The 57222-nt window shown below is 73.3% G+C and carries 56 protein-coding genes (1 of these 56 only partly in view); 35 read left to right on the plus strand and 21 right to left on the minus strand.

The genetic code is table 11. The features are described from left to right. The 4 genes in view from AB1207_RS04705 to AB1207_RS04720 are tightly spaced (at most 17 nt apart) and all read right to left on the minus strand, a layout consistent with a single transcriptional unit that may run on beyond the window. On the minus strand, nucleotides 1–97 hold the 5' portion of the coding sequence (locus tag AB1207_RS04705; RefSeq protein ID WP_367636636.1) for a 5-oxoprolinase subunit B/C family protein. The gene continues 1463 nt to the left of window position 1, outside the view; 97 of the gene's 1560 nt are visible here — the first part of the coding sequence; it begins with the start codon at nucleotides 95–97; its stop codon lies off the left edge, out of view. After that, nucleotides 94–897: a putative hydro-lyase gene (locus AB1207_RS04710; RefSeq protein ID WP_367636637.1), complete on the minus strand. Its 804-nt coding sequence runs from the start codon at nucleotides 895–897 to the stop codon at nucleotides 94–96. Before AB1207_RS04710 ends, AB1207_RS04705 begins: the two co-directional genes overlap by 4 nt. Continuing rightward, on the minus strand, nucleotides 897–1667 hold the full coding sequence (locus tag AB1207_RS04715) for a LamB/YcsF family protein (RefSeq protein WP_367636638.1): 771 nt from the start codon (nucleotides 1665–1667) through the stop codon (nucleotides 897–899). The genes AB1207_RS04710 and AB1207_RS04715 overlap by 1 nt, the downstream gene beginning before the upstream one ends. Nucleotides 1668–1684: 17 nt before the next feature. Continuing rightward, nucleotides 1685–2968, minus strand: a complete 1284-nt coding sequence (locus AB1207_RS04720; RefSeq protein WP_367636640.1) for an NRAMP family divalent metal transporter — start codon at nucleotides 2966–2968, stop codon at nucleotides 1685–1687. A 198-nt stretch (nucleotides 2969–3166) separates the two neighbouring features. On the opposite strand from AB1207_RS04720, the gene AB1207_RS04725 reads away from it, so the two are divergent. The 8 genes from AB1207_RS04725 (at nucleotide 3167) to AB1207_RS04760 (ending at nucleotide 10139) form a co-directional block, all read left to right on the plus strand. Then, the gene (locus tag AB1207_RS04725) at nucleotides 3167–3847 is read left to right on the plus strand and encodes a GntR family transcriptional regulator (RefSeq protein WP_437178875.1); all 681 of its coding nucleotides are present in this window, start codon (nucleotides 3167–3169) and stop codon (nucleotides 3845–3847) included. 256 nt (nucleotides 3848–4103) lie between these two features. Then, on the plus strand, nucleotides 4104–6083 hold the full coding sequence (ftsH, locus tag AB1207_RS04730; RefSeq protein WP_367636642.1) for an ATP-dependent zinc metalloprotease FtsH: 1980 nt from the start codon (nucleotides 4104–4106) through the stop codon (nucleotides 6081–6083). After that, complete coding sequence (gene folE, locus AB1207_RS04735; protein ID WP_367636643.1) at nucleotides 6080–6685, plus strand: GTP cyclohydrolase I FolE; 606 nt, start codon at nucleotides 6080–6082, stop codon at nucleotides 6683–6685. The genes ftsH and folE overlap by 4 nt, the downstream gene beginning before the upstream one ends. Then, nucleotides 6682–7524 carry a dihydropteroate synthase gene (gene folP, locus AB1207_RS04740; RefSeq protein WP_367636644.1) on the plus strand — a complete coding sequence of 281 codons (843 nt, stop codon included), beginning with the start codon at nucleotides 6682–6684 and terminating at the stop codon, nucleotides 7522–7524. The genes folE and folP overlap by 4 nt, the downstream gene beginning before the upstream one ends. Beyond that, nucleotides 7521–7934: a dihydroneopterin aldolase gene (gene folB, locus AB1207_RS04745; RefSeq protein ID WP_367636645.1), complete on the plus strand. Its 414-nt coding sequence runs from the start codon at nucleotides 7521–7523 to the stop codon at nucleotides 7932–7934. Before folP ends, folB begins: the two co-directional genes overlap by 4 nt. Beyond that, nucleotides 7931–8422, plus strand: coding sequence for a 2-amino-4-hydroxy-6-hydroxymethyldihydropteridine diphosphokinase (gene folK, locus AB1207_RS04750; RefSeq protein WP_367636646.1), 492 nt, complete (start codon nucleotides 7931–7933; stop codon nucleotides 8420–8422). The genes folB and folK overlap by 4 nt, the downstream gene beginning before the upstream one ends. Further along, complete coding sequence (locus tag AB1207_RS04755; RefSeq protein WP_367636647.1) at nucleotides 8419–8904, plus strand: DUF3180 domain-containing protein; 486 nt, start codon at nucleotides 8419–8421, stop codon at nucleotides 8902–8904. Before folK ends, AB1207_RS04755 begins: the two co-directional genes overlap by 4 nt. Then, entirely contained in the window at nucleotides 8901–10139 is a 1239-nt protein-coding gene (locus tag AB1207_RS04760) for an aminotransferase class I/II-fold pyridoxal phosphate-dependent enzyme (protein ID WP_367636648.1), read from the plus strand. Before AB1207_RS04755 ends, AB1207_RS04760 begins: the two co-directional genes overlap by 4 nt. On the opposite strand, the gene AB1207_RS04765 is transcribed toward AB1207_RS04760, so the two are convergent. The 4 genes from AB1207_RS04765 to AB1207_RS04780 form a co-directional block, all read right to left on the minus strand. Continuing rightward, on the minus strand, nucleotides 10090–10770 hold the full coding sequence (locus tag AB1207_RS04765; protein WP_367636928.1) for a class I SAM-dependent methyltransferase: 681 nt from the start codon (nucleotides 10768–10770) through the stop codon (nucleotides 10090–10092). The two genes, AB1207_RS04760 and AB1207_RS04765, sit on opposite strands and share 50 nt — an antisense overlap. A 103-nt stretch (nucleotides 10771–10873) precedes the next feature. Further along, entirely contained in the window at nucleotides 10874–11896 is a 1023-nt protein-coding gene (locus tag AB1207_RS04770) for an endonuclease/exonuclease/phosphatase family protein (RefSeq protein ID WP_367636650.1), read from the minus strand. A 12-nt stretch (nucleotides 11897–11908) separates the two neighbouring features. Continuing rightward, nucleotides 11909–13150, minus strand: coding sequence for a glycosyltransferase (locus AB1207_RS04775; RefSeq protein ID WP_367636651.1), 1242 nt, complete (start codon nucleotides 13148–13150; stop codon nucleotides 11909–11911). Nucleotides 13151–13303: 153 nt separating this feature from the next. After that, the gene (locus AB1207_RS04780) at nucleotides 13304–14479 is read right to left on the minus strand and encodes an ABC transporter ATP-binding protein (protein ID WP_367636652.1); all 1176 of its coding nucleotides are present in this window, start codon (nucleotides 14477–14479) and stop codon (nucleotides 13304–13306) included. Nucleotides 14480–14573: 94 nt separating this feature from the next. Here AB1207_RS04780 and AB1207_RS04785 point away from each other — a divergent pair, with 94 nt between their 5' ends. Both AB1207_RS04785 and AB1207_RS04790 read left to right on the plus strand, forming a co-directional pair. Continuing rightward, nucleotides 14574–15104, plus strand: coding sequence for a PH domain-containing protein (locus AB1207_RS04785; protein WP_367636653.1), 531 nt, complete (start codon nucleotides 14574–14576; stop codon nucleotides 15102–15104). Then, on the plus strand, nucleotides 15101–16585 hold the full coding sequence (locus AB1207_RS04790; RefSeq protein ID WP_367636655.1) for a PH domain-containing protein: 1485 nt from the start codon (nucleotides 15101–15103) through the stop codon (nucleotides 16583–16585). The genes AB1207_RS04785 and AB1207_RS04790 overlap by 4 nt, the downstream gene beginning before the upstream one ends. Before the next feature lie 115 nt (nucleotides 16586–16700). Here the strand turns inward: AB1207_RS04790 and AB1207_RS04795 are convergent, their stop codons facing one another. Next, the gene (locus AB1207_RS04795) at nucleotides 16701–17603 is read right to left on the minus strand and encodes an ATP-grasp fold amidoligase family protein (protein WP_367636656.1); all 903 of its coding nucleotides are present in this window, start codon (nucleotides 17601–17603) and stop codon (nucleotides 16701–16703) included. A 46-nt stretch (nucleotides 17604–17649) separates the two neighbouring features. On the opposite strand from AB1207_RS04795, the gene AB1207_RS04800 reads away from it, so the two are divergent. Continuing rightward, nucleotides 17650–17832, plus strand: coding sequence for a hypothetical protein (locus tag AB1207_RS04800; RefSeq protein WP_367636657.1), 183 nt, complete (start codon nucleotides 17650–17652; stop codon nucleotides 17830–17832). Here AB1207_RS04800 and AB1207_RS04805 read toward each other — a convergent pair. The 3 genes from AB1207_RS04805 to AB1207_RS04815 form a co-directional block, all read right to left on the minus strand. Beyond that, nucleotides 17819–19303: a SulP family inorganic anion transporter gene (locus AB1207_RS04805; protein WP_367636658.1), complete on the minus strand. Its 1485-nt coding sequence runs from the start codon at nucleotides 19301–19303 to the stop codon at nucleotides 17819–17821. The genes AB1207_RS04800 and AB1207_RS04805 overlap by 14 nt on opposite strands. Nucleotides 19304–19364: 61 nt before the next feature. Next, complete coding sequence (locus AB1207_RS04810) at nucleotides 19365–19544, minus strand: hypothetical protein (protein ID WP_367636659.1); 180 nt, start codon at nucleotides 19542–19544, stop codon at nucleotides 19365–19367. A 99-nt stretch (nucleotides 19545–19643) separates the two neighbouring features. Next, a complete protein-coding gene (locus AB1207_RS04815) occupies nucleotides 19644–20351 on the minus strand; it encodes a methyltransferase domain-containing protein (protein WP_367636660.1) in 708 nt (235 codons plus the stop codon). A gap of 309 nt (nucleotides 20352–20660) precedes the next feature. Here AB1207_RS04815 and AB1207_RS04820 point away from each other — a divergent pair, with 309 nt between their 5' ends. Together AB1207_RS04820 and AB1207_RS04825 are read left to right on the plus strand one after the other, a co-directional pair. Then, entirely contained in the window at nucleotides 20661–21800 is a 1140-nt protein-coding gene (locus tag AB1207_RS04820) for a glycoside hydrolase family 26 protein (protein ID WP_367636661.1), read from the plus strand. Further along, nucleotides 21797–23152: an MATE family efflux transporter gene (locus AB1207_RS04825; RefSeq protein WP_367636662.1), complete on the plus strand. Its 1356-nt coding sequence runs from the start codon at nucleotides 21797–21799 to the stop codon at nucleotides 23150–23152. The genes AB1207_RS04820 and AB1207_RS04825 overlap by 4 nt, the downstream gene beginning before the upstream one ends. 306 nt (nucleotides 23153–23458) lie before the next feature. Here the strand turns inward: AB1207_RS04825 and AB1207_RS04830 are convergent, their stop codons facing one another. After that, a complete protein-coding gene (locus tag AB1207_RS04830) occupies nucleotides 23459–24076 on the minus strand; it encodes a serine O-acetyltransferase (protein WP_367636663.1) in 618 nt (205 codons plus the stop codon). Beyond that, nucleotides 24046–25491 carry a hypothetical protein gene (locus AB1207_RS04835; RefSeq protein ID WP_367636664.1) on the minus strand — a complete coding sequence of 482 codons (1446 nt, stop codon included), beginning with the start codon at nucleotides 25489–25491 and terminating at the stop codon, nucleotides 24046–24048. The genes AB1207_RS04830 and AB1207_RS04835 overlap by 31 nt, the downstream gene beginning before the upstream one ends. A 523-nt stretch (nucleotides 25492–26014) precedes the next feature. Between AB1207_RS04835 and AB1207_RS04840 the strand changes: the two genes are divergently transcribed. After that, entirely contained in the window at nucleotides 26015–27445 is a 1431-nt protein-coding gene (locus AB1207_RS04840) for a YveK family protein (RefSeq protein WP_367636665.1), read from the plus strand. Nucleotides 27446–27509: 64 nt separating this feature from the next. Here AB1207_RS04840 and AB1207_RS04845 read toward each other — a convergent pair whose 3' ends face one another. After that, nucleotides 27510–28337, minus strand: a complete 828-nt coding sequence (locus tag AB1207_RS04845; protein ID WP_367636666.1) for a hypothetical protein — start codon at nucleotides 28335–28337, stop codon at nucleotides 27510–27512. Nucleotides 28338–28559: 222 nt separating this feature from the next. Here AB1207_RS04845 and AB1207_RS04850 point away from each other — a divergent pair, with 222 nt between their 5' ends. Further along, complete coding sequence (locus AB1207_RS04850; RefSeq protein ID WP_367636667.1) at nucleotides 28560–30209, plus strand: malectin domain-containing carbohydrate-binding protein; 1650 nt, start codon at nucleotides 28560–28562, stop codon at nucleotides 30207–30209. A 119-nt stretch (nucleotides 30210–30328) separates the two neighbouring features. Here AB1207_RS04850 and AB1207_RS04855 read toward each other — a convergent pair whose 3' ends face one another. Continuing rightward, nucleotides 30329–31300: a glycosyltransferase family 2 protein gene (locus AB1207_RS04855; RefSeq protein ID WP_367636668.1), complete on the minus strand. Its 972-nt coding sequence runs from the start codon at nucleotides 31298–31300 to the stop codon at nucleotides 30329–30331. Nucleotides 31301–31753: 453 nt separating this feature from the next. Here AB1207_RS04855 and AB1207_RS04860 point away from each other — a divergent pair, with 453 nt between their 5' ends. The 13 genes from AB1207_RS04860 to AB1207_RS04920 all read left to right on the plus strand — a co-directional run bounded on the left by AB1207_RS04860 (nucleotide 31754) and on the right by AB1207_RS04920 (nucleotide 44282). Further along, nucleotides 31754–32878, plus strand: coding sequence for a glycosyltransferase (locus AB1207_RS04860; RefSeq protein ID WP_367636670.1), 1125 nt, complete (start codon nucleotides 31754–31756; stop codon nucleotides 32876–32878). Further along, nucleotides 32875–34020 carry a glycosyltransferase family 4 protein gene (locus tag AB1207_RS04865; RefSeq protein ID WP_367636672.1) on the plus strand — a complete coding sequence of 382 codons (1146 nt, stop codon included), beginning with the start codon at nucleotides 32875–32877 and terminating at the stop codon, nucleotides 34018–34020. Before AB1207_RS04860 ends, AB1207_RS04865 begins: the two co-directional genes overlap by 4 nt. Nucleotides 34021–34269: 249 nt before the next feature. Next, a complete protein-coding gene (locus tag AB1207_RS04870; protein WP_366169520.1) occupies nucleotides 34270–35082 on the plus strand; it encodes a glucose-1-phosphate cytidylyltransferase in 813 nt (270 codons plus the stop codon). Between the two features lie 34 nt (nucleotides 35083–35116). Continuing rightward, the gene (locus tag AB1207_RS04875) at nucleotides 35117–36166 is read left to right on the plus strand and encodes an NAD-dependent epimerase/dehydratase family protein (RefSeq protein WP_367636674.1); all 1050 of its coding nucleotides are present in this window, start codon (nucleotides 35117–35119) and stop codon (nucleotides 36164–36166) included. Next, on the plus strand, nucleotides 36163–36708 hold the full coding sequence (gene rfbC, locus AB1207_RS04880; protein WP_367636675.1) for a dTDP-4-dehydrorhamnose 3,5-epimerase: 546 nt from the start codon (nucleotides 36163–36165) through the stop codon (nucleotides 36706–36708). The genes AB1207_RS04875 and rfbC overlap by 4 nt, the downstream gene beginning before the upstream one ends. After that, on the plus strand, nucleotides 36705–37994 hold the full coding sequence (locus AB1207_RS04885; RefSeq protein WP_367636676.1) for an NAD(P)H-dependent oxidoreductase: 1290 nt from the start codon (nucleotides 36705–36707) through the stop codon (nucleotides 37992–37994). Before rfbC ends, AB1207_RS04885 begins: the two co-directional genes overlap by 4 nt. Before the next feature lie 177 nt (nucleotides 37995–38171). Further along, nucleotides 38172–39044, plus strand: a complete 873-nt coding sequence (locus tag AB1207_RS04890) for a Rossmann-like and DUF2520 domain-containing protein (protein WP_367636677.1) — start codon at nucleotides 38172–38174, stop codon at nucleotides 39042–39044. Further along, nucleotides 39041–39913 carry a pantoate--beta-alanine ligase gene (panC, locus tag AB1207_RS04895; protein WP_367636679.1) on the plus strand — a complete coding sequence of 291 codons (873 nt, stop codon included), beginning with the start codon at nucleotides 39041–39043 and terminating at the stop codon, nucleotides 39911–39913. The genes AB1207_RS04890 and panC overlap by 4 nt, the downstream gene beginning before the upstream one ends. 43 nt (nucleotides 39914–39956) lie before the next feature. Next, complete coding sequence (gene lysS / locus AB1207_RS04900; protein ID WP_367636680.1) at nucleotides 39957–41471, plus strand: lysine--tRNA ligase; 1515 nt, start codon at nucleotides 39957–39959, stop codon at nucleotides 41469–41471. A gap of 44 nt (nucleotides 41472–41515) precedes the next feature. Next, entirely contained in the window at nucleotides 41516–41707 is a 192-nt protein-coding gene (locus AB1207_RS04905; RefSeq protein WP_367636682.1) for a hypothetical protein, read from the plus strand. A 122-nt stretch (nucleotides 41708–41829) separates the two neighbouring features. Beyond that, a complete protein-coding gene (locus AB1207_RS04910) occupies nucleotides 41830–42186 on the plus strand; it encodes a histone-like nucleoid-structuring protein Lsr2 (protein ID WP_367636683.1) in 357 nt (118 codons plus the stop codon). A 279-nt stretch (nucleotides 42187–42465) separates the two neighbouring features. Further along, on the plus strand, nucleotides 42466–43437 hold the full coding sequence (locus AB1207_RS04915) for an ATP-binding cassette domain-containing protein (protein ID WP_367636684.1): 972 nt from the start codon (nucleotides 42466–42468) through the stop codon (nucleotides 43435–43437). Beyond that, on the plus strand, nucleotides 43434–44282 hold the full coding sequence (locus AB1207_RS04920; protein WP_367636685.1) for a hypothetical protein: 849 nt from the start codon (nucleotides 43434–43436) through the stop codon (nucleotides 44280–44282). Before AB1207_RS04915 ends, AB1207_RS04920 begins: the two co-directional genes overlap by 4 nt. 12 nt (nucleotides 44283–44294) lie before the next feature. Here the strand turns inward: AB1207_RS04920 and AB1207_RS04925 are convergent, their stop codons facing one another. Both AB1207_RS04925 and AB1207_RS04930 read right to left on the minus strand, forming a co-directional pair. After that, nucleotides 44295–45356, minus strand: coding sequence for a LacI family DNA-binding transcriptional regulator (locus tag AB1207_RS04925; RefSeq protein ID WP_367636686.1), 1062 nt, complete (start codon nucleotides 45354–45356; stop codon nucleotides 44295–44297). Nucleotides 45357–45388: 32 nt separating this feature from the next. Continuing rightward, nucleotides 45389–46522: a citrate/2-methylcitrate synthase gene (locus AB1207_RS04930; protein WP_367636687.1), complete on the minus strand. Its 1134-nt coding sequence runs from the start codon at nucleotides 46520–46522 to the stop codon at nucleotides 45389–45391. 53 nt (nucleotides 46523–46575) lie between these two features. On the opposite strand from AB1207_RS04930, the gene AB1207_RS04935 reads away from it, so the two are divergent. Then, complete coding sequence (locus tag AB1207_RS04935; RefSeq protein ID WP_367636688.1) at nucleotides 46576–47730, plus strand: citrate/2-methylcitrate synthase; 1155 nt, start codon at nucleotides 46576–46578, stop codon at nucleotides 47728–47730. Nucleotides 47731–47834: 104 nt separating this feature from the next. Here AB1207_RS04935 and AB1207_RS04940 read toward each other — a convergent pair whose 3' ends face one another. After that, a complete protein-coding gene (locus tag AB1207_RS04940) occupies nucleotides 47835–48371 on the minus strand; it encodes a 2'-5' RNA ligase family protein (protein WP_367636689.1) in 537 nt (178 codons plus the stop codon). A gap of 251 nt (nucleotides 48372–48622) precedes the next feature. Here AB1207_RS04940 and AB1207_RS04945 point away from each other — a divergent pair, with 251 nt between their 5' ends. The 5 genes from AB1207_RS04945 to arfB all read left to right on the plus strand — a co-directional run bounded on the left by AB1207_RS04945 (nucleotide 48623) and on the right by arfB (nucleotide 54229). Beyond that, on the plus strand, nucleotides 48623–51148 hold the full coding sequence (locus AB1207_RS04945; RefSeq protein WP_367636690.1) for an ATP-dependent Clp protease ATP-binding subunit: 2526 nt from the start codon (nucleotides 48623–48625) through the stop codon (nucleotides 51146–51148). Between the two features lie 153 nt (nucleotides 51149–51301). Next, complete coding sequence (locus AB1207_RS04950) at nucleotides 51302–51865, plus strand: amino-acid N-acetyltransferase (RefSeq protein ID WP_367636691.1); 564 nt, start codon at nucleotides 51302–51304, stop codon at nucleotides 51863–51865. Next, complete coding sequence (locus AB1207_RS04955) at nucleotides 51862–52356, plus strand: gluconokinase (RefSeq protein WP_367636692.1); 495 nt, start codon at nucleotides 51862–51864, stop codon at nucleotides 52354–52356. Before AB1207_RS04950 ends, AB1207_RS04955 begins: the two co-directional genes overlap by 4 nt. A gap of 17 nt (nucleotides 52357–52373) precedes the next feature. Continuing rightward, nucleotides 52374–53807 carry a GntT/GntP/DsdX family permease gene (locus AB1207_RS04960; protein WP_367636693.1) on the plus strand — a complete coding sequence of 478 codons (1434 nt, stop codon included), beginning with the start codon at nucleotides 52374–52376 and terminating at the stop codon, nucleotides 53805–53807. 2 nt (nucleotides 53808–53809) lie between these two features. Next, complete coding sequence (gene arfB, locus AB1207_RS04965; protein WP_367636694.1) at nucleotides 53810–54229, plus strand: alternative ribosome rescue aminoacyl-tRNA hydrolase ArfB; 420 nt, start codon at nucleotides 53810–53812, stop codon at nucleotides 54227–54229. 187 nt (nucleotides 54230–54416) lie between these two features. Here arfB and AB1207_RS04970 read toward each other — a convergent pair whose 3' ends face one another. After that, nucleotides 54417–55334 (minus strand): HhH-GPD family protein, encoded by a 918-nt coding sequence (locus tag AB1207_RS04970; RefSeq protein ID WP_367636695.1) that lies wholly within the window; start codon nucleotides 55332–55334, stop codon nucleotides 54417–54419. A 73-nt stretch (nucleotides 55335–55407) separates the two neighbouring features. Here AB1207_RS04970 and AB1207_RS04975 point away from each other — a divergent pair, with 73 nt between their 5' ends. Then, nucleotides 55408–56097 carry a hypothetical protein gene (locus AB1207_RS04975; protein ID WP_367636696.1) on the plus strand — a complete coding sequence of 230 codons (690 nt, stop codon included), beginning with the start codon at nucleotides 55408–55410 and terminating at the stop codon, nucleotides 56095–56097. A 42-nt stretch (nucleotides 56098–56139) separates the two neighbouring features. On the opposite strand, the gene disA is transcribed toward AB1207_RS04975, so the two are convergent. Then, nucleotides 56140–57219: a DNA integrity scanning diadenylate cyclase DisA gene (gene disA / locus AB1207_RS04980; RefSeq protein WP_367636697.1), complete on the minus strand. Its 1080-nt coding sequence runs from the start codon at nucleotides 57217–57219 to the stop codon at nucleotides 56140–56142. Nucleotides 57220–57222: the final 3 nt, after the last annotated feature.

A 57222-nucleotide genomic window follows, 5' to 3' on the forward strand; every position in this document is an offset into this window, starting at 1 on the left:
GGTCGGCGGCGAGCAGCGCGGTGAACAACCGCGTCGTCTCGTCGAGGTCGCTCAGTTCCACCACCACGGCGGTGTCGGAGGCGGGCAGGAACCTCACGACGGGAGCCCCGTGTCGTACTCGCGGTCCAGGACGTCCGTGACGAACATGTGCCCCGGCGCGTGGGTGATCGCGAACGGCGGGCGCGAGGCCAGCACCGCGGCCTGCGGCGTCACCCCGCACGCCCAGAACACCGGCACCTCGCCGTCGCGGACGACGGGCGGGTCCCCGAAGTCGGGGGAGTCCAGGGACGAGATCCCCAGTTCCGCCGGGTCCCCGACGTGGACGGGTGCCCCGTGCACGGCGGGGAACCGGCCGGTGATCGCCACGGCGTCGGCGACCCGGTCGGCCGGGACGGGACGCATCGAGACGCCGAGGTCGCCGCGCAACCGGCCGGCGGGCGCGCACGCCCGGTCCGTCCGGTACATGGGGACGTTCCGGTCGAGTTCCTGGTGACGCACGGGGATCCCGGCCTCGAGCAGCGGCGTCTCGAACGTGAAGCTGCACCCGATGAGGAGGGCCACGAGCCCGTCCCAGTACGGCGTCGCGTCGCGGACCTCCTCGACCACCCGCCCGTCGCGGAACACGCGGTAGGCGGGCAGGTCGGTCCGCGCGTCCGACCCCGGCGCGAGCGCCGACTCCACCTGCCCGACCTCCAGGACGTCGAGCACGGGGCAGGGCTGCGGGTTCCGCTGCGCGAACAGCAGCAGGTCGAACGCCCAGTCCGCCGGGACGGCGACGAGGTTGGCCTGCGTGAACCCGGGCGCGACACCGCTGGTGGGTTCCACGTGCCCGGACCGGTAGGCGGCGCGGGCGTCCCGCGCGGCGCGGCGCAGTTCCTCGGGGGCGAGCCGCACCATCAGGCGGCTCGCGCGACGAACGGCGCGATCGTGACCCCGGCGCCGGTGAGCGCGTCGCGGACGGCGCTCGCCATCGCGACCGCGCCCGGGCTGTCGCCGTGGACGCACAGCGACTGCGCCCGCACGGGGACGTCCGTGCCGTCGACCGCCTCCACGACGCCCTCCTCGACGAGCCGCACCATGCGCCGGGCCACGAGGTCGGCGTCGTGCAGCACTGCGCCGGGCTCCTTGCGGGAGACGAGCTGCCCGGCCGGGGTGTAGGCGCGGTCGGCGAACGCCTCGGCCGCCGTCGCGAGCCCGGCGCGGTCGGCGACGTCGAGGGCGACGCCGCCGGCCAGGCCCAGCAGCACCAGCGAGGGGTCGACGGCCCTGACCGCCGCGACCACGACGGCCGCGGTGGCCTCGTCCACGGCCATGGTGTTGTAGAGGGCGCCGTGGGGTTTGACGTAGACCACGGCGTCGCCGGCCGAGCGGGCCAGCGCCCAGACGGCCCCGAGCTGGTACTCGACCTGGGCCTGCAGCGTCGCCGCGGGCAGGTCGAGGCGTTCGCGGCCGAAGTTCTCGTAGTCGCGGTACCCCGGGTGCGCGCCGATCGCGACCCCGGCCCGGGACGCGGCCAGCACGGTCTCGCGGATGCCCTCGGGGCTGCCCGCGTGGAAACCGCACGAGACGTTCGCGCTGCTGACGACGGCGAGCATCGCCGCGTCGTCGGAGACGGGACGGTCGGGGGTGTTCTCCCCGAGGTCGGAGTTCAGGTCGATGGTCGTCACGGGTGTTCCTCCGGGGTTCAGGCGGACAGGAAGTCGAAGACGGGGCCGACGGACTGCGAGGCCATGAAGAAGCTGATCGCCAGCGCGACCGTCCCGGCGACGAGCAGCCACACGGGGTAGCGGTACCCGCCGAGGACGTCGCGCTGCCGGAACCACCCGATGTAGAGGAACACCGTCAGGCCGATCGGCAGGATCAGCCCGTTGAACCCGCCGACGAAGACGAGCAGCGCGGCCGGCGCGGTGCCGATGGCCAGGTAGACGACGAGCGAGACGACGATGAACGCGACCGTCGTCAGCTGCAGCGGCCACCCGCCGGCGAGCCGGCGGGAGAACGTGGAGAGGAACGTCGAGGACGTGTAGGCGGCGCCGATGACCGACGTGATGGCCGCGGCCCAGAAGATCGCCCCGAAGATGCGGATGCCCGCGTCGCCGAGGACGGCGCCGAACGCCTGGCCCGCGGGGTTGGCCGCGCGGCCCGACAGGTCGAGGGCCACGCCGGAGGCGACGACGCCGAGGACGGCGAGGAACAGCACGTAGCGCATGACGCCGGTGACGAGGATGCCGGTGAGCGAGGCGCGGTGCACGGCGCGCACGTGCTCGGGCCCGGTCTGGCCGGAGGCCAGGTAGCGGTGCGCGCCGGCGTAGGTGATGTACCCGCCGACCGTGCCGCCGACGATCGTCGTGACGGTCGCGAAGTTCACGGTGTCCGGCACGAACGTCTGCCGGAACGCGTCACCGACCGGGGGACCGGAGGCGATGGCGACGGCCACCGTCATGACGATCATGCCCACCCCCAGGACGAGCACGACGCGGTCGACGACCGTCCCCGCCCGCTTGAAGAGGAACACCGCGATCGCGAGCAGCCCGGTGACGAGGCCGCCGACCTTCGGGTCGAGCCCGAGCAGGGCGTTGAGGCCGAGCCCGCCACCGGCGATGTTGCCGATGTTGAAGGCCAGGCCGCCGACGACGACGAGGACCGTCAGCACGTGGCCGGAGTAGGGCACGGCGCTGTTGGCCAGGTCGCCCGCGCGCTTGCCGGTGACGGTGATGAGCCGCCAGACGTTCATCTGCACGGCGAAGTCGATGAGGATCGACAGCAGGATCGCGAAGGCGAACGCCGCCCCGAGCGTGGCGGTGAAGGTCGCGGTCTGGGTGATGAAGCCCGGGCCGATGGCGGACGTCGCCATGAGGAAGATCGCGCCGACGACGGGCCCGCGGCCCGGCCTCCTGCGCGTCGTGCTGAGCGACGAGGTCGAGTCGGTGGCGGTGCTGGCGCTCTCCTGGGCGGGGCGCTCGGTCATGGGGGCTCCCGGGGACGTGGCGACGCTGCTGCGGGCGGGGCTGCCGGACGGCAGCACTCTGTCACCGCTGGTTGAAGAACACAATGGCGCAGATTGTTGAACAACGCGTTGCGTCGTGTTGCGTTCGTGTGAACTCCGCGTCCCGCCGGTCGCGCGCGGTCGGCGACCTACGATGGCGAGGTGACCGAGGCCGCCACGCTGACCCCTGCACCCGACGGCGGCTCGGAGGCCGCGACGGGCGGCGAGGCCGGCGGCACCCTGGCCCGGCTGCTCAGCGCGCGGATCGTGGCCGGCGAGCTGCGCCCCGGCCAGCGCCTGTCCGAGGCGGCCCTCGCCCAGAGCTTCAACGTCTCCCGCAACACGCTGCGCGAGGCCTTCCGCGTCCTGGCCGAGCAGGGCCTGCTGGAGCACGTCCCGCACCGCGGGGTGTCCGTGACCTCGCCCCGGGTGGCCGACGTGCTCGACATCTACCGCGTCCGGCGGCACGTCGAGACCGGCGTGCTGGCCCGCGCGGACGTCTCGCACCCCGCCGTCGAGCGGATGCGGGCCGCCGTCGCCGCCGCGGACGTCGCCGTCGCGGAGGGTGACTGGGTGGCGGTCGGCACCGCGAACATGGCCTTCCACGAGGCCCTCGTCTCGCTGGCGGACAGCCCGCGCCTGCTGCGGCTGTACCGGCAGCTCGCCGCCGAGCTGCGCCTGGCCTTCCTGCTCATCGGGGACCCGCAGACGCTCCACGGCCGCTTCGTCGCCCGCAACCGTTCGGTGCTCGACACCTTCGCCGCCGACGGCGGGGCCGCGGCGGCGCGCGAGCTGGAGGAGTACCTGACCGAGTCCGAACGCACGGTGCTCGGGGCGTTCTCCCGGCTCGGGGTCGGCTGAGGCGCCCGGGCCGGCTGGGCCCCCACCTGCCCGACGGTCGGCCGGCTGTCGCTCAGCTCACAGCGAAACGGCAGGAGTCCGGCGGAACAGCGTCCCCGTCCCGCCCGTTCGACCGGCGTAGGACCTGCGGCGAGGGTGCCCGGGCCTCCGTCACGTCGCCGGCTCCCAGGAGCGTCACCGGCGTGTCGGTGGCGCGGTGTACCGTCGAACGTCAGGCAGGAACGAGCAGGAGGGACGGGGGGGCGACCCCTCACAGATGCCCAACACTCTCAAGCGCATCGTCAGGGGCCCGTGGCTGTGGATCGTCGTGGCGATCGCGGCGGTCGCGATCGGCGCCTCCTTCTTCGCGTCCAGCGGGACGGCTGAGGTCTCGACGACCCGCGCGCTGCAGCTGATCGAGCAGGACAAGGTCCAGAAGGCCACGCTCACCGACGGCAACCAGCGGATCGACCTCACGCTGAAGTCCGGCGAGACGGTCGACGGCGCCACGTCGGTCCGCTCGTACTACATCTCCCAGCGCGGCGTCGACGTCGTCCAGGCCCTCGACGACAACCCGCCGCCGGACGGCGTGACCGACGAGGTGCCGACGACCGGCATCCTGCAGTCGCTGCTGTTCACCGTCGGGCCGATCCTGCTCCTCATCCTCCTGTTCTGGTTCCTCATGAGCCAGATGCAGGGCGGCGGCAGCCGGGTCATGCAGTTCGGCAAGTCCAAGGCCAAGATGATGACCAAGGACACCCCCAAGACGACGTTCGCCGACGTCGCGGGCGCCGACGAGGCCGTCGAGGAGCTGCACGAGATCAAGGAGTTCCTCCAGGACTCCGCCAAGTTCCTGGCCGTCGGGGCCAAGATCCCCAAGGGCGTCCTGCTCTACGGCCCGCCCGGCACCGGCAAGACGCTGCTCGCCCGGGCCGTCGCCGGCGAGGCCGGGGTGCCGTTCTACTCGATCTCCGGGTCGGACTTCGTCGAGATGTTCGTCGGCGTCGGCGCCAGCCGCGTCCGCGACCTCTTCGAGCAGGCCAAGTCCAACGCCCCCGCGATCATCTTCGTCGACGAGATCGACGCCGTCGGTCGCCACCGCGGCGCCGGCATGGGCGGCGGGCACGACGAGCGCGAGCAGACGCTGAACCAGCTCCTCGTCGAGATGGACGGCTTCGACGTCAAGACGAACGTCATCCTCATCGCGGCGACGAACCGCCCCGACATCCTCGACCCCGCCCTGCTGCGCCCGGGCCGCTTCGACCGCCAGATCGCCGTCGAGGCCCCCGACATGGAGGGTCGCCACAAGATCCTCCAGGTCCACGGCAAGGGCAAGCCGCTCGCACCGAACATCGACCTCGAGGCCGTCGCCCGCCGCACGCCGGGCTTCTCCGGCGCCGACCTGGCCAACGTCCTCAACGAGGCCGCGCTGCTCACGGCCCGCGCCGACGCGAAGGTCATCGACGACAGCGCGCTCGACGAGGCGATCGACCGCGTCATGGCCGGCCCGCAGAAGCGCACCCGTCGCATGAACGAGAAGGAGCTGCGGGTCACCGCCTACCACGAGGGCGGGCACGCCCTGGTGGCCGCCGCCATGGCCAACACCGACCCGGTGACGAAGGTGACGATCCTGCCGCGCGGCCGGGCGCTGGGCTACACGATGGTCCTGCCCACCGAGGACAAGTACTCGACCTCGCGCAACGAGATCCTCGACCAGCTCGCGTACGCCCTCGGTGGTCGCGTGGCGGAGGAGCTCGTGTTCCACGACCCGACGACCGGGGCGAGCAACGACATCGAGAAGGCCACCGGGATGGCCCGCAAGATGGTCACCCAGTACGGCATGAGCGAACGCGTCGGGGCGATCAAGCTCGGCTCCAGCGGTGGCGAGGTGTTCCTCGGCCGCGACATGGGCCACGAGCGCGACTACTCCGAGGGTCTCGCCGGCATCGTCGACGAGGAGGTGCGCCGGCTCATCGAAGCCGCGCACGACGAGGCGTGGGAGGTGCTCGTCGAGCACCGTCCCGTCCTCGACGCGCTCGTCGTCGCCCTGCTGGACAAGGAGACGCTGAACCAGGCCGAGCTCGCGGAGATCTTCGCCCCCGTGGTGAAGCGCCCGCAGCGTCCGGTGTGGCTGTCCTCCGAGCGCCGGCACGTCTCGGACATCCCGCCGGTGAGCACCCCCGGGCAGCTCAACGGTCACGCCGGCGGGTTCCAGACGCCGGTGAACTACGAGAACGGGTCGAACGAGCAGTCGTGAGCAGCACGGGGACGCCGGCCGCGGGCGGTCGGTCGTTCGACCGGGTGCGGGCCGAGAACGCGGTCCGGGAGTTCCTCCTCGCCATCGGTGAGGACCCGGACCGCGAGGGCCTGCGCGACACCCCGCAACGGGTGGCGAAGGCGGCGACCGAGCTCTACGCGGGCCTGTGGCTCGAACCGGCCGACGTCCTCGTCACCGACTTCGGGCTCGAGCACGACGAGCTCGTGCTGGTGAAGGACATCGAGGTCCAGTCCACCTGCGAGCACCACCTCCTGCCGTTCCACGGCGTCGCGCACGTCGGGTACATCCCCGGTGAGCACGGCCGGGTGACGGGGCTGTCGAAGCTGGCCCGCCTCGTCGACGTCTACGCCCGGCGGCCGCAGCTGCAGGAGCGCCTCACGACGCAGGTCGCGGACGCCCTCACCGAGCACCTGCACCCGCGCGGCGTCATCGTCGTGGTCGAGGCCGAGCACTCCTGCATGACGTACCGCGGCGTGCGCAAACCGGGCGCCAAGACCGTCACCTCCGCCGTCCGCGGGTCGTTGCGCAACGCCGCCACCCGCGCCGAGGCCATGAGCCTCATCGTCGCGGGCCACCGGTGAACCCCCTCCTCGCCCCGGGCCCCACGCGCGTCCTGGGCGTCCTCAACGTCACGCCGGACTCCTTCTCCGACGGGGGCCGGCACACCGCCGAGCCCGTCGCGCGCGGCACCGCGCTGCACGCCGCGGGTGCCGACCTCATCGACGTCGGAGGGGAGTCCACCCGCCCGGGCGCCACGCGCGTGGACGCCGCCGAGGAGCTGCGCCGCGTCCTGCCCGTCGTCGAAGGTCTCGTGGCCGCGGGTGTGCCCGTCAGCGTCGACACCATGCGCGCCGCGACCGCCCGGGCGGTCGTCGAGGCCGGGGCGGTCGTCGTCAACGACGTCTCCGGCGGGCTGGCGGACCCGGACATGGCCGCCACCGTCGCCGGGCTCGACTGCGTGTACGTGCTCTCGCACTGGCGGGGTGCCTCGGACGTCATGAACTCCCTCGCCGCCTACGACGACGTCGTGGCCGAGGTGAGCGCCGAGCTCCAGACCCGCCTGCAGGCGGTGACCGCGGCCGGGGTCGACCGCGACCGCATCGTGCTCGACCCCGGGCTGGGCTTCGCCAAGCGCGCCGAGCACGACTGGACCCTGCTCGCCCGCCTCGACGAGCTCGAGCGCTTCGGGCTGCCGTTGCTGGTCGGGGCGTCGCGCAAGCGCTTCCTGGGTGCCCTCCTCACCGGGCCGGACGGCGTCGTGCCCCCGCCGGAGGACCGGGACGCCGCCACGGCCGTCGTCACCGGGCTGGCCGCCGACCGCGGGGTCTGGGGCGTGCGCGTGCACGACGTCGCCTCCTCGGTGGCCGCGGTCCGCGTCGTCGGCGCCTGGCGCGAGGCCGCACGGGTGAGCGTGCCGTGAGCTCCCTCGACACCGCCGGTCCCGTCCTCGACGCCGACGGCCGCCCCCTGGACCGCATCGTCCTGCGCGGGCTGTCCGGCCGGGGCCGGCACGGCGTCCTGGACGCCGAACGCGAGCTGGGGCAGCACTTCGCGCTCGACGTCGCCCTGCACCTCGACACGCGTGAGGCCGCCACGGGCGACGACCTCGATGCCACCGTCCACTACGGCCTGCTCGCGCAGGACCTCGTCGCGGTGCTCACGGGGGAGCCGGTCGCGCTGCTGGAGACGCTCGCGCAGCGCCTCGCCGACGTCGCCCTCGCCGCCTCCTCGCGGGTGGTCGCGGTCGACGTCGTCGTCCACAAGCCGCAGGCGCCCGTGCCCGTCCCGTTCGCGGACGTCGAGCTGTGCGTCCGCAGGAGCCGCTCGTGAGCCCGGCGGTCGAGGCCGTGCTGGCGCTCGGCGCCAACGTCGGGCACCGCGCCGCGACGTTGAACGCGGCCGTCGGGGCCCTCGCCGCCACCGACGGGATCACCGTGGAGGCGGTCTCCACCATCGTCGAGACGGCCCCCGTCGGCACGGTGCCCGACCAGCCGGACTTCCTCAACGCGGTCGTCCTCGTCCGCACCGACCTCGACCCGCACGCGCTGCTCGCCGCCGCGCACGCCGTCGAGGCCGCCCTGGGTCTGGACCGCAGCACCAAGGTCCCCGACGGGCCGCGCCCCATCGACGTCGACGTGGTCACCGTGGGCCACACCGTGCTGGAGGAGGACGGGCTCGTCCTGCCCCACCCGCGCGCCCACGAGCGGGACTTCGTCCTCGGGCCCTGGCTGGAGCTCGACCCCGACGCCGTGCTGCCCGGACCGCACGGAGGGCGCGTCGCCGACCTGCTGGGGCGCCTCGGGGAGGGGACCGCGTGAAGCCGACCCGTCCCGGGCTGCTGCTCGCCCTCGGGTTCCTCGCCGCGGTCGGGGCCTGGTCCGGCCTGCAGGTCTGGGTGGCCGGCGGGCACGCCGAACCGGACCTCATGTGGCGCACCACCTTCACCATCGGACTGCTCGTCCTCGCCGTCCTCGGCGTGGGCTGGCCGGTCAAGCAGTGGGTCGACGGCGACAAGAGCCGCCGCATCGACGCGCTGCGCGCCGCCCGCACGGCCGCGCTGGCCAAGGCGGCCTCCGTCGCGGGCGCCCTGCTCGTCGGGGTGTTCCTCGGCTGGGGCGTGCACTACCTGCCCACCCTGCACATCGCCGCCCGCCGGTCCGAGGCGTGGGTGGCCGTCGGCGACGTCGTCGTCTCGGCGTTGCTCCTCGTCGCGGGCCTCGTCGTCGAACGCTGGTGCCGCGTGCCCCCCGAGGACGACGACGAGACCGGGGTGCGCGCGAGCGGGGGAGGCCGGGCGTGAAGCTGTCCCAGCGCGCCGAGACGACCGAGCCGTTCCACGCGCTCGCGATCGGCCAGCGCGCCGCCGAGCTGGCCGCGCAGGGTCACCACGTCGTCCGGCTCAGCATCGGCGAACCCGACTTCGGCGCCCCGCCGGAGGTGCTCGCCGCGCTGCGCGACGTCGCCGACGGGCGTCCCCTGCCCTACACGCCCGCGCTCGGGCTGCCGGAACTGCGCGCCGCCATCGCGCGGAACTACCGCGACCGGCACGGCGTCGACGTCGACCCCGCCCGCATCGCCGTGACGTCCGGGGCGTCGGCCGCCTTGCTCCTCGTCCTCGCCGCGACCGTGGACCCCGGGGACGACGTCCTGCTCGCCGACCCGTCCTACCCCTGCAACCGGCAGCTGATCTCGACCTTCGGCGGTCGGGCCCTCACGCTGCCGACGACGCCGCAGGACCGCTACCAGCTGTCCACCGACGCGGTCCGGCGGGCGTGGACCCCCGCGACGTCGGTCGTCATGGTCGCCTCGCCGTCGAACCCGACGGGCACGTCCGTGGCCCCGGCCGAGCTCGCGGCGCTGTGCGCCGAGGTCGCCGCGCGCGACGCGTGGCGCGTCGTCGACGAGATCTACCTCGACCTGGCCGACCCGGCGCCCGACGGGACGCCCGCCCGGACCGTCCTGGCCGCCGACCCGGACGCCGTCGTCGTCAGCAGCTTCTCGAAGTACTTCGGCATGACGGGGTGGCGGCTCGGCTGGGCGGTCCTGCCGCCCGCCCTCGTCGAACCCGTGGAACGGCTGGCGCAGAACTACTTCATCGCCGCCTCGACACCGTTGCAGCAGGCCGCGCTGGCCTGCTACACCCCCGCCTCGCTGGCCGTGTGCGAGGAGCGGCGCCTCGAGTTCGCGGCCCGGCGGCGGCTCGTCCTGGACGGCCTGGACGCGCTGGGGCTGCCCGTCCCCGTCGTCCCGGACGGGGCGTTCTACGTCTACTTCGACGTCCGGTCCAGCGGTCTGGACGCCTGGGAGTTCTGCGCCCGGGCCCTGGCCGAGCACCACGTGGCGCTGACCCCCGGCCGCGACTTCGCGTCCGCTCAGGGGACGGCGCAGACCCACGTGCGGTTGTCCTACGCCGCGTCCCGGGAGGAGCTCACCGAGGGGCTGCGCCGGATCGGGGAGTTCCTCAGCGCGCTTTCCGCCACATCGATCAGCGCGTCCCGCGCCAGATCGACACGTGCGAGCGCGACGCCGCGGTGAACTCCGCGCGGTCCCACCCGCTCCAGCGGCTCTCCAGCCGCAACCCGGCGATCCTCGCCATGAGGTCGTACTCGGCCGGCCACGCGTACCGGTGGTGCGAGGCGAACCTCGACGCCGTCCCGTCGGGCCCGAACCGGACGTGGTGCGACGTCAGCCGACAGGCGACGAGGTCGTAGGTGTCGAATCCGAGGTGGTCGGGTGAGACGTCGAAGGGGCGGGCGGACTCCCCGGGCGGCAACCACTGCAGCTCCGGCAGACCGACCTCGACGAGGAACGCGCCGCCCGGCGCGAGGTGCCGGGCCGCGTTGACGAAGCACTCGACCTGCTCGTCCTGCTCCAGCAGGTTCGTGATCGTGTTGAACACCAGGTAGACGAGGGAGAACTCGCCGTCCACCCGGGTCGTCGCCATGTCCCCCTCGACCACCTCGACGGCGGGGGCCCCGGCCGCGGTCTTCGCGCGCAGTTCCGCGAGCATGTGGGGCGACAGTTCGACGCCCGCGACCGGCACCCCGCGGGCGGCCAGGGCGAGGCCGACACGACCCGTGCCGATCGCGAACTCCAGCGCCCGGCCGGTCCCCGCGAGGTCGGCCAGGACGTCGACCGTCGGCCCGAGGACCTCGGGGGCGAACATCCCGGTCGAGTCCTCGTCGTAGGTGCGGGCCACGTCAGGGCCCCACAGGTCACCCGTCACGCCAGCGACGGTAGGCGCCCCCGCCGCCGGGTTCCAGGGAGTTTCAGCGCGGCCAGGCGAGGTCGGCCACGACGGGGGAGTGCGTGCTCCCGCCCGGCGCCCCCTCGAACGTGTCGACGGGGTCGAACCCGGCGACGAGCACGACGTCGACCCGTGCGAACCCCGGTGAGGCGCCGCGCGTGAGGCCGGGTTGCGTGCCGACGGCGCGGTGCGCGTCGAGGAGGCCGTGGGAGCGCAGTTCGCGCAGCGGCTCGTTGAACTCGGCGGAGTTCAGGTCGCCGGCCACGACCACGGCCTGACCGGCGGCCCGGCGCTGCGCGGCGATCTCGGCGAACCGGTGCGCCTCGGCGACGCGGACGCGGGCCGCGTTCCCCGTCGACCCCGCGGGGCTGCGCGCGACGGCCCGCGCCGAGCAGAACAGGCAGGGCGAGGCCTGGTGCACCGAGACGACCGCCACGGGGCGCCCGTCCACGTCGAGCGTCACGACGTCGGCGGGCCGGGCCCCGGCGGGCAGTCCCGTCACGGGGACGACGGACGTCAGGGGGAACCGCGACCACACGGCGTCGCCGTCGCCCTGGCTGCTCGTGGCGCTCCAGCTGCGGTAGGGGTACTGCGCCCCGTAGCGGGCCTCGTAACCGGCGCGCTGGTCGGGGGCGACCTCCTGCAGCGCCAGGACGTCCGGCGCGGCGGTGCGCACGAGCTCGGCCAGGCCCTCGGCCCCGCGGTGGCTGGAGGTGTTGAAGGTGGCGACGCGCAGGTCCCGGGCGCGGTCCACCGGGTCGACCCGGTGGAGCGCGTAGGGGACGAAGACCGCCCCGGCCGCCACGGCGGGCGCGGCGACGGCGGCGGCCGACCACCACCAGCGCGCCGCGGTCGTCACCGGGACGAGGAGGAGGGCCGGCGCCAGCCACCAGAGCGCGAAGAGCCCGAGGACGTAGCCGACGGCGTGAGCGTCGGTGGACCCCAGGACGACCGCGAGGGCCAGGGTCGCGACCACGCCGTACCCGAGGACGAGGGCGTGCAGTGCGCGGCGCCACGTCGGGCGCCCGGAAGGCGTCGGTGGCACCCCACCATCCTGCTACACGCGCGAGCCCGTCAGGGCCGGGACGGTGCGGCGGGTGGACGTCCGCAGCGCGTACAGCTCCTCGAAGCGCGCCAGCGTCACCCGCTCGTCGTGGCCGGCCGCGATCTGCGCGCTGCGCCGGCCCATCCGCCGGTGCAGGCCGTCGGGCGCGTCCTGCGCGACCTCGCCCAGGACGAGGGCCAGTCGGGCGGCGAGCACCGCGGGTCGGGCGTGCGGGAAGAGGAACCCGTTGTCGCCGTCGCGCACGAGGTGCGGCAGGGCGCACGCGTCCACCCCGAACACCGGCAACCCCGACGCCATCGCCTCCAGGACGACGAGCGACTGCAGTTCCGCCGTCCCGGCGTTGGCGAAGACGTCGCACGCCAGGTACGCCGCGGGCAGGTCCTCCTCGGGGACGAAACCCGTCGAGACGACGCGGTCGGCGACGCCGAGGGCCGCGGCCTGCCGCAGCAGCGCCGGGCGCAGCGCGCCGTCGCCGACGAGCAGCAGCTGGGCGTCGACGTCGGGCCGGACCGTGCGGACGAGGGCGAGCGCCTCGACGAGTTCGGACACGTTCTTCTCCGGCGCGAGGCGTCCGACGTACCCGACGGTGGGCCGGTCCGGGACGCCGTACCGGGTGCGGAAGTCCCGCCGCCGCTGCCCGGTGGGGTCGGGGGAGAACCGGCGCAGGTCCATGCCGCACGAGATGGGCAGCACGGGGCCGGGGATCCCGGCGCGTTCGGCGAGCGCCGCCGCGTACGGGGTCGGGGCGGTCACGACGTCGGCCTTCGTGAACACCGCCGCCGCGTCCGCCCACGCCCAGGTGTGCAGCCGGCGCTCCACGGCGCGGCCGAGGGGGACGTGGTGCGTGAGGTTCTCGGGCATGAAGTGGTTCGTCGCCACGACGGGGATCCCCAGCCGGTTCGCGGCGGTCACCAGGGCCCGGCCGAGGAGGAAGTGGCTCTGGACGTGCACGACGTCGGGGGCGACCTCGCGCAGGACGCGCGTCGCGGCGCGGACGAGCCCGACGGGCGGGCAGAACCGCAACCCCGTCCCACCGGCGACGACGGGCAGGGCGGGCAGCCGGTGCTCGGTGACGTCCGCGGCGGTGCGCGTCGTCGTCGTGCGCAGGTCGCGGCCGGGAGCCACGACGTGCACGTCGTGCCGGGTGGCGAGCCCGGCGGCGAGGCGGCCCGCGAAGGCGGCGGCGCCGTTGACGTCGGGGGCGTAGGTGTCGGCTCCGATGAGGATTCGCATGCGTCGATCGAACCCCGGCGGGGGTGTTGCGGGCATCGGACCGGGGAGCGGTCCTGACGGGGACGGGAGTTCCACCGGTCGTACCTCCGGGGTAGGGGGTCGGTCGCGCCGTTCCCCTCCACCGTCCCCGGTCCGGTTGCGCTGCAGGTGACCTCAGGGTTGCGGGTCGGTGACGTCCCGGCGCAGAGCGGTGTGCACGACGTCGGGCACCAGCGCCCCGACGTAGTCCTGGCCGTCCAGGACGGGCAGCAGCGGCGCCTCCTGGGCCAGCAACCGGGAGAACGCCGACCGCAGGTCCGCGTCCGCCGGGACGCTCGCGGTGAACGGTTCCACGAGGTCCCCCACCCGGGCGTCCCGCGCCCCCGAGCGGGCCGCCGTCCGCACCCGGCCGCGCGCCACCCAGCCCAGCACCCGGCCCTGGGAGAGGACGACGGCGTGCTGCCCGCCGTCGAGGTCGAGGGCCGTCGCCGCGTACTCCACCCCGTCGCCCGGGGCGAGGACGAGGGGTTTGGCGAGGTCCTCCACGCGCACCGGCGTGACGGCCAGCCGGCGCAACCCCCGGTCGGAGCCGACGAACTCCACGACGAACTCCGACGCCGGCGCCGACAGCAGCGTCCGGGGGTCGCAGAACTGCTCCAGCACGCCGCCGGGGGAGAACACCGCGATCCGGTCGGCGATCCGGACGGCTTCGTCGAGGTCGTGCGTGACGAACAGCACCGTCTTGCCCAGGCTCGTCTGGATGCGCCGGAACTCCGTCTGCAACCGGTCCCGCACGACGGGGTCGACGGCGCCGAACGGTTCGTCCATGAGGAGCACCGGCGGGTCCGCCGCCAGGGCCCGGGCCACCCCCACGCGCTGCTGCTGCCCGCCGGAGAGCTGGGCGGGGTAGCGGTCGCCGTACACCTGCGGGTCGAGGCCGACGAGGTCGAGCAGTTCGTCGACGCGGCGGGCCGCGACCGCGTCGTCCCAACCCAGCAGCCGGGGGACGGTGGCGACGTTGCGGCGGACGGTCCGGTGCGGGAGCAGCCCGCCGGCCTGCACGACGTACCCGATCCCGCGGCGCAACGTGACCGCGTCGACGTGCGCGCTGTCGCGGCCGTCCACGACGATCCGTCCGCCGCTCGGTTCGACGAGGCGGTTCACCATCCGCAGGATCGTCGACTTCCCGCAGCCCGACGGGCCGACGAGCGCGACGAGCTCTCCGCGCCGCACGGAGAACGTCAGGTCGGTCACGGCGGGGGACTGCTGCCGCGGGTACCGCTTGGCGACCCCCTCGAACCGGATGACGTCGTCGACGCCGGTCTCGAGCTCGTCCGCGTCGGTGATCACCCTCGAAGCCTTGCCGACGCCCGCCCCGATCGGCAACGCGGGGCCAGCCGTTGGTCGGAGGTTCCGGGCGGTCGTGTCTGACAAGGTGGGAACCATGGCCGACGCGGATCCCACTCCCTCCTCCTCGGCGCCCCGGCCCGCGGACGTGGACCCCTTCGCCCCCGACGACGTCGTCTGGCAGCGCATCGACCCGGCCTGGGCGACGGCGCAGCGGGTGGTCGGCGGCGTGGTCGCCGCCGTCGCGGCCGTCGTGGTCGCCGTCGTGGCGGTGCTCGTCACGCCGTGGGTCTGGCTGGGCCTGCTCGTCGTCGTCCCGCTGTGGTTCTGGGACTTCTCCTGGGCGCGTCGCCAGGCGCGGGCCTGGGGGTACGCCGAGCGCGACGACGACCTGCTCGTCGTCCACGGGATCCTCTTCCGCACGCTCGTCGTCGTCCCCTACGGCCGCCTGCAGTACGTCGACGTCGAGGCCGGCCCGGTGGACCGGAAGTTCGGGCTGGCCAAGGTGCAGCTGCACACCGCCTCCTCCGACACCGACGCGGCGATCCCGGGCCTGCGGCCGGAGGAGGCCGCCCGGCTGCGCGACCGGCTGGCCGCGCGCGGCGAGGCCCGGCTGGCGGGGCTGTGAGTCCGGAAGGGGCGGACGAACCCGTCCTGGAGGTGCTGCCCGACGCGGTCGCCGACCGGCTGGACGCCCCCACGCGCGCGGTCCTGGCCGACCCGGGCTGGAAGCGGCTGCACCCCGTCACCCCGGTGCTGCGGGCGTGGAAGGTCGTCGCGGCCGTGCTCGCGGTCGTGGTCGGGCAGAACGTCGACGACCTCCTGCGCCTGGAGCTGCCCGGCTGGGTGCTGACCCTCGCCGTCCTCGGCGGGGTCCTCGCCCTGGCCCTGGTCGGCGCCGGGTTCAGCGCGCTGTCGTGGCGGCGCACCCGCTACCGGATCGACAACGAGGACGGCGTCGGCGCCGTGCACGTCGAGCGCGGCATCCTGTGGCGCCAGCAGCGGCGCGCCCAGCTCGACCGGCTGCAGGCCGTCGACGTCGTCCGCCCGCTGCTCGGCCGCCTCTTCGGGCTGGCCGAGCTGCAGCTGGAGGTCGCCGGCGGGTCCGGCAGCAAGGTCTCCCTGGCGTACCTGAAGGAGGAGGAGGCCCAGCGCGTCCGCAACGCCCTGCTCGCCGCCGCCGCCGGCCTCGTCGTCGCCGAGGGGGAGGAGGCGCCGGAGGCCCCGCAGCGCGAGGTCGTCGAGGTGCCCGCCACCCGGCTCATCACCTCCACGCTGAAGTCGGGGCTGACGATCGGGATGGTCCTCGTGCTCGTCGGGATCGCGGTCGGCTGCTGGTTCGCCCGCAGCCTGACCCCGCTCTTCGGCTCCGCCGCCGTCGTCCTCGGCCTCGTCTCGGCCGTCTGGCAGCGGTTCAGCACCGGCTTCAACTTCACGGTGGCGGACAGCCCGGACGGGCTGCGGCTCACCCACGGACTGCTCGAGCAGCGCTCGCAGACCGTGCCGCCCGGCCGCGTGCAGGCGCTGCGGATCACCCAGCCGCTGCTGTGGCGGCGGTCCGGCTGGTGGCGGGTCGAGGTCAACGTCGCGGGCTACTCCTCCGAGAGCGGTTCGGGCTCCGAGCGCAGCACCACGCTGCTGCCCGTCGGGACCGTCGAGGAGCTCGGCCTCGTCCTCGGGATCGTCCTGCCCGACCTGGCGACCGACGACCGCTCCCCGCTGGACGTCGTCCGCGCCGGGCTCACCGGTTCCGGCACCGACGGCGGTTTCACCCCCGTCCCGCGGCAGGCGCGCTGGCTGGACTGGGTGAGCTGGCGCCGTCGCGGCTACCTCATCACCGACCACGCGTTCCTGTCCCGCGGCGGCCGGGTCGTGCGCGGTCTGGACGTCGTCCCGCACGCGCGCACGCAGAGCCTCGGGCTGGAGCAGGGCCCGTGGCAGCGCAAGCTCGGACTGGCGAGCGTGCGCCTGCACTCCACCCCCGGCAAGGTCAGCCCCCGCGTCGACCACCTCGCCGCCGACGTCGCCGCGCGCCTCCTGCGCGAGCAGACCCAGCGGGCCCGCACCGCCCGCGCCGGCTCCGGCCCCGAGCGGTGGATGACCCGCTGACCCCGCCCTCCCCGTCACTGCGCGTGGTCGGCTGGGGGGATCGTCGCCGCATCGGGCCGAACCTATGGGCATGACGCTCCAACGAGCCACCCCCGGCGACCACGCGCAGTGACGGCTACCGGTAGCGGCGCGGGACGCTCCAGGGCTCCCCGAAGATCGCGTCCCAGTGCTCGGGGTGGAAGGGGCTGTCGCCGCCCGCGGGGTAGTTCGTGAGCTCCCCGACGACGACGCGGTCGGGCAGGACGTAGAGGTCGACCCGCACGAAGTCGGTGCCCTCGCCGAGCTGCTCGGCGAGAGCGATCGCCTCCTCGAGGCGCTCGGGCCGCGGGTGGGGCGGGTCGGCCCACGGCGGTCCGCCGGACAGCGGCAGGTGCTCCCAGTCGGGACGGTGGAAGTCCTGGGTGCGGTGCCCGAACCGTCCCGAGTCGACCTGCACCCAGTGGCAGCGGCCGTGGACGACGAACAGCTTGAGGTCGTCGGGGACGGCCCCGCCGGGAGCCTGCAGCAGTTCCTCCACGACGACGCGCCGCGGCACGTGGCCGTAGGCCCACTCCCGGTTCGGGCCCTGCCCGTAGAGCTGGCTCGTCCAGTGCCGGGCGATGGCGACGAGGTGGCGGCGGTCGGCGTGCTCGGGGCGGACGTGCCGGTAGACCCAGCTGTGGTGGGCGACGGGGAGCCGGGCGTCGGCGGGGGCCTGCGGGGACACGACCACGACGGCGCCGCTGCCGTGGCTGGGTTTGACGACGTAGGACTCCGGCAGGTCCACGGCCGCGAGGTCGGCCGGGTCGTCGCAGACGGCGATGAGCGCGGGCAGGTGGCCCGGGCCGACGACGGCCGTCACGTGGTCGCGGACGGCGACCTTGTCGGCGAACGTCACGACCAGCGGGCGGTGGTCGCGGAGCATCTTGTAGCGGACCTTCTCGGTGAAGGTGCGCGGACGGCGGGTGCGGGCCAGCCGCCAGAGCCGGACGAGGCGGCTGCGTTCGCGCCACCGCGGCCGGGGAGATCGTTTCGGCACCGAGTCAGTGTGTCGCAGTCCCCGGCCCCCCGGGCACGATGGCGGGATGCGCCAGCCACGGACCCGCCACGACCTGGGCGTCCTCGCCGCCCTGCACGTGGTGACGGCGCTGCTCTGGTGGGTCCTGCTCGTCCCGCAGGGTCGGTGGTGGATCCTCGTCGCCGCCGTCTGGACGGTCACTGCCTCGGTGTCCGTCGTCCGCTGGCGACGCGCCCCTACTCCCCGGTGACCCGGCCCGCGAGCCGCCCGTGCAGGGCGGCGGTCGCGGGGTTCATCCCGACGATGACGGCTTCCTTGCCGTGCTCGACGTACTTGCGGCTGACGGCGTCGAGGGCGGCGATGGAACTGGCGTCCCACACGTGGGCGTCGCTGAAGTCGATCGTCACGCGCTCGGGGTCGGTGGCGTAGTCGAACTGCGTCACGAGGTCGCCGGAGGAGGCGAAGAACACCTGCCCGTGCACGGAGTACGTCCCGGGTTCCGCGCCGGGCCGCACCTCGACGAGGTGCGCCACCCGGCGGGCGAACAGCACGCAGGCCAGGAGCGTCCCGCCGAGCACGCCGTAGGCGAGGTTGTGGGTCAGCAGGACGATGACGACCGTGACGACCATGACGGCGGTCTCGCTGCGCGGCATGGTCTTCAGCGTCGCCGGCCGCACGCTGTGCCAGTCGAAGGCGCCGTAGCAGACGAGGAACATGACGGCCACGAGCGCGGCCAGCGGGATCTGCGCGACGACGTCGCCGAACCCCACGACGAGGACGAGCAGGAACGTGCCGGCGAGGAACGTCGACAACCGCGTCCGGGCGCCGGAGACCTTGACGTTGATCATCGTCTGACCGATGACGGCGCAGCCGCCCATCCCGCCGAACAACCCGGTGACGATCTGCGCGGTGCCCTGCCCGACGCACTCACGGGTCTTGGACGAGCGGGTGTCGGTCAGCTCGTCGACGAGCTGCGCCGTCATGAGCGACTCCATGAGCCCGACGAGCGCGACCCCCACCGAGAACGGGGCGATGGTGCGCAGCGTGTCGAGCGTCAGGGGGACGTCGGGCAGGCCGAGCGTCGGCAGCGTGCGCGGCAGGGCGCCGTCGTCCCCGACCGTCCGCACGTCGACGTGGAGCACGACGACGAGGACGGTGAGCAGTGCGACGGTGATGAGCGGTGCGGGGACCGACTTCACGAACCGCGGGACGACGACGAGCAGTGCGATCCCTGCGGCCAGGACGGCGTACCCCGTGACGCCGGCGCCGCGCAGGTTCGGCAGCTGGGCGATGAAGATCGAGATGGCGAGCGCGTTGACGAACCCCGTCGTGACGCTGCGGGGCACGAACCGCATGAGGCGGGCCACCCCGAGCAACCCCAGCGCGATCTGCAGGACGCCCGCGAGCAGGATCGCCGCGATGAGGTAGCCGACGCCGTGGCTGTGCGAGAGCGGGGCCACCACGAGGGCGACGGCCCCCGTCGCGGCGGAGATCATCGCCGGCCGACCCCCGACGAAGGAAGTCGTGACGCCCATGACGAAGGAGGAGATGAGCCCGACGCGCGGGTCGACGCCCGCCACGATCGAGAAGGAGATGGCCTCGGGCACGAGGGCGAGGGCGACGACGAGGCCGGCGAGGACCTCGGTGCGCAGCACCCGGAGGGACCGCAGCCACGGCGGCCGGCGCAGGGCAGCACCGGGCGAGGTGAGGGCGGAGGGCACCGACGAACTCTAACCTCGCGTCAGTGTGGCCCCCGCCGCTCGACCCCGCCGGCTCACCCGATCAGCGCGGGGTGCGGGTGCCCGTCCCCGAGCCGCCCGAGCCGCCACGGAACTTCGAGACCGCGTCGGTCAGCTTGCGTCGCGTCGCAGGGTCCTTCAGCGCCCGCTGCGCCTGCTGCGTGACCCGCTTGCCCTCGGGGGACTTCAGGAACTGCCCCAGCTTGCCCACCAGGCCTGCCACCGTGACCTCCTCGACCGCTGCGCGCGGTGCGTCGTCTGTGAAGAGTCCAACGGTGGCGCCCCGCGGAGGGTTCCGCGAGTCGGGGTGTCCGTGAGCTCCTCACTTGCGCAGCACGACGGCGACGTCGGTCACCGCGAAGAGGAAGGTCCCGCGGCGCGCGGCCCGTCGCAGCCCCTCGACCCAGCCGGCGGCGCGGGCGGCCAGGTCGGGGTCGTCGCCGGCGGCCGCGAGGATGCCGGTGGCCACCTTCCACGCCACGGACCCCTCGTCGAAGCGGCGGTGCGGGTCGGCCCAGGAGTGCACCGACTCGACGGTGAAGGGGCTGGCGGCGGCGTGCCGGAGCAGCTTGCGGCCGGCGAACCCGTCGGTGCTGGCGCCCTGCGCGGGGACGTGCGCGACGAAGCGGTCGAGCAGTTCGCGGGTCAGGTCGTCGTCGTCGCTCGTGAACAGCGCGGTGTCCCAGTCCGAGTGGGCGAGCACGGCCGTCCCGCCGGGCCGCAGCACGCGGTGCACCTCGTGCAGGTGGGCGCCGACGTCGGCCAGGTGCTCGACGGCGTTGAGGCTCACGGCCGCGTCGACGCTGTCGTCCTCCAGGGGGAGCGCGTCGAGCTCGGCGATGTGGGCCCGCACGCGCGGGTCCAGGAGCAGGTCGTCGTCGAGCGTGGAGCCGACGTCGACGGCGTGCACGAGGCGCGGACCGGCGGCCAGCAGGGCCCGCGTCGTGCGGCCCTGACCGCAGGCGAGGTCGAGGGCGACGGAGTCCGGGGCGATGGCGGCGAGGTCCGCGACGTTCTCGAAACGACCCACGCGTGCAGCCTACGATCACCGGGACCGGCTCGCCCGCAGGTGGTTTCGGTACCCGTTCGTCACTGCTGGTACTTGTTCGGGCGCAGGCGGTCACGACGTGCGGCCGGACGGTCGAAGATTCCGTGAACGGCCACTCTCACGTGGCGTCAAAGTGTCCCGGTCTCACCTACAGTCGTGCCTGCACCGGTCCGGTGCGCGCATGGCCGGGGGGCGGTGCGGTCGACGGTGACGGGGTTCGGGACACGCCGGCCGGCACACGGTGCCGCAGGGCGCAGAGCTCCGTCCGAGGGGGAGAGGCGGACTCGCGCAGTGGTGGACACGACGCAGCAGGAGAGCCCCGCGACCGGAGGTTCGAAGGAACCCCGCAAGCACGGGCGGCGCAAGGTCATCGGCGCCGGTCTCGGTGTCCTGGCCGTGGCGGCCGGCGGCGGCGTGTACTGGGCCACGCGGGACTCCGGTGCCCCCATCCGGCACACGCCCGACCCGCAGTGGACGCCCAAGCAGCACCTCCCCGCCGAGGACCTCGACACCAAGTGGGTCGGCATCCAGACCCACGAGACCGCGGCGGCCGCCGCCTTCAGCGAATGGCTCGGCCGGCCGCTGGACTGCGTCGTCGTCTTCAACTCCGACGCCAACTGGGCCGCGATCTCCGGCCCGTGGTTCGCGATGGTCCCGCAGGAGGGCCAGGACTGGGGCCAGTGGGTCCGCGACGACCCGGACAACCGCACGCTGGTCATCTCCACCGGGCTCGTCCCGTCCGGCCCGCCGGACGACTGGCGCGAGCGCGGGGCCGCGGGCGAGTACGACGAGCACTGGACGACGTTCGCCCGGAACCTCGTCTCCAAGGGCCTGGGGACCTCGATCGTCCGGCTCGGCTGGGAGCTCAACGGCGACTGGTACGAGACGCACTACATCGGGGACACCGCCGAGAAGCGCGAGCAGTGGAAGGCCTACTTCCAGCGCATCGTGAAGACGGTGCGGGCCGTGGAGGGGGCGGAGTTCGAGATCGACTTCAACATCGCCGAGGGCCAGCAGGACTCCGTGGAGATCGCCGAGATGTACCCCGGGGACGAGTGGGTCGACATCGTCGGCGTCGACGTCTACGACTCCTACATCTCCCCGATCGACCCGACGGCCCGGTGGGAGGAGAAGGACGCCAAGGTCAACAGCCTGTCGGCCGTCATCGCCTTCGCCGCCGAGCACGACAAGCCGATCAGCATCCCCGAGTGGGCGATGGTCGCCGAGGGCAAGACCCAGGGCGGGGGCGACAGCCCCGAGTTCATCAACCAGATCGCCGACGCCGTCGTGAGCGCCGACGTCCGGTACCAGGCCTACTTCAACGTCCCCGACGGCGGGGTGGGCATGACGCTCGACGACGCCCCCAACGGCAAGGCGGCGTTCCTGCAGCGCTTCGGCGCAACGGGTGACGCGGGGCCGAGGAAGGCGTGACCGCCGGTAACCTCGACGGCGTGGTGGAGGTCGAGCAGGCGCCGGGCGGGCGGTCCGGGCCGCTGGGCAAGCTGCGCAGGCTCCGCAGCGCGGGGATGACCCGCAGCCTGTGGAACATCGGCGACCAGGTCGTCGCCAGCCTGAACAACTTCCTCATCCAGTTCGTCATCACCCACGCCTTCACCAAGGACGTCTTCGGCGCCTTCGCGATCGCGTTCTCGGTGTTCTCGATCTCCACGGGGTTCTTCCGGGCGCTGTCGACGTCGCCGGTGGCCATGCGCTTCGCCGACGCCGACGACCGGGAGTTCTCCCGCGCCGCCGGCTCGGCCGTCGCGCTCACCGCGTCCGGCAGCGCGCTCGTCGGCGTCGTCCTCGTGCTCATGGGCTGGCTGCTGCCGTTCGGCGAGTCGCTGTCCCACGTGTTCATCGCCCTCGGTTTCGTCCTGCCCGGCCTCATGCTGCAGGACGCCTGGCGGCAGGTGTTCTTCGCCCGCCTGCGCCCGGCCGCGGCGTTCTTCATGGACGTCAGCTGGGTCGTGCTGCAGCTCGGCGGGCTCGGTGTCCTCGTCCTGGTCGCCGACGAGAACCACATCGCCGCGTTCACCGCGGTCTGGGGCGGCGCGGCCTACCTCGCCTCCCTGCTCGGGCTCCTCGTCCTGCGCCTGAAGCCCCGCGTCCCGATGGCCTGGGCCTGGCTGCGCGAGCAGTCCTCGGTCACGCGCTACCTCGTCCCCGAGTTCGTCATCATCCAGACGGGTGGGCAGCTCGCGCCGGTCCTCGCCGCGGCCGTCACGACGATCGACGCGGCCGGTGCGCTGCGCGGGGCGAACCTGCTCACCGTGCCGGCGACCATCGTCTCGACCGGGCTCATGAGCTTCGCCGTACCGGAACTCGTGCGTCGCCGCTCGCGGATGACCCCGAAGACGTGGCAGCTCGCCGCGGTCGCGATCTCCGGCCTCGTGCTCGTCGTCGGTGCGGTGTGGGGTGCGATCACGCTGCTGCTGCCCACGTCGATCGGCGAGATGGTCCTCGGCGACACCTGGGAGGGCGCGCGCACCGTTCTGCTCGCCACGATCGTCGGCCAGGCCGGGTCCGCCGTCACCGTCGGCTGCGCGGCCGTCCTGTACGCCACCGAGGGCGCGAAGACGACGATGCGCCTGCACCTGGTCTTCGCCCTCTTCCTCGTCACGTTCTCGACCGTCGGCGCCTTCACCTGGGGCGCCCAGGGCACCGCGTGGGGCATCGCGGCCGCGTTCTGGGTCGTGGCCCCCTGGTGGTTCGTCTCGGTCCGCCGGCACGTCCGGCGGCCCGCCCCCGAGGCTCCCGCCACCACGCCCGCCGACGCCGGCTGACCGGTCCCACACCTGGCCCACGCCCGGTCCCACGTCCTCGACGGCTTGGGACCGGGCGTGGGACCGGCGCGGACGTGGTCCTGGCGACCGCTGTGCCGTTCCCACACCTGGTCTCACGGGCTTGAACCCGTGCACCCGGTCCCACACCTGGTCCCACGCCTCGACGCGGTGGGACCGGCCGTGGGGCCGGCGCGGACGTCGTCCTGGCGACCGCTGTGCCGGTCCCACACCCGGCCCCACGCGCCGACCCCCGCATGCAGAACGCCCCCGCCGGCCACCGGCGGGGGCGTTCTCGCGTGCGGGCGCTCAGACGGCGGTGAGCTCCACGCCGGCCTCGCGGGCCAGCGCGTCCAGCCGCGGGTCGCTGCCGCGCCTGCGCGGACGGGAGACGGCGGGGGCGCCGGTGGCGACGTGGTCGGCCGGCACGTCCTTGGTGACGACGGCGTTGGCGCCGATGACGGCCCGGTCGCCGACCGTGATCCCACCGAGGACGCAGGCCCCGGCGCCGATCGTCACGTCGTCACCGACGACGGGCTGACCCGGCGTCGAGCCGTCGCCGAGCGTGACGTTCTGGTAGATCCGCAGACCGCGGCCGATGCGCACCGACGGGCCGACGACGATCCCCGTGGAGTGCATGAGGCACAGACCCGGGCCGATCTGCGCGAAGGGCGAGATCTCGGCGCCGGCCGAACGCAGGGCCCGCGCCTGCAGGAGGTGCGCGGCGGGCATGAACCGCGGCGCCACCGCCTGGGCGGCGCGCAGCTGCACGACGGCGCGCACCCGCGGGACGAGGGCGACGCGCGCCAGGACGTCCGGCAGCCACGACCCCGTCGAGCGGCCCTCGGGTTCCACCATGTGCTCGAGGTCACCGCGCAGGGCGGCGAGGTGGTGGTTCAACGGGTTCCTCCAGGGGTCGGGATCCACGACGGCACGGTCACCGGGAACGGGGCCGCGAGCGGGCCGGGGGACTGCTCGTCCTGCCGGCGCTGGCGTTCCCAGACGGACAGCTCGGTGCGCCGGCCGACGAACAGGACGGCCATCGGCAGCAGGACGTAGAAGATGTTGGCGGCCAGGAAGCTCGAGGACGTGACCGCGTTGAGGAAGATCGCCGCGAGGGCGACGGTCGGCGCGGGGGAGCGGCGCACGACGGCGACGTAGAGGAACACCCCGGCCAGCACGGACGCCGGCACCCCGTACTCGAGCACCATCTTCACGGCCCCGGCGAAACTGATGGGCAACCCGGTCTCGGCGAAGATCGCGTCGGAGATCCGGTCGGCCTGTCCCGGGCCCAGACCCGTGAGGATCGACCACGGGTCCGAGGACCAGCGGCCGAGCAGGTACTCGTACGGCTGGACGAACCGCAGGCTGCCGGAGGAGTTCGTCTGCCCCGCCTCACCCGTCCGGCTCAGCAGGATCGGACCGACGGGGGACAGCAGCGCGGCGACGCCCGCGACGGCGAGGACGACGGCGGCGCGGACGGCCCACAGCCCTCCGCGGCGGACGGCGAGGATCATCAGCCCGAAACCCAGGACCATGATCCCCGTCCCGGTGACGGTGCAGACGAGCGCGACGGCGAACACCGCGACGCGCCAGTACTCCTTGCCGCGGCTGAGCACGGACAGCAGGGCGAGCGCGAGGAACTGCGAGAACACCGACGGTTCGACGAACACGAAGGCGTTCGCCTTGATGACGGGGGAGCCGTACTCGATCGGGTAGGACGTGTTGTAGCCCTGGAACAGCAGGTTCCGCGGCACGACGCTGCGCAGCAGGTCGGTGTAGGACCAGATCCCCGCGAACTGCAGCAGCACCTGCAGGATCCCGATGGCCGCGAACACGAGCATGAACGTCTCGAACCGCCGCTGGACGCGCGGGAACAGGTGCAGCCGGCGTTCGTCGACGCGGAAGCACAACGCGGCCCACGTGACGACGAGCAGCAGCAGCGACGTGAGCGAACCCGTTCCGCGCCAGACGATGTCGACGAGGGCGAACACGGTCAGGGCCCCCATCGCGAGGGCGTACGTGCGCACCGACGCACCGTCGTCGCGGACGTGGCCGTGGTAGGCGAGGTACCCGAGGACGGCGGCGACGACGGGGATCGTCACGGGGACGGGTGAACCCAGGGGCAGCGCGAACCGCTGCAGCACGGTGAGGGCGACGATGACGACCGTGACGCCGGTCATGACGCGCGCGTCCGCGGTGCTGGTCGTCCCGGACGCGTCGGCGCGGCGCGCGGCGGCGGTCGCGGCACCGGCGCGCAGTCCCGGCGTGGCGGGGCGGACGGTGGGGGCGACCCGGCGCAGACCGGTTCCCGCTCGGGCGCCGGTGCGGGGAGTTCCCACGCCGTTGCCGGCAGTACCCGTGTGGTGACGGTGCGTCGACGAACCGCCTCCGTGGCCGGAGTGACCCGTGTCGTCCGTGCGGTGCTGCGCGTCGTCCACGCGTCGATACCCCCCGTCTGTGCGGCCCGGCCTGCGTCGTGCGTCGCCGTGCGTCGTCCTCCGCAGGCCTGCCGTCGCGGTCCCCCCGCGGTGCCTCATGCTAGGCGGAGGAGGCCCGCGGCGGGACCGGCGACGGAGTTCCCGCAGGCCGACCGGGGGCTCTGCGTGACAACTTCACACGTTCGCAGCAGGCCGTTCACCCCCGTTCGGCCGCCTGCGTGACAAGCACCGACGTCGCCGGGAAAAGGGTGCAATAGTTACGCCCGCAGCGGCCGCCGAGTGCCTGATCACACGGCGTAGGGAAACCCCAGCACCGAGTAACGGGCGGTGGGGGCCGCGGGGTGGACCGGCACGCTGCACCGGGGGGCGCGGTTCTGCGTCACGTCAGGGAAGGGACTGGTAGTCGGTGACAACGAGCTCGCACGTGCGGAGCGGTTCTGGTGCGTGGGGTGCCATCAGCCGGCAGCGCTGGAAGATCCTGGTGGTGGCCGTCCTCCTGGCCGTCCTGGGGTACGTCCTGCCGTCGCAGCTGCTGACCCCGACCTACCAGGCGACCTCGACCATCACGCTGTCGAAGGACCGCCCCTACGACCCGACGACGTCGAACGCCTCCTCCCTGGGTGACCCCACGAAGTGGGCCACCCTGCAGGCCGCGGTCGCGGGTTCGGAGACGGTCCTGTCCGTCGCCGGCCAGACGCTGCCGCAGAACCTGCAGTCGACCTTCCGCGACGGCCTGACGATCACGGCCGTCGACGAGTCGAACCAGATCACCGTGACCTCCAGCGCGCAGGACGCGCAGGACGCGGCCACCATCGCCGACGCCGTCGCGACCGCCTACCAGACGGTCAACACGCAGAAGGTGCAGCAGGCGACGGCCAACGCCCTCACCGCCGTCGGCAACGACACCGCGCAGCAGCAGACGATCAACCTCAACGCCAGCGCCTACGGCAACGGCATCTCCGTGCTCGACGCCGCGACCGTGCCGACCCAGCCGGCGCCCCCGTACGCGTGGCAGGTCGCCGTCCTCGCGGGCCTCGTCGGGCTCTTCGCCGCCGCCGGCTTCGTCGCCTGGCGGGCGCACCTGAACCAGCGCGTCGAGACCCCGCCGCTGGAGGACGTGGCCGAGCTCGGCCGCTGGAACTCCGTGCCCCGCGGCCGCGGCATCGGCGACCAGAACTCGGTCGAGTCCCGCAACGCCGGCATGGTCCTCGTCGGCCTGCAGCACCTCGGCCACCTGCGCACCCCGCGCCTGGAGGTCTCCAGCGTCCTCGTCACGGCCGCCAGCGGCAACGCCGGCGCCCTGGCCACGGGCCTGGCCGCCTCCGCCGCGCGTGCGGGCCGCCGCGTCGTCCTCGTGGACGCCGACGAGGCCGGCAGCCGCCTCGGTGCCTTCGGGGCCCCGGTCGCCGACACCGACCAGCGCGTCCTGCCCGAGCGCCGCTGGAGCGACGAGATCCACCCGTGGGTCATCGGCGGCGGTGCCGTCGTCGGCGTCCTGCCGCTGGAGGCCCGCTCGCTGCAGCCGCACGTCGTGGGTGCGGGCGTCCGTCAGCTCGTCGAGGCCGGCTACCTCGTGATCTTCGTCGGCGGGTCCGTCGTCACGTCCCCCGTCGCCTTCGCGGTCGCCGGTGAGGTCGACGCGGTCCTCGTCCAGATCGAGGCCGAGCCGCGCGCCGAGGTCGTCAGCAAGACGGTCGCCCAGCTGTCCATCGCCGCCCCGGCCGTCGTCGCGCAGGTCGTCGTGGGTGACACGAGCAACGGCGCCCCGGCCTCCGGCGAACGCTCCGAGCCGGTGCGCCAGCGCCCCGTCGTCCAGGCCCAGCCGCAGACCCCCGAGGTCTCGCGCCGCGGCTGACCCGCGGCGAGCACGAAGGGCCGGTCCCCCCGGGGGGACCGGCTCTTCGTCGTTCCCGCCGCCCTCAGGGGGCCGGCGTGGCGGCGATCTCCTCCCACGGCCCGGGGGCGATCCAGCCGTCCTCCATGTGCGTCGCCAGCGCGGGCTCGGCCCCCAGCAGCACGCGCCGCCGCGAGGGCCGCCGCAGCGAGCGCACGTCGACCGCGGTCCGCATGCCGGTGAGGTACGCCCGGCGCAGCGCGGACTTCCAGGCCGGGGTGCCGTCGGCGGGCTCGTGGTGCTCGACGAGCTCGCGCAGCGTGAAGCGGCGCCGGCCCTGCAGGGTCAGGCAGCTGGCGTAGTCGAAGTTGCCGCCGGACAGGGCGCACAGCCACAGCAGCCGCTCGTCCTCGCGCAGCGCGTGCACGCGGGCGGCGAAGGTGCTCGTCGTGCTCTCCAGCCGCTCCCAGCGCACCGGCAGGCCCGTGTCGGGCACCTCCTCGCCGTAGGGGGCGAAGTAGTCGGCCCTCGCGTGCCGGGGGTCCCGGGCGGCGTCGACGAGCGCGACGAGGGCCTCGGGGCGCCACAGGTAGTCGTCCTCGGCCAGCAGGAGCACGTCCCTGCCGTCCCAGCCGCGACGACGGGGCAGACCCAGGGCGGTCAGGTAGCTGCGCCGGTTGGAGCCGCCGTCGATGGTGACGGGGTCGCCCCAGCGGGCCATCAGGTCGAGCCGGTCGGCCGGGACGGGCCCGTCGTTGAGGAAGACGACCTCCGTGCCGGCGTCCGGGCGCTCGTCCCGGACCTGCTCGACGGCCCGGCAGAAGGACTCCAGGCCGACCCGCTTGCTGTACCAGTCCGGCCGGCCCTTGGTGTTCTCCCCGCCGTGCGAGCGGTAGACGACGTGAAGTCTCACCCCCCGATCGTAGCCGCGACGACCCCTGGGACCCGGTCCCGCGATCACGAGGGGCACCTCTATCGCCGCAGGTGGGCGGCGCGTTACAGGTTCTCGCCAACTTTCTCCTCAAGTCCTCGTCCGGGCCGGCCGAAGACCTCTCTGTCACCCCGAACGGGCCACATCGGCACCTCCGCTCCCCCCGCGGAGGCGCCCTGAGCACAGCGAGGTTGATCCACCCGTATGAGCAAGCTTTCGAAGTTCCTTCTCAGCACTGCCGCCGTCGCCACCGTCGCCAGCGGTCTCACCACCGCGGGCCTGACCGCGGCCAACGCAGCGGACGCCCCCACCCTGCGCGTCAGCACCCAGCGCGCCACCTACACGGACACCAGCGGCAACGTCTGGTCGGCCGACAGCGGCTTCGAGGGCGGCTGGCAGAACCCCAACGTCACGACGGCCCCCATCGCGGGCACGACGGACGCGAAGCTGTACCAGTCCGAGCACTACGGCATGAAGGGCTGGAGCGCCAAGGTCCCCAACGGGACCTACGACGTCACGCTCAAGACGGCCGAGACCTACTGGACCCAGAAGGGTGCCCGCGTCTTCTCGGTCACCGCCGAGGGCCGCAGCGTCGTCAGCAACCTCGACATCTTCGCCGAGGTCGGCAAGAACCGGGCCCTGGACAAGAAGTTCACGGTCACCGTCGCCGACGGCACGCTCAACCTGGGCTTCACCCAGTCCCGCAACTGGGCCACCGTCGACGCGATCCTCGTCCAGCCCGCCGGCACCGGCGCCCCCGCGCCCGGCGGCGCGACCCCCGGCAACGGCGGCGTCGTCGTCAACCCCGGCCCCCGCCCGACCAACCCCACCCCCGTCGTGAGCACCCCGCCGTCCACCACCCCGCCGTCCACCACCCCGCCGTCCACCACCCCGCCCGTGACCACGCCGCCGAGCACGGCCCCCGTCACGACCCCGCCCACGAGCACCTCGCCGAAGCCCCAGACGGGCAACGTGTCGGGCCACGAGTGGATGTCGGGCTCCTCGGGCGTCGGTGCGGCCAACGGCCAGTTCGGCTCGTGGCGCGGCAGCAACCTCGACATCGTGTCCAGCTGGGCCGGCAACGCCGACAACTCCGCCAACTTCTACACGCTGTGGAAGGGCGCCGAGTACGGGAGCTGGAACGGTTCGATGGACATGTCCGTCGGCGGCATCGACCCGGGTGAGACCTGGTCGCAGGCCGCCTCCGGCAAGTTCGACGCCCGCTGGGCGGCCTCGCTCACCAAGCTCAAGCAGCTCTGGGGCGGCCGCGACGGCACCATGTACATCCGCTTCGCCCACGAGATGAACGGCTACTGGTTCTCCTGGAGCGTCAACAAGAACAACTACCAGGACTTCATGACGTCCTGGAAGCGCTACCGCGCTCTGCAGCAGCAGATCTTCCCCGAGGCCGAGCTCGTCTTCTCCGTCAACAAGGAGACGAACGGCGCGGGCATGGACTGGACGAAGTTCTTCCCGGGCAAGCAGTACGTCGACGTCCTGTCGGTGGACTACTACAACAACTGGCCCTACGCCTCGACCCTGGCGCAGTTCCAGCAGCAGTCGTGGGACAAGGACGGGTACGGCGCCCCGAAGGGGATCAACGCCCACCTCGCCTTCGCCAAGAGCCAGGGCCTGCCGCTGGCGGTCTCGGAGTGGTCCGGCAACGCCGACGACGGTGACTCGCCCGCCTACATCCAGGGCATGTACGACTTCTTCAAGGCCAACGCCGGGTCCGGCGCCGGTCAGCTCCTGTACGAGGTGCAGTTCAACGTGAACATCGACGGTCAGCGCTGGCTGCTCAACGGCGGCACGCGCATGCCCGCCTCGGCGGCGAAGTACCGCGAGCTCTTCTGAGCCGCTGACGCGCTGACCCGCACGACCCGTCACGACACGGCGCCCCCGCCGGCCAGGTGAGACCTGGCCGGCGGGGGCGCCGTCGTGCTGCCCGGGCGTCCTGAACCGGGATGGGGCTCCTACTTGATGCGCTCCATGACGACGCGGCCGGCGACCGAGGCGCGGCCCGTCGTCACGCCCTTGACGTAGGCCCAGTGCTGGGCGGCGCGGTCCTGGCGGCGCAGGGCCTTGCACTGCAGCGTCCGGACGGCGTAGCCGAGCGCGAGCACCGAGCTGATGCCGCTGACGGTGGCCCCGGAGTGGTGGCGGGCGAGGTAGCGGCGCATGGCCGCCCCGCGCAGCCGCAGCATCTCCAGGTTCGGCGCCCCGGACCCGCCGGCGGCGTGCGGGACGATGACGTCGGTGCGCAGCCGCTCGCGCAGCCCCGCCTGCCGCGCGGTGCGGCCGAACATCATGTCCTCGTTGTAGACGTAGAAGTCCTCGTCGAAGCAGCCGAGCTCGAGGAAGGTGCTGCGGCGCACCGCCATGCAGGCCCCGGTCGTCCAGTCCACGTCGAGCGCCTCGCCCGGGGCGGGCTTGGCGTACAGGCCCGCCCGCGGGAAGAGCTTGTGCAGTCCGGCCGAGTGCACGAGGGCGCGGGCGGCCGTGGGCTCCCAGCCCCCGACGCCGAGCTCGACGTGCCCGTTCACCCCCGCCATGGTCGCGGCGGAGGCGGCCAGCCCCGGGTCGGCGGCGACGTCGGCGACGAGGGTGGCCAGGTGCTCCAGCGTCGGCCGGGAGTCGGGGTTGCCGAAGACGACGTACTCGTGGGTGGAGGTGCGGGCGCCCATGTTCGCCGCCTTGGCGAAGCCCTTGCCGCCGCCGGAGTCGACGTAGCGGGTCGCGGGCCGCTCGGCCGGCAGCTGCGACAGGCCGTCCACGTCGGAGGCGTTGTCCACGACGACGACGGGCAGGTCGTCGGGGAGGCCGGCGAGCAGGGCCCGGATCTGGTGGGCGCTGCGGTAGCTGACGAGGACGAGCTCGACGTCGTGCTCGAGTCCCGCCACCCGTGCGGTGCTCCGCCCGGCCTCCTGCTCCGTGCCGTTCGTCACGTCCACGCTCACTCCGCCCGTCCCCTCCCAGTGCTTCCCCCGCCCGGCCCGACCGTGCGCTGGCGCCCCGGCTGGTCCGTTCCGGTGGTGGTCGTCCCACTCACCGAGGGTCCAGTGTGGCCCCTCGTGGGGCGACCTGTCGGGTGACCGTCCGTGGCGAACGGGTGGTTTCCCGGCGAAGGCCACGGAATCCCCGCGAACTCGTCACTCCGCGCTGACCTGCGACAACTCGCGGTCACGACGCAGGGATTTTCTCCACCGGCCGCCCGGCGAACTACTGAGAGTGATTGGTTAGATACGGAAAGGCCTTGTTGCTCAGCGTGTCACGCCCTTGCAAGAATGCCCGGACCACCCGCGGACTGCGCGGGGGTCACGGGGGCGGTGAGGGGGGTCCGGCGGCCGGCAGGCCGGTGGATTTCACCGCTCCGGACGTTCGTCTGGGGGGTTCCACACGTGAAACTGGGTCGACCGAGCCCGACCGTCAGTGCGCTGACCGTCATGTCCTTCGCCGGTCACGTCATGTACCCGCTGTACCTGCTGGCCAGCGAGCGCCTCGCGCCGCGCAGCCCCGTCCGTCCGCGGGCCGGGGAGGCCGGCTGGACCTGGGACGACGTCGACGTGCTCATCCCGGCGTTCGGCGAGGCGAGCATCCTCGCCGAGACCGTGCCGCAGCTGCTGGGTGAAGGCGTTCCGCTGGACCGCATCACGATCGTCGTCGACGAGGACGAGAAGACCCGCGCGACGGCCGAGCACCTCGGCTGCCGCGTCGACTGGTCGCCCACCCGGGCCGGCAAGGCCGCCGCCGTGAACCGCGGCGTCCAGAACTCCACGGCCGACATCGTCGTGCTGCTCGACGCGAACGCGTTCGTGCCGGGCGACGGGCTGCGCGCGCTCATCGACCGCGTCGCCACCGACCTGCACCTGGCCTCCGGCGTCCGCAAGGAGTCCGGCGCGGCCGACGAGGGCCTGTACTGGCGGTACGAGAACTGGATCAAGCAGACGGAGGCGGGCCGCGGCGGGTCGCTCGCGCTCGTGGGCGAGGCCGTCGCGCTGCGGCGCGAGTCGTTCCGCCCCATCCCGGGCTCGGTCCTCAACGACGACCTGTTCCTCGCCTTCGACTTCGCCCGCCGCGGGCTGAACGTCGGCGTCGTGCCCGAGTGCGTCGCGGTCGAGGACTCCGCGCCCCGCAACGACCAGCTCGAGCGGCGCGTGCGCATCATGAGCGGGCAGCTGCGGTTGTTCTGGGGTTTCCGCCGCTCGTTCCTCTCGGGCGACGACAAGTTCCTGCACTTCGCCATGCACAAGGGGTGGCGTTCCACGCTGGGCCCCGCGGCGCAGCTCACGCTGACGGCCGCCTGCCTGGCCCGGCCGAAGAACCGCTACAGCCAGCTGTTCCTCCTGGGCGAGGCCGTCTCCGTCGCGGCCTACCTCAAGGGGGACAAGCTGCAGGGCAAGGCGGCGGCGCCGCTGCGCGTGCTGGGGCAGGCCGTCGGCATGCCGCCGGTCATCTTCGCGCTGTCGATCCCGCGCGCCCTCGGCCGCTCGCGGTCGGGTGCGTGGAAGAAGCGCACCCGTTGACGGCTGACCGCACGGCCTGGGTCCTCGCGAAGCAACTGCCGGCCAGCACCGACTCCGGTGGGCGCCAGCGGATCCGGGCCGTCATCGACGCCTACGCCGCGTCGTTCGACCGGGTCCACGTGGTCGGTTTCGACCGCTGGCCCGGCTGGCGCGACGTCCTGCCCGCGCACGTCACGGTCCACGAGGTGCAGGCGCCGGGGCCGACGCCGGGCGCCGTCCTGCGGGGTTCGCTCTTCGCGGGGAAGTGGTTCTCCCGGCAGGTCCACGACCTGCTGGCCACGGGCGTGCGCGCACGCGACGTCGTGCACGTCGACTTCCCGCAGATGGCCGTCAACGTCCCCGCGGACGTGCGCATCGACGTCCTGGACCTGCACAACGTCGAGTCCGACCTCGTCGCGCGCCGGTTGCGCACCGAACGGCCGCTGGCCGGCCGGTTGCTGGCCCCCGAGGTCGCGCGGTTCCGCCGGTTCGAGTTCTCCGTCGCGGCCCGGGCCGCGCACGTCACGGCCTGCAGCCGCAAGGACCAGGAGGTCCTGTCGGCGCACGGGATCGACAGCGTGTTCGTGCCCAACGGCGTCAGTGCCGCCTCGCACGTGCCGACGGTCCCGCCGACCACGCGCACGGCCCTGTTCGTCGGGGCGGTCGACTACGGCCCCAACAAGGCCGCGCTGCGCTGGTTCCTCGACGAGGTGTGGCCGCAGGTCCTCGACCGCGTCCCGTCCGCGCGGTTCCTCGCGGTGGGCCGGGGGGTGTCCGCGGTGCACCCGCGGTCGACCGGTGAACCCGGGGGAGTGGAGTTCCACTCCGACGTCGAGTCCGTCGACCCGTTCTACGACCGTGCCGACGTGTGCGTGGTCCCGTTGCTGTCGGGCGGGGGGACGAAGATCAAGCTGGTCGAGGCCCTCTCCCGGGGCCGCGCCGTCGTCACCACGAGCCTGGGCCTTGAAGGCCTCGAGGAGCACCGCGACGTGCTGCGCGTCGCCGACGGTGCGCCGGCCTTCGCCGACGCCCTCGCAGAACTCCTGCAGGACCCCGAGCAGGCCGCGAAACTGGGCTCGGCCGCGGCCGACGTCGCCCAGTCGTTCTCGTGGGAATCCGCGATGACTCCGCTGCGTGACCTGTTGTCGACGATTCGTCGATGACTTTCGCGAACGGGGCCCGTCGTCACCCGCTTCGCCCAATCTCACGCTCCGTGTTCGCTCGCCTGTAGTAATCTCGCGACAGCACCTCGGCGGGAAACCGGTGGCTCGGATTCGTGGGGGGTTCGGACCGCCACCGGAGTTCCCACGCGCACGACGCGACAGGTGCGCTGTTCCCCCACGGACGGTTCGCGGGCGCGGTGCGCCTGCGCCGACGACATCCGACCGATCAGGTTCGAGTGAGGGAAGAACATGACCGAGGCCACTCCCGTCTCCGAGATCCCCGTCGTCATCCTCTGCGGTGGCATGGGCACCCGACTGCGCGAGGCCAGCGAGAAGCTGCCCAAGCCGCTGGTGGACATCGGCGGACGGCCGATCCTCTGGCACATCATGAAGCTGTACAGCTCCTACGGTTTCCGGAAGTTCGTCCTGTGCCTGGGGTACAAGAGCGACCTCATCAAGCGCTACTTCCTCGACTACCGGATCAACGCCGGCGACTTCACGCTGAACCTGTCGACGCAGGACGCCCCGACCTTCCACACCAACGGTGTGCAGGAGGACTGGGACGTGACGTTCGTCGAGACCGGTCTGACGACGGCGACCGCGGCCCGCATCAAGCGCGTCGAGCAGCACCTGACCGCCGACAAGTTCGTCCTCACCTACGGCGACGGCCTCGGCGACGTCGACATCCTCAAGACCCTGCGCGACCACGAGGCCGGCGGCCGCCTGGCCACGGTGACGGCCGTGCACCCGAGCTCGCGCTACGGCGAGATGCACGTCACCGGCGACACCGTCACCGAGTTCAACGAGAAGCCGACCCTGGCCGACGGCTGGGTCAACGGCGGGTTCTTCGTCTTCGACCGCGCGTTCGCGGACAAGTACCTCGAGGACGACCCCGACATGATGCTCGAGCAGAAGCCGCTGCAGACCGTGGCGCGCGACGGCCAGCTGACCGTCTCGCAGCACGAGGGGTACTGGCTGGGCATGGACACCTTCCGCGAGTGGACCGAGTTCAACAAGCTCTGGGACTCCGGCAAGGCGCCGTGGAAGACCTGGGAAGACTGAGACCCGCCAGACCCACGAGAACCGGAGAACTGCTGTGAAGATCGTCGTCACCGGGACCGAGGGCTACCTCGGCGCCCTGCTCGCCCCCACCCTGCTAGAGACCGGCCACTCGGTGCTCGGCATCGACACCGGCTACTACAAGCAGGGTTGGCTCTACAACGGCGTCCCGGCCTCGGTCGAGACGCTGGCCAAGGACATCCGCCACGTGACCGTCGAGGACCTCGCCGGCGCCGACGCCGTCGTGCACATGGCCGAGCTGTCCAACGACCCGCTCGGGGAGCTCATCCCCGACGTCACCTACGTGGTGAACCACAAGGGGTCCGTCCGCCTGGCCGAGACCGCCAAGGCCGCGGGCGTCTCCCGCTTCGTCTACATGTCGAGCTGCTCCGTCTACGGCGTGGCCGAGGACACCGTCGACGAGACGTCGGCCGTGAACCCCCAGACCGCCTACGCCGAGTGCAAGGCGCTCGTCGAGCGCGACGTCGCGCCGCTGGCCGACGACGACTTCTCGCCGACGTTCATGCGCAACGCGACGGCCTACGGCGCCTCCCCGCGCCAGCGGTTCGACATCGTGCTGAACAACCTCGCGGGTCTGGCCTACACGACCGGCAAGATCGCCATGACGTCCGACGGGTCGCCCTGGCGTCCGCTGGTCCACGGCCTCGACATCGCCAAGTCGATCCGCGCCGTCCTCGACGCCCCGCGCGAGAAGGTCCACAACGAGGTCTTCAACGTGGGCGACTCCGAGCAGGTCTACCGCGTCCGCGAGATCGCCGAGGCCGTCGGCCGCGCGCTGCCCGAGGCCGAGATCACCTTCGGCCAGAGCAACGGCGGGGACAACCGCAGCTACAAGGTGAACTTCGACAAGATCCACGCGACGCTCGAGGGTTTCTCGTGCGACTGGAACGCCGACAAGGGCGCCCAGCAGCTCGTCGACGTGTTCAAGGCGATCGACCTCGACGAGGCGACGTTCACCGGCCGCGGCCACACCCGGCTCAAGCAGCTCGAGCACCTCATCCGCACCGAGCAGCTCGACAAGGAGCTGTTCTGGCGCGTCCAGCCGACCTCGGGGATCGCCCAGTGAAGTTCACGACCACCGACATCGAGGGCGTCGCGATCATCGACCTCGAGGAGCGTGCGGACGACCGCGGGTTCTTCGCCCGGTCCTTCTGCCGCGAGGAGTTCCTCGCGGCGGGGCTGAACCCGGCGGTCGAGCAGTGCAACCTCTCGTACAACCACAAGGCCGGGACGCTGCGCGGCATGCACACGCAGGTCGCCCCCGCGCCCGAGGCCAAGCTCGTGCGCTGCACGGCCGGCGCGATCCAGGACATCATCGTCGACCTGCGCCCGGACTCGCCCACGCGGTTCCAGCACGTCGCGGTGGAGCTGTCGGCGGAGAACCGCACGGCGCTCTACGTGCCGGAGTACTTCGCGCACGGGTACCTCACGCTGACCGACGGCGCCGAGGTCGTCTACCAGGTGTCCCAGAGCTACACCCCGGGCACCGAGCGCGGCCTGCGCCACGACGACCCCGACCTCGCCCTGCCGTGGGCGCGCGACGTGGCCGTCATCAGCGACAAGGACAAGAGCTGGACGTTGCTGGCGGACGGGGCGCAGCTGTCGTGATCATCGTCGACAACGCGCTCAAGCAGCGTCAGGCCGAGGGGCGGCCCATCCGGGTCGCCCTCGTCGGCGCGGGTTTCATGGGCCGCGGTTTCGTCAACCAGGTCGTGAACTCCGTGCCCGGCATGGAACTGGTCGCCATCGCCAACCGCACCGTGTCCAAGGCGCGCGACGCCTACGAGCAGGCCGGGGTCACCGGCGTGGTCGAGGCCGACGACGCCGCGGCGGTCGACAAGGCCATCGCGCAGGGCAAGCCCGTCGTGTCGGCCTCCTACGAGGCCGTCGTCGACGCGGGCCAGGTCGAGGCCGTCGTCGAGGCGACGGGCAACACCGAGTACGGCGCGCACGTCGTCGTCCGGGCCATCGAGCAGGGCAAGCACATCGTCCTGCTCAACGCCGAGGTCGACGGGACCGCCGGCCTCGCGCTGCGCACCCGCGCCGAGAAGGCCGGCGTCGTCTACACCGGCTGCGACGGCGACCAGCCCGGCGTGCAGATGAACCTCATCCGCTTCGTGCGCTCCATCGGCGTCACGCCGCTGGTGTCGGGGAACATCAAGGGCCTGCAGGACGAGTACCGCAACCCCACCACGCAGGAGGGTTTCGCCAAGCAGTGGGGTCAGGACCCCTACATGGTGACGAGCTTCGCCGACGGCACGAAGGTGTCGTTCGAGCAGGCCCTCGTCGCCAACGCGGCGGGGTTCAGCGTGGAGAAGCGCGGCATGCGCGGCGCCGACCACCGCGGGCACGTCGACGAGCTGACGACGATGTACGACGTGGACCAGCTCAAGGAGCTCGGCGGCGTCGTGGACTACGTCGTCGGTTCCAAGCCGGGCCCCGGCGTCTACGTCCTCGGGACGCACGACGACCCCAAGCAGCAGCACTACCTGAACCTGTACAAGCTCGGCACCGGGCCCCTGTACTCGTTCTACACGCCGTACCACCTGTGCCACTTCGAGGTGCCGCTGACGGTGGCCCGCGCGGTGATCTTCGCGGACGCCGCGATCGTCCCGGGTGACGAGGTGAAGGTGGAGGTCGTCACGACGGCCAAGACCGACCTCGCGGCCGGCAAGGAGATCGACCGCCTCGGCGGGTACGACACCTACGGCGTGGCCGAGACGTACGCGGCGACGAAGGCCGAGAACCTCCTGCCCATGGGGGTGGCCGAGGGCTGCGTCCTCAAGCGCGACGTGAAGAAGGACCAGGTCCTGACGTACGACGACGTCGTGCTGCCCCAGGGCCGGCTCATCGACGCGCTCCGCGCCGAGCAGGCCGCGCTCCTCGCCCGCTGACGCACCTCCGCACGTCCCGAACGGCCCCCGCGGGGTCGGGATCGTTGTCCAGCGCTGCGCGCTGGCTCCAGCATCGCGCTCTTAGGTCGAGCCGGCTGCGTCGACGAGCCACCCCCGCCGGGGCCGTTCGGCGTCCCCGGGGCCGTGCCCGGCGACCCGGGCGTTAGGGTCGCCGACGTGAACTCCGCGGGCAGGCTCGACGTCGCGGTCGGCGGGGCCGGGCGGGTGGGGCCGGTGCTCGGGGCCGCCCTGCGCGCCGCGGGGCACCGCATCACCGGCATCACGGCCCGCACGCGGCAGGCCGCCGAACGCGTCGAGGCGCTGCTGCCCGACGTGCCGTGGATCGAGCCCGGCGACGCCTTCGCCGCCGACCTCGCCCTGCTCGCCGTGCCGGACGACGTCCTGGGCCCCCTCGTCACCGAGCTCGCGCCGAACGTCCGCGCGGGCCAGCTCGTCGTCCACACGTGCGGGCTGCACGGCCTCGGGGTGCTGGAACCGGCCGCGCAGCGCGGCGCCCTCACCCTCGCGCTGCACCCGGCCATGACCTTCACGGGCACCTCGCTGGACCTCCAGCGGCTGCTCGGCGCGGCCGTCGCCGTCACCACCCCGCCCGTCCTCGCACCCGTCGCCGACGCGCTCGTGCGCGAGTGGGGGGCCACCCCCGTCGTCGTGGCCGACGGCGACCGGGCGACGTACCACGCGGCCCTGGCCCACGGCTCGAACCACCTCGTCACGCTCGTCGCGCAGGCGCTCGACGCGGCGCGGGCGGCCGTGGGGGAGGACGCCGAACGGGTCCTGCGCCCGCTGCTGCAGGCCGCGCTCGACAACGCGCTGCGCGAGGGCGATGCCGCGCTCACCGGACCCGTCGCGCGCGGCGACGCGGGGACGGTGGCCACCCACCTGCGGGTGCTCGGCGCCCTCGACGTCGCCACCGCCACCACGTACGCCCAGCTCGCCGGCGTCGCCGCCGACCGGGCGCAGGCCGCAGGCCGCCTCACCCCCACCGCGGCCGACGCCGTCCGCGCCGAACTCACCCCAGGAGCACCGTGACCAGCACGACGCAGCCCGACCTGACGGTCGCCCGCACCCGCAACGAGCTCGCCGCCGCCCGCGACGCGCTGCCCGGGCCGGTCGCGGTCGTCATGACGATGGGCGCGCTGCACGCGGGGCACGCCCGCCTCATCCGCGAGGCGCGCGGCCGGGCGGCGTCGGTGCTCGTGACGATCTTCCTCAACCCGTTGCAGTTCGGGCCGAACGAGGACCTCGCCCGCTACCCGCGAACGCTCGACGAGGACCTCGCGCTGGCCGCCGAGAACGGCGCGGACGTCGTGTTCGCCCCCGGCCCCGACGTCGTCTACCCCGACGGCACCCCCGGGGTCCGCGTGGCCGCGGGCCCGCTCGGCGAGGTGCTCGAGGGCGCGAGCCGCCCCGGCCACTTCGACGGCGTCCTGACCGTCGTGGCCAAGCTGCTGCGCCTGACGCGCGCGGACCTGGCGTTCTTCGGCCAGAAGGACGCCCAGCAGCTCCTGCTCGTGCGGCGCATGGTGCGCGACCTCGACCTGGGCGTCGAGGTCGTCGCGGTCCCGACCGTCCGCGAGGACGACGGGCTGGCGATGTCCAGCCGGAACCGCTACCTCACGCCGTTCGACCGCGAGGTCGCCCTCGTCCTGCAGCGCGCCCTGGCCGCGGGCCGGGCGGCCGCACCGGAGGGCCCCTCGGCCGTGCGGCGCGCGGCGCGCGACGTCCTCGTCGCCGAACCCGCGGCCCGCGTGGACTACCTCGCGCTCGTCGACCCCCACGACCTCGCCGACGTCCCGGAGCACTTCCGCGGTGATGCGCTGCTGGCCGTCGCGGCGCGCGTGGGCTCGACCCGGCTCATCGACAACACCCCCCTCGTCGTGGGTCACCCGGCGGACTGAGGGACGCGCGTCGCCACCACCGGACCCCACTAACCTGGGGCGGGTGAGCGACCAGACGCCCGACCTGCCCGAGGACGAGTTCGAGGACCTGCCCGAACAGGTCAGGGTCCGCCGCGAGAAGCGGGACCGGATCCTCGCCGCCGGCGGAGAGGCGTACCCCGTCTCGGTGCCCCGGACGACGTCGCTGGCGGACCTGCGCGCGCGGTACGAGCACCTCGAACCGGGTCAGGAGACGACCGACGAGGTCGGGGTCACCGGGCGCGTGGTGTTCCTGCGCGGCACCGGCAAACTCGTGTTCGCCACCCTCCAGGAGGGCGACGGCACCCGGTTGCAGGCCATGGTGTCCCGCGACGGTGTCGGCGAGGACGCCCTCGCCGGCTGGAAGGCCGACGTCGACCTCGGCGACGTCGTGTTCGTCCACGGCACCGTCATCTCCTCCAAGAGCGGGGAGCTGTCGGTGCTGGCCGACTCCTGGCAGATGGCCTCGAAGGCGTTGCGCCCCTTGCCGGTCCTGCACAAGGAACTGTCGGAGGAGACCCGCGTCCGGCAGCGCTACGTCGACCTCATCGTGCGCGAGGCGGCCCGGCAGAACGTGCGCGCACGCTCGAACGTCGTGCGCTCGGTCCGCCGGACGCTGGAGGACCGCGGGTTCCTCGAGGTCGAGACGCCGATGCTGCAGACGCTGCACGGCGGGGCCAGCGCCCGGCCGTTCGTGACCCGTTCGAACGCGTTCGACACCGACCTCTACCTGCGCATCGCGCCGGAGCTGTTCCTCAAGCGTCTCGTGGTCGGCGGGATCGAGCGCGTCTTCGAGATCAACCGCAACTTCCGCAACGAGGGGGCCGACTCCACCCACTCGCCCGAGTTCGCGATGCTCGAGGCGTACGAGGCCTGGGGCGACTACGACTCGATCGCCGAGCTCACCCGCACGATCGTGCAGGAGGCCGCGCAGGCCGCGTTCGGCTCGCACGTCGTGACGTGGGCCGACGGGACCGAGTACGACCTCGGCGGGGAGTGGCGTTCCATCTCCATGTACCCGTCCTTGTCGGAGTCCCTGGGCGAGGAGATCACCCCGGAAACCCCGCGCGAGCACCTGCTCGCCGTCGCGGAGAAGCTCGGAGTTCCCGTCGACGCCGTCCGCTGGACCGGCGGAAAGCTCGTCGAAGAACTCTGGGAACACCAGCTGGGTGATTCCCTGGAAACGCCGACCTTCGTCCGGGACTTCCCCGTGGAGACGTCCCCGCTGGTGCGGGCGCACCGCAGCATCCCGGGCGTGGTGGAGAAGTGGGACCTGTACGTCCGCGGTTTCGAGCTCGCCACGGGGTACTCCGAACTCGTCGACCCCGTCGTGCAGCGCGCGCGGTTCGTCGACCAGGCCAGGCTGGCCGACCTCGGCGACGACGAGGCCATGCGGATCGACGAGGACTTCCTGCGCGCCCAGGAGCACGGGATGCCGCCCACGGGCGGCATGGGGATGGGCATCGACCGCCTGCTCATGGCCCTGACGGGCCTCGGCATCCGCGAGACCATCACGTTCCCGCTGGTCAAGCCCCGCTGACCGTCGTCCCCGGGGGCGTCCGCACGCGGACGTACCCTGGGGGCGTGGACCAACTCGCCGCACTGCTGCCCCCCGCGGGGCTGGCGCTCCTGTTCGTGGTGCTCATGCGCTCGATCCTGCACGCCGACCGTCGTGAACGCGCCGCCCTGCGCCGGGCGGAGAGCGAACGCCGGGCGTCGGCCGCCGTTCCCTCCGAAGGCGCCGTGAAAAGCGGCGGCGACGACCGTCCCGCGTGAGCGCGACACGAAAAGCGGCATTCCTCCGGTGATTTGACCTGAAAGCCGGAAAGGGCCAGAGTGTTCCCGACCGGCGCACCCGCGAAACCGGTCGTGGACCCTTTCGAGAGGAAATCCCCGGGATGGCGCAGAAGGTTCAGGTCCTGCTCGTCGACGACATCGACGGCAGCGAGGCCTCGGAGACGGTGACCTTCGCGCTCGACGGGGTCAACTACGAGATCGACCTCTCGGACGAGCACGCCGCCGCCCTGCGCGACGCCTTCGCCCCGTGGGTGGGGCACGCCCGCCGCGTCGGTGGCCGCGCCAGCTCGGGCCGCCGGTCCTCCGCGGCCGCCTCCCGCCCCGCGGCCAAGAGCTCCGACGGCCCCGAGCGGGACACGGGTGAGGTCCGCACGTGGGCCCGCGAGAACGGCTACACGGTCTCCGACCGCGGCCGCATCTCCGCCGAGATCCTCCAGGCGTTCGACGCGGCGCACTGACGCCGGCCCCACGAGACGCCCCCCAGGGCCCGACCACCGCACCGGTGGTCGGGCCCTGCGTCGTTCCCTCGTCGTCCCGTGGGGTGTCCGCAGGGGGCGCGGGACCATCCCTCCGCCCGACGGGCGGTGCGCCCATCGGTGGATGCGGTGGCTCGTGACGGTGCGTGAGGATCGAGGTGTTCCGCTGCGGCGGCCCCCGGCGACGGGGGTCGTGCGGCGTCCCACCCGTCCACCACTCGGGCACCACCCGCCACCACCACCACCACGAAGGGGCACCCCATGATCGAGGCGGTCGGCCTGCGCAAGGTCTACGGCAAGAAGGTCGCCGTGCACGACCTCAGCTTCACCGTGCGCCCGGGCATCGTCACCGGGTTCCTCGGGCCCAACGGGTCCGGCAAGTCGACGACGATGCGGATGATCGTCGGCCTCGACCGTCCGACCGCCGGCCAGGCGCTCGTGGACGGCAAGCCGTTCGCCGCGCACCGCGCGCCGCTGTCGACGGTCGGGGCCCTGCTGGACGCCAAGGCCGTCCACACCGGTCGCTCGGCGCACAAGCACCTGCTCGCCATGGCGGCCACGGCCGGCATCCCGCGCTCGCGCGTCGACGAGGTCGTCGACCTCGTCGGCCTGCGCGAGGTGGCCCGCAAGCGCGCCGGCGGGTTCTCCCTCGGGATGGGGCAGCGCCTCGGCATCGCCTCGGCGCTGCTGGGCGACCCGTCCACCGTGATGTTCGACGAACCCGTCAACGGCCTGGACCCCGACGGCATCCTCTGGATCCGCAACCTCATGAAGGAGCTCGCCCGTCAGGGCCGGGCCGTGTTCGTGTCCTCGCACCTCATGAGCGAGATGGCGCTGACGGCCGAGCACCTCGTCGTCATCGGCAAGGGCCGGCTCATCGCCGACGAGAGCGTCAAGGCGTTCGTCGACCGCGTCCAGCCCCGCGGCGTGACCGTCCGGTCCCCGCAGGTCGAGCAGTTGCGAGAACTCGTCACCGCCGAGGGCGGGCAGCTGGCCGCGATGGAGGACGGCAGCTTCGACGTCCGCGGCCTGGCCGCGGAACGCATCGGCGACGCCGCGGCCCGTCGCGGTGTGGTCCTGCACGAACTCACCACCGTCAAGGCGTCGCTGGAGGAGGCCTTCATGGAACTCACCGCGAACGCCGTCGAGTACCAGGCCCACGGACCGGCCGGGGGTGGACCGCTCACGGTTCCCGAACCGTCCGGCCGCGCCCGCGAGGAGGTCGTCCGATGAGCACCACCCAGCCGGCACCCCAGGTGCAGCACCGGCAGTTCCAGGCGGCCGAGTTCCGGGTGACGTTCCCCGGCCTGGTCCGCTCGGAGTGGATCAAGTTCTGGAGCGTCCGTTCCGTCGTCGTGACGATGGCCGTGTCGTTCGTCGCGATCGTCGGCATCGGGGTCCTGACCTCGTTGGCGACCCGGGCCGCCTTCTCCACCCCCGAAGGCGCGCAGGCGATGGCGGCGCAGGGTTTCGACGGGGTGGCCGCCAGCCTCACCGGCGCCCAGATGGGCACCCTCATCGTCGCCGCGGTCGGCGTCATCGTCGTCGCGGGGGAGTTCTCCACGGGGATGATCCGCACGTCCGTGGTGACCGCCCCGCGTCGCCTGGGGATCATCGGGGCGAAGGCCGTCGTCCTCGCGGTGAACGTCACGGTCGTCACGGCCGTCGCCGTGCTGCTCGCCTTCCTGCTCGGCCAGGCCGTCCTGAACACCCGCGACCTCGGTGCGTCCTTGGGCGACGACGGCGTCGTGCGGGCCCTGCTGGGCAACGTCGCCATGCTCGTCGGTGTGGCGCTCGCGGGTCTGGGGGTCGGCGCGCTCATCCGGAACGCGGCCGGTGGCATCTGCACCGTCGTCGCCGCCATCTTCGTGGTCCCGCTGCTGCTCATGCCGATCCCCGAGTCCTGGGGTGGCGACCACATCCGCGAGTTCTGGTTCAGCAACACCGTCACGAACGCGACGCTGGTCTCCCAGAGTGACAGCTACCTCTCGGCCGGCACCGGCTTCGGCGTGTTCGTGGCGTGGGTCGTGGTCCTGCTCGGCCTCGGCGCCCTCGCCCTGCGCAACCGGGACGTCTGACCGGCCCGGTCCCTAGGACGAGGAGGCCCGGACCACGAGTTCGGGCAGGTAGACGACCTGCCGGTCGGGCACCACGACCGGCAGGTCGTCCCGCACGTCCACGGTCCGTTCCGCCGTGGCGCCCGCTGCGTCGGCGGCGGCCCGCTGGAGCAGCATTTCCACGGCCGAGCGGCCGAGCAGGTCCGTCGGCTGGCGGACCGACGTCAGTGGGACGGTGGCCGCGGCGGCGAAGTCGATGTCGTCGTACCCCACGAGGGCCAGGTCGTCCGGAACCTTCAGCCCCCGCTGCACGACCTCCTGCAGCACGCCGAGCGCCAGGAGGTCGTTGAGGCAGAACACGGCCGTCGGCCGGTCCGGACGGCCCCAGGAGTCCAGGGTGGCCCCGACCGCCCGTCCGTTCTCCAGGTGCATCGCCGGCACCTCGACCTCGACGAGGGTCTCCGGTGGCAGACCCGCGTCGGCCACCGCCCGACGGGCCCCCTGGATCCGGTGGTCCACCTGCAGGAAACCGTGGGGACCCCCGACGACGGCGATGTGCCGGTGCCCCGCCGCGAGCAGGTGCGCGACCGCGAGGCGGCCGCCCTCGACGTCGTCCACCGACACCGACGGGGTGGGGCCGTCCGGGTCGCTGCGGTCCAGCAGGACGAGGGGCACGTCGAGCCGGCGCAGTTCCGCCAGCCGTTCCTCGGAGGTGTCGACGGGGGACAGGACGATCCCGGCGACCCGCTGCTGGCGCAGGACCTCGAGGTGGCGGCGCTCGCGGGCGAGGTCCTCGGCGCTGCTGCACAGCAGGAGGGTGTGCCCGCCGGCCTCGGCGGTGAGTTCCGCGCCCCGGGCCAGTTCGGTGAAGAACGGGTTCGCGATGTCGAGCACGACGAGGGCGAGGAAGCGGCTGCGGCCCATCCGCAGCTGCCGCGCCGACTCGTTGCGGACGTACCCGAGTTCCTCGATGGCCTCCTGCACGCGCAGGCGGTTGGTCTCGGTGACGGTCTGGGGGCGGTTGAGGACGTTGCTCACCGTTCCGATGGAGACCCCGGCCCGGGCGGCGACCTCCTTGATGCTCACTGCGGCCACCGGTCGATGCTAACCCAGATGTTCTAGATACATCACGTTCCGTGAAGACCGCGGACGCGGAACCTCAGCGCGGGCGCGCGGTACTCCTCGAGCGCGTGCGCCACCCAGCCGGCGGTCCGGGCGACCGCGAAGACGAACTCCCCGGCGTGGGCGGGCAGCCCCCGGACGAGGGCGTGCGCGGCCAGGCCGAGGTCGACGTTCGGGTAGGCGCCCACCCCGTGCGCGCGCAGGACGTGCACGAGGAGCTCCGGCAGCGCGTCCGCGACCTCCCCCGGGGGCAGGGCGTCGAGGAGGGCCTCGGCGCGCGGGTCGGCGCTCGTGTGGACGACGGTCCCGAACCCCGGTGGGACGCGACCGGCGAGCCCGGCGAGCGCCGCCGCGGGTCCGTCCTGCAGCACGCGCTCCAGGAAACGGTGGGCCACGACCGAGGCGCCCGCGTGCAGCGGCCCGTCCGCCGCCCCCAGCGCTGCCGACAGGACGGCGGGCAACGACGCCCGGGCGCTGGCTGCGACGCGCGCCGCGACCGTCGAGACCGCGAGCCCGTGGTCGGCGAGCAGGACCAGGGCCGGTCCCCAGTCGCCCGGCGTGCCGAGCACCTCGTCGACGGTCGCGGCGACCCCGCCCCCGCGGTCCAGGACGGCCGACAGCAACGGCTCGGGACCGGGCTCGGGGTCGGGTCCGGGTCCGGAGCGCAGCAGGGCCCCCGCCGCGGCGACGGCCACCCGCAAGCGCGCGGCCGGCCGGACGTCCTCCGGCAGTGCCCGCACGACGGCGTCGACGCCGGCCGTGAGCTCCCGGTCGGCCGCGAAGGGGCCCGGGGTCGCCGTCCCCGTCCACAGCAGGCGGGCGACGGACTCTAAGGAGTGCGTGCGGGACAGCGCGACCGCGTCCTGGCCGCGGTAGCGCAGCCGGTCGTCGTCCAGGGAGGTCAGGTCGCTGCGGACCGTCTCCACCGCCCCCGCCGGACGGTTGCGGCCCCGCGCGGCGAGGGCGTCCACCTCCGACGCGTCGAACAGGCTGCCGCCCGGCGTCCGGTGGGCGTGCAGGAGGCCGCGGCTGACGTAGGCGTAGAGCGTCGCCCGGCGGACGCCGAGCCGGTGGGCCGCCTCCGCGGACGACAGGGCCGACGACAGCGCGGGAGCCGGGGTGGGGGTCGGTGGCGCCACGGTTGATCGGATCAACGTTGACCCCGGCCGGTCAAGGTCCGGACGCTCGCGGCATGAGCGCACCCACCGCCACCTCCGCTGCCACCCCTTCCGGCGACGCGCCCGCCGGGCTGCGCGGCGTCGTCGTCACCACGACCGAGCTCGGGGACGTCCGCGGCGAGGAGGGGTTCTTCCACTACCGGCAGTACTCCGCCGTCGACCTGGCCCGCACGCGCACCGTCGAGGACGTCTGGTTCCTGCTGCACCGCGGCCACCTGCCGTCCGCGGCGGAGCTGGCGGCCTTCCGGGCCGAGGTCGCGCCGCTGCGGGTCCTGCCGCCGGTGCTCGTCGACGTCCTGCCGGCGCTCGCGGGCGGCTCCCCGCTCGCGGGGGTGCGGACGGCGCTGTCGCTGCTGGGGGCGGCCGAGGGGGCCCGGCCCGTCCTCGACCTCTCCCCGCAGCAGCGGGCGGCCGACGCGCTCCGCGTCTGCGCGGTCGTGCCGACGGTCCTCGCCGCCCTGCACCGCACGCGGGCCGGCCTCCCGCTCGTCGCGCCACGGGAGGACCTCGACGCGGCGGCGAACTGGCTGTGGATGCTGACGGGTGCGCAGGCTCCGGAGGCGCACGTCCGGGCCGTGCGCCGCTACCTCGTCGCGACCGTCGACCACGGCTTCAACGCCTCGACCTTCACGGCCCGCGTCGTCGCCTCGACGGGTGCCGACGTCGTCGCGGCGGTCGTGGCCGCGCTCGGCGCCTTCTCCGGCCCGCTGCACGGAGGCGCGCCCGACCGGGCCCTGGACGCGCTCGCGGAGATCGGCCACCCCGACCGCGCGGCGGCCTGGGTGCTCGAGCAGCTCGCCGCCGGCCGACGGGTCATGGGCTTCGGGCACGCCGTCTACCGGACGCGGGACCCGCGGTCGGTGCTGCTGCGGGAGACGGCCCTCGAGCTCGGCGGGGACCGCGCCGAGCTCGCCGTCGCCGTCGAGGAGCGGGTCGTGGCGGCCCTGGCGGAGGCCAAGCCGGGGCGCGCCCTGCACGCCAACGTCGAGTACTACGCCGGCGTGGTGATGGCGACGTGCGGCATCGCCCCCGAGCTCTTCACGCCCACCTTCGCCACGAGCCGGGTCGTCGGCTGGTGCGCCCACGTCCTCGAGCAGGCCGCGGACCCGCGGATCATCCGGCCCTCGGCCCGCTACACCGGTCCGGCCGCCCCCGTACCCGTCCCCTGAGCGGCGGGCCGGGGTGGCCCGGACGGGATGTCTGCGCGACGGCGGCCCGCAGGTGCGAGAACGGTCGTTCCGGGGGGCGGCGTGCAGACATCCCGTGCGGCCCGCTACCTCGGGTCGGCTGTCGGGCGACCCAGCGGGAAGCGGCGGCGAACGCGCCACCCGTCGGGGACGAAGGAGCCCTGGAGCAGCGTGAGCCGGTCGACGTGCTGGGTGAGCGGCAGCCGCGGCGCGACGTCGGCGCGGACGGCGGCCGGGTCGGGCGGGTCCTCGGCGACCGTGAGGTGCGGCACCGCGTCCTCGACCCCGCCGTGGGCGCCGCCGTAGGGCAGGAGGCCGAAGGTGGCGCAGACGGCCCGGGTCAGGGCCCGGAGCGGTTCGTCGGGCTCGGGAGCGAGCCACAGCACCGCGTCGCCGAAGCCGTCGACGCGGGTCAGGGCCAGGGAGAAGGCCGGCGTCGCCGTCACCAGGGCCGCGAGCGCGTCCTCGGTGGCGTCGTCCACCTCGTGCGGCGGCAGGAAGGGGAAGCAGACGGTGACGTGGGCCGGGACGCCCGCGCGGGCGGCGCGGTCGTGGCGGCGGCGCCAGTGCGCGACGGCGGCCTCCGCGGCGGGCACCTCGACGACGAGCGCCGTCTGCTCCACGCCGCCGACCGTAGCGCTCCCGAGGGTCCTGAGCCGTTGCGCCGTCGGCGAACGAAGTGGCGGAACACCCCGCCCGGAGCGCAGGTTGGTCAGGACAACCGAGTCACGACTCGTTCACGATCACCGTCAGGTGCCCCCGGGCGCCGCCGATGGGAGTGAGAGTGTCAGAGCTCGGGACTAGCATCGGAATGGTCCGGTCGGGGGATTGCCCCCCGTGCAGTCCGGATCCGACCACCCGCGAGGAGCGCCGCATGTTCGAGAGGTTCACCGACCGCGCCCGACGGGTCGTCGTCCTGGCCCAAGAAGAGGCCCGGATGCTCAACCACAACTACATCGGGACCGAGCACATCCTGCTCGGCCTGATCCACGAGGGTGAAGGCGTCGCCGCCAAGGCCCTCGAGTCGCTGGGCATCTCCCTGGACGCCGTCCGCGAGCAGGTCCAGGAGATCATCGGCCAGGGCCAGCAGGCCCCGTCCGGTCACATCCCCTTCACCCCCCGCGCCAAGAAGGTCCTCGAGCTGTCGCTGCGCGAAGCGCTGCAGCTGGGCCACAACTACATCGGGACCGAGCACATCCTGCTCGGCCTCATCCGCGAGGGTGAAGGCGTCGCCGCCCAGGTGCTCGTCAAGCTCGGCGCCGACCTCAACCGGGTGCGTCAGCAGGTCATCCAGCTGCTGTCCGGCTACCAGGGCAAGGAGCCCGCGACCGCCGGTGGTCCGCAGGAGGGCACGCCGTCGGGCTCGCTCGTCCTCGACCAGTTCGGCCGCAACCTCACCCAGGCCGCCCGCGAGGGCAAGCTGGACCCGGTCATCGGCCGCGACCCGCAGATCGAGCGCGTCATGCAGGTCCTCTCGCGCCGCACGAAGAACAACCCGATCCTCATCGGGGAGCCGGGCGTCGGGAAGACCGCCGTCGTCGAGGGGCTGGCCCAGTCCGTCGTGCGCGGCGAGGTCCCCGAGACGCTCAAGGACAAGCAGATCTACACGCTGGACCTCGGCGCCCTCGTCGCCGGCTCCCGCTACCGCGGTGACTTCGAGGAGCGCCTGCGCAAGGTCCTCAAGGAGATCCGCACCCGCGGCGACATCATCCTGTTCATCGACGAGATCCACACCCTCGTGGGTGCGGGTGCCGCCGAGGGCGCGATCGACGCCGCGAGCATCCTCAAGCCGATGCTGGCCCGCGGTGAGCTGCAGACCGTCGGGGCGACGACCCTCGACGAGTTCCGCAAGCACATCGAGAAGGACCCGGCCCTGGAGCGCCGCTTCCAGCCGATCCAGGTCCCCGAGCCGACGCTGTCGCACGCGATCGAGATCCTCAAGGGCCTGCGCGACCGGTACGAGGCGCACCACCGCGTCTCCATCACCGACGCGGCCCTCGTGGCCGCGGCGACGCTGGCCGACCGCTACGTCAACGACCGGTACCTGCCGGACAAGGCGATCGACCTCATCGACGAGGCGGGCGCGCGACTGCGCATCCGCCGCATGACCGCACCGCCGGACCTGCGCGAGTTCGACGAGCGCATCGCCGACGTCCGCCGCGAGAAGGAGAGCGCGATCGACGCGCAGGACTTCGAGAAGGCGGCCTCGCTGCGCGACAAGGAGAAGAAGCTCCTGGCGCAGAAGGGCGAGCGCGAGAAGCAGTGGAAGTCCGGTGACATGGACGTCGTCGCCGAGGTGGACGAGGAGCTGATCGCCGAGGTGCTGGCCACCGCGACGGGCATCCCCGTCGTGCGCCTGACCGAGGAGGAGTCCTCGCGCCTGCTCAACATGGAGGCCGAGCTCCACAAGCGCGTCATCGGGCAGAACGACGCCATCAAGGCGCTGTCCCAGGCCATCCGCCGCACGCGGGCCGGCCTCAAGGACCCCAAGCGCCCCGGTGGGTCGTTCATCTTCGCCGGCCCCACGGGCGTCGGGAAGACGGAGCTGGCCAAGGCGCTCGCGGAGTTCCTCTTCGGCGAGGAGGACGCGCTCATCCAGCTCGACATGAGCGAGTTCTCCGAGAAGCACACCGTCTCGCGCCTGTTCGGCTCGCCCCCCGGCTACGTCGGGTACGAGGAGGGTGGCCAGCTGACGGAGAAGGTGCGCCGCAAGCCGTTCTCGGTCGTCCTCTTCGACGAGGTCGAGAAGGCCCACCCGGACATCTTCAACTCGCTCCTGCAGATCCTGGAGGACGGTCGCCTGACCGACTCCCAGGGCCGCATGGTCGACTTCAAGAACACCGTGATCATCATGACCACGAACCTCGGCACCCGGGACATCTCCAAGGGCGTCGGCACCGGGTTCGCGGCCGGGTCGCAGACCCAGCTGACGAACTACGAGCGGATGAAGTCGAAGGTCAACGAGGAGCTCAAGCAGCACTTCCGGCCGGAGTTCCTCAACCGCGTCGACGACATCGTCGTGTTCCCGCAGCTGACGCAGGAGGAGATCATCCAGATCGTCGACCTGTTCCTGGCCCGGCTCGACAGCCGCCTCAAGGACAAGGACATGGGCATCGAGCTCACGCCGTCCGCGAAGGTGCTGCTGGCCACGAAGGGTTACGACCCGGTCCTCGGTGCTCGTCCGTTGCGCCGCACCATCCAGCGCGACATCGAGGACGTCCTGTCCGAGAAGATCCTCTTCGGCGACCTGCGCGCGGGCCAGATCGTCTCGGTCGACACCGAGGGCGAGGGCGACGCGAAGAAGTTCACCTTCGAGGGCACCTCCAAGGACGACCTGCCCGTGACCGTCCCCGTCGGTGACGGCACCACGAGCACAGGCCCCGACCTGTCGAAGGACTGACCTCCTCACCGGTTCGGCCCGGTCCCCTCACGGGGGCCGGGCCGTTCTGCGTCGCGGCTCCGACGATCGCAGCCTCCCGGACCGAACCCTCGAGCCCGTTCCGGTCGGCAGGCGAGTCGTGCCGTCCCCGAGGCCGTCTGGAAGGATCGGGGGATGCCCGGCTCCGCAGACGTCCTCGTCCGTCCCGCCCGCACGGGGGACGTCCGCGCCGTTCGCCGGCTCGTCGAGGAGTACGCGCGGCAACGGATCCTGCTCGGCAAGGAACTCATCACCCTCTACGAGGCCGTGCAGGAGTTCGTCGTCGCCGAACTGGTCGACGCCGACGGTGCCGGGGGCCGCGTCGTGGGGTGCGGTGCGCTGCACGTGCTGTGGGAGGACCTCGCCGAGGTGCGCACCCTCGCCGTCGACCCGACGGTGCGGGGCACCGGCGCGGGGCACCTCATCCTCACCGCGCTGCTGGACCGGGCCGACGCCCTGGGGGTGACCCGGCTGTTCTGCCTGACCTTCGAGAAGGCGTTCTTCGAACGGCACGGGTTCGTCGAGATCGAGGGGACCCCGGTCGAGCCGGAGGTCTACGCCGAGATGCTGCGCAGCCACGACGAGGGGGTTGCGGAGTTCCTCGACCTGGCGCGCGTCAAACCGAACACGTTGGGCAACAGCCGGATGCTGCGTCTGACGGCACCACGGGCAGCACCACCGGACAGAGGAGGGGCATGAGCACGACCGTCATCGTCATGGGGGTCTCGGGCAGCGGGAAGACGACGCTGGCCCAGGACCTGTCCAAGGCCAAGGGGTGGACGTACGCCGAGGGCGACGACTTCCACAGCGAGGCCAACGTCGAGAAGATGCGGTCGGGCCACGCCCTGACCGACGAGGACCGCTGGCCGTGGCTGCGGTCCATCGCCGTCTGGATCGGTGAGCGCGAGGAGGCGGGGGAGTCGGCCGTCGTCACCTGCTCCGCCCTCAAGCGCGTCTACCGGGACCTGCTGGCCGAGGGGAACCCGTCCGTCGTCTTCTGCGAGCTGAAGGTGCCCGACGAGGTGCTCGAGGACCGGCTCGCGCACCGGGAGGGGCACTACATGCCGGCCTCCCTGCTGCGCAGCCAGCTCGACACCCTCGAAGACCTGCACCCCGACGAGCGGGGGTTCCGGGTACGGGTGCAGGGTGGTCCCGCCCAAGTTCTCGACGAGGTGCTGAAACACCTCTGACCCGGAGGTAGCACCCCATGCCCGTGTCCGTCCCCTCGCTCGTCCCGGCCGCGGTGCAGACCGCGGCCTGGACCGGCCACGACACGCGGCTGGTGGTCGCGGCGCTGCTGGGGATCGCGGTCGTCGTCGTGACCGTGTCCTGGGCCAAGCTCAACGCGTTCATCGCCCTGCTGCTGGGGTCGGCGGTCCTCGGCCTGGTCGCCGGGCTGTCCGTCTCGGACATCGTCACGTCGTTCTCGATCGGGCTCGGGGACGCCGACGGGGCCGCCGGGGGTGCGGGGAAGACGTTCGCCGACGTCGGCATCCTCGTGGCCCTCGGCGCCGTCCTCGGTCGTTTCCTCGCCGACTCCGGCGGGGCGAACGAGATCGTCGACCGGATCGTCGACCGCGTCCACGGCAAGGCCCTCCCGTGGGCGCTGGCCGGCGCGGCCGCGCTCGTCGGCCTGCCGATGTTCTTCGAGATCGGCCTCGTGCTGCTCGTCCCGATCGTGCTGCTCGTCGTCAAGCGCACCGGCCGGCCCGTCCTGGCCCTCGGGATCCCCGCCCTGGCGGGGTTGTCCGTCCTGCACGGGTTCGTCCCGCCGCACCCCGGCCCCCTCGTGGCCATCGCCAACCTCAACGCCGACCTCGGCCTGACGCTGGGGTTCGGGTTGCTGCTCGCGATCCCGACCGTGGTCATCGCCGGGCCGCTGCTGGCCCCGCTCGTCTCGAAGTACGGCCCGCAGGACGCCGAGCACCTGCCCACCTCCGGCGGCGACCTCGGCGGCGCGGACGAGACCACGCGCCGGCCGAAACTGCTCGCGGTGCTCACCGTCGTGCTGCTGCCGGTCGTGCTCATGCTGGCCCGCGCCGTCGCCGAGATCGTCTCGGGCAAGGGCAACGCGGTCCACGACCTGCTCTACGCCCTCGGCACCCCGCTGGTGGCCCTGCTCATCGGCGTGCTCGTGGCGATCCCGCTGCTCGGGACCGCCGTCGGCATGGACCGGCGCAAGATCGGCGCGACCATCGACGCCTCGCTGCCGCCCATCGCCTCGACGCTGCTCATCATCGCCGCGGGCGGCGGGTTCAAGCAGGTGCTCGTCGACGCGAAGATCGGCGACCTCGTCGGCCAGCAGGCCGCCGCGCTGGCGCTGTCGCCGCTGGTGCTCGGCTGGCTCGTCGCCGTCTTCATCCGCCTGGCCACCGGCTCCGCGACCGTCGCGACCATCACCGCGGCCGGCATCGTCGCGCCCCTGGCCGGGGACCTCAGCGCCAACCACCTCGCGCTGCTCGCGCTCTCGATCGGCGCCGGCTCGCTGTTCTTCTCCCACGTCAACGACGTCGGGTTCTGGCTGGTCAAGCAGTTCTTCGGCCTCACCGTCGGGCAGACGCTCAAGAGCTGGTCGGTCATGGAGACGGTGATCTCCGTCTGCGGGCTGGCCGGGGTGCTGCTGCTCTCCCTCGTCGTCTAGCCGTGGACCTCGTCGTCAACCGCCGGGTCACCGTCCCCGAGGCCGAGCTGCGCGAGCGGTTCTCCCGGTCGTCGGGACCCGGCGGGCAGGGGGTCAACACCACCGACTCCCGCGTGGAGCTGTCGTTCGACCTCCTCCGCTCACCGTCCGTGCCGCGGGACCTGCGCGAGCGCGCCCTGGAGCGGCTCGAGGCCCGGCTCGTCGACGGGGTCGTCACGGTGGCGGCGTCCGAGCACCGCGCGCAGCTGCGCAACCGGGCGGCGGCCGCGGAGCGGTTGCGGTCGCTGCTGGCGCTCGCCTTCGCCCCACCCCCGGCCTCCCGCCGCGCCACCCGCCCCACCCGCGGGTCCCAGCGCCGCCGCCTGGACGGCAAGCGCCGCCGCGGCGAGACCAAGCGCCTGCGCCGCTCCTCCGACGACTGACCTGCGCCCGCGCTTGCCGTGCCGTCCCGGGGAGGGCTCGTCGTCACGTCGGGCTCCCAGGTCGAGCGCGATGCTGGAGCCGGCGCGCAGCGCCGGACGACGAGCCCACCCGAGTCCGGATCGTCGTCACGAAGGGCCGGACCTAGCGGCCCCCTGCGACGACGATCCCCACCGGCCGGGGCGCGCGTCAGGTGCGGGGGAGGGAGAAGCGGCCGTCGGGGAGGGGCTCGACGAGGCCGTCGGCGACGAGGCCGTCGAGGCAGCGGGCACGCTGCCGGTCGTCGGCCCAGCAGGCGGCGAGCTCGTCGGCGGTCACGGGGTCGGCACTGCCGCGCAGGACGGACAGCAGCTTGCCGCGCACCTGGCGGTCCGTGCCCGCCCAGGCCTGGCCGCGGCGGGCGGGGCCGTCGTGGGCCGGGCGGCCGGCCAGGACCCAGGCGCAGCGGTCCAGCAGCGGGCAGTCGTCGCAGCGCGGGGAGCGGGCGGTGCAGACGAGGGCGCCGAGCTCCATGACGGCGACGGCCCAGCGGGCAGCCGTGGGCGCGTCCTCGGGCAGCAGGGCGACGGCGAGCCGCTGCTCGGCGGCGGTGAGGGCGGCCGCGGGTTCGGCGGCGCCCGTGACGGCCCGCGCGTGCACGCGGCGGACGTTGGTGTCGACGACGGCGTGCCGCTGCCCGAAGGCGAAGGACGCGACGGCCGCGGCCGTGTAGGTCCCGACGCCGGGCAGGGCCAGCAGCCGGGCGTGGTCCTCGGGCACCTCGCCGCCGTGCTCGGCGCGCACGGCCCCGGCGGCGGCGTGCCGGCGCAGGGCGCGACGGGGGTAGCCGAGCCGGTCCCAGGCCCGCACGGCGTCCCCGGGCGCGGCGTCGGCGAGGTCCGAGGGCGTGGGCCAGCGCTCCATCCAGGCCAGCCACTGCGGCAGGACCCGGGCGACGGGCGTCTGCTGCAGCATCACCTCGCTCACCAGCACACCCCACGGGGTGCGGTCGGCGGCCCGCCACGGCAGGTCGCGCGCGTGGTCGGCGTACCAGTCGAGGACGCGGGTGTGCAGGTCGTCCAGGTCATGGATGTCGTCGGGGCCTGCGTCGGCGGGGGCGGTGCTCATCGCGCTGGATCGTCGCACGGCGGCCGCGGCGCGCCTCCACCAGCGGGGTCGGGACGGCGCCTACCTTCACCCGGTGAGCAGCGTCCTGCACCCGGTCGGCCCGGAGGACAAGGGCACCTACTGGCGACGACGCCTCGTGGTCGTGCTCGCACTCGTCGTAGTCATCGTCCTCGTCGCCCTGGGCGTCCGGGCCCTCACCACGTCGGACGACGCTGCGGCGCAGGGGCCGACGAAGCTCGACCCGAGCACGGTGGCCACCACCGACGCCCAGACCCCCACGGGCAGCCCCAGCGGTTCACCGTCCGGCACGTCCGCCACGGACACGACGGCGTCCACCGCGACGACGGGGGCCACGGACACCGCGGGAGCCACCGCGTGCTCGGAGCAGTCGCTCGCCGCCACGCTCCGCACCGACGCCACGGCCTACGGCCCCGGGAAGACGCCGAAGATCGTCCTCGAGGTCGAGAACACCTCGCAGACCCCGTGCACGCTCGAGACCAGCAGCGCCGTCCGCGTGGTGACGATCACCGCTGCCGGCGGCGCGCAGGTCTGGTCCAACGCCGACTGCCAGAGCAAGGGCGAGACGGCGACCGACGTGGTCGCCCCGGGGGAGAAGCTCACCAAGACCACGACGTGGTCGCGCCAGCGCTCGGCGGCGGGGTGCCCCACCGGCCAGACGGCCGTGGATCCCGGCAGCTACACCGCCAGCGCCACGTGGGACGGTGTCGTCGCCACGCAGGTCACCTTCACCCTCGCGGGCTGAGGACGCCCGCGGCCCCGCGGGCGTGGCGCGCCCGGGGGACGCTCAGACGTAGCGTTCGAGGATGGAGCTCTCGGCCAGCCGGGAGAGCCCCTCGCGCACCGCGCGGGCGCGCTGCTCGCCGACGCCGTCGACCGTCATGAGGTCGTCGATGCTCGCCGCGAGGAGCTTCTGCAGGTCCCCGAACTGGTCGACGAGCCGTTCCACGATGGCGCCGGGCAGGCGCGGGACGCGGTTGAGGAGGCGGAAACCCTTGGGGGACACGGCCGAGTCGAGCGAGTCGCCGCCGACGGAGAAACCCAGGACGCGGGCCACCGAGGCGAGGTCGACGAGGTCGGCGGAGTGCAGACCCGCGAGGGCGTCCAGGACGGCCTCGAGCGGGCCCTCGTGCCGGGACGCCTCGAGGTAGTCGCGGACGACGAGTTCGCGGTCCGGCCCCACGCCGCCGACGAGTTCGTCGAGCTGCAGGGACAGCAGACGGCCGTCGACGCCGAGTTCGACGACGTACCCGGAGATCTCGTCGGCGATGCGCGAGACCATCTCGATGCGCTGCACGACGGAGCACACGTCCCGGACCGTGACGAGGTCCTCGATCTCGAGGGCGGACAGCGTGCCGGTCACCTCGTCGAGCCGGGCGCGGTAGCGCTCCAGCGTCTGCAGGGCCTGGTTCGCGCGACCCAGGATCGCGTCGGAACCCTCGAGCACGTAGCGGCGGTTGCCGGTGTAGACGGCGACGATCCGCATGGACTGCGAGACGGAGATGACGGGGAAACCCGTCTGCTTCGCGACGCGTTCGGCGGTGCGGTGGCGGGTTCCGGACTCGCTCGTCTCGATGGAGGAGTCGGGCACCAGCTGCACGGCGGCGCGCAGGATCCGGGAGACGTCGCGGTCCAGGACGATCGCGCCGTCCATCTTCGCCAGTTCCCGCAGGCGCGTCGCGGAGAACTCCACGTCGAGGGTGAAACCCCCGGTGGACAGGGAGTCCACGACCCGGTCGAACCCCAGCACGATGAGCGCGCCCGTGCGGCCGCGGAGGATGCGTTCGAGCCCGTCGCGCAGCTCCGTCCCCGGCGCCACGATCGCCAACGTCGCCCGGAGGACCTCCTCGGGGGTGCGGTCCACCACCGG

The organism is Kineococcus endophyticus, from assembly GCF_040796495.1.
GTDB lineage: Bacteria > Actinomycetota > Actinomycetes > Actinomycetales > Kineococcaceae > Kineococcus > Kineococcus endophyticus.

Excerpts from the sequence above, each read along its gene's own strand:
- AB1207_RS04850 (WP_367636667.1), top strand. The coding sequence starts at position 28,560 with ATGAGCAAGCTTTCGAAGTTCCTTCTCAGCACTGCCGCCGTCGCCACC.
- AB1207_RS04970 (WP_367636695.1), bottom strand. The coding sequence starts at position 55,334 with ATGAGCACCGCCCCCGCCGACGCAGGCCCCGACGACATCCATGACCTG.
- AB1207_RS04870 (WP_366169520.1), top strand. The coding sequence starts at position 34,270 with ATGACCGAGGCCACTCCCGTCTCCGAGATCCCCGTCGTCATCCTCTGC.
- AB1207_RS04710 (WP_367636637.1), bottom strand. The coding sequence starts at position 897 with ATGGTGCGGCTCGCCCCCGAGGAACTGCGCCGCGCCGCGCGGGACGCC.
- AB1207_RS04960 (WP_367636693.1), top strand. The coding sequence starts at position 52,374 with ATGCCCGTGTCCGTCCCCTCGCTCGTCCCGGCCGCGGTGCAGACCGCG.
- AB1207_RS04785 (WP_367636653.1), top strand. The coding sequence starts at position 14,574 with ATGGCCGACGCGGATCCCACTCCCTCCTCCTCGGCGCCCCGGCCCGCG.
- AB1207_RS04720 (WP_367636640.1), bottom strand. The coding sequence starts at position 2,968 with ATGACCGAGCGCCCCGCCCAGGAGAGCGCCAGCACCGCCACCGACTCG.
- ftsH (WP_367636642.1), top strand. The coding sequence starts at position 4,104 with ATGCCCAACACTCTCAAGCGCATCGTCAGGGGCCCGTGGCTGTGGATC.
- AB1207_RS04800 (WP_367636657.1), top strand. The coding sequence starts at position 17,650 with ATGCGCCAGCCACGGACCCGCCACGACCTGGGCGTCCTCGCCGCCCTG.
- AB1207_RS04910 (WP_367636683.1), top strand. The coding sequence starts at position 41,830 with ATGGCGCAGAAGGTTCAGGTCCTGCTCGTCGACGACATCGACGGCAGC.
- AB1207_RS04955 (WP_367636692.1), top strand. The coding sequence starts at position 51,862 with ATGAGCACGACCGTCATCGTCATGGGGGTCTCGGGCAGCGGGAAGACG.
- AB1207_RS04915 (WP_367636684.1), top strand. The coding sequence starts at position 42,466 with ATGATCGAGGCGGTCGGCCTGCGCAAGGTCTACGGCAAGAAGGTCGCC.
- AB1207_RS04765 (WP_367636928.1), bottom strand. The coding sequence starts at position 10,770 with ATGTTCGCCCCCGAGGTCCTCGGGCCGACGGTCGACGTCCTGGCCGAC.
- AB1207_RS04775 (WP_367636651.1), bottom strand. The coding sequence starts at position 13,150 with ATGCGAATCCTCATCGGAGCCGACACCTACGCCCCCGACGTCAACGGC.
- AB1207_RS04950 (WP_367636691.1), top strand. The coding sequence starts at position 51,302 with ATGCCCGGCTCCGCAGACGTCCTCGTCCGTCCCGCCCGCACGGGGGAC.
- AB1207_RS04920 (WP_367636685.1), top strand. The coding sequence starts at position 43,434 with ATGAGCACCACCCAGCCGGCACCCCAGGTGCAGCACCGGCAGTTCCAG.
- AB1207_RS04935 (WP_367636688.1), top strand. The coding sequence starts at position 46,576 with ATGAGCGCACCCACCGCCACCTCCGCTGCCACCCCTTCCGGCGACGCG.
- AB1207_RS04945 (WP_367636690.1), top strand. The coding sequence starts at position 48,623 with ATGTTCGAGAGGTTCACCGACCGCGCCCGACGGGTCGTCGTCCTGGCC.